This window comes from Mesorhizobium sp. M0938 (assembly GCF_040319125.1).
GTDB lineage: Bacteria > Pseudomonadota > Alphaproteobacteria > Rhizobiales > Rhizobiaceae > Mesorhizobium > Mesorhizobium robiniae.
Map to the genome: position 1 here is coordinate 56439 of NZ_JAMYNS010000019.1, position 54352 is coordinate 110790.

Annotated in this window: 60 protein-coding genes, 1 tRNA gene, 1 pseudogene and 1 riboswitch (1 of these 63 running past the window's edge); of the genes and pseudogenes, 37 read left to right on the forward strand and 25 right to left on the reverse strand. The window is 62.8% G+C overall.

The annotated features are described in order from the left end of the window. Together NKH73_RS26795 and NKH73_RS26800 are read right to left on the reverse strand one after the other, a co-directional pair. Positions 1-42 carry the beginning of a GntR family transcriptional regulator gene (locus NKH73_RS26795; protein ID WP_352937420.1) on the reverse strand. Its footprint begins 636 nt before the window's first position, so the window shows 42 of its 678 coding nt (coding positions 1-42); the start codon lies at positions 40-42; its stop codon lies beyond the left edge, outside the window. After that, the gene (locus NKH73_RS26800; protein WP_352937421.1) at positions 39-1157 is read right to left on the reverse strand and encodes an Ldh family oxidoreductase; all 1119 of its coding nucleotides are present in this window, start codon (positions 1155-1157) and stop codon (positions 39-41) included. The genes NKH73_RS26795 and NKH73_RS26800 overlap by 4 nt, the downstream gene beginning before the upstream one ends. A gap of 266 nt (positions 1158-1423) precedes the next feature. On the opposite strand from NKH73_RS26800, the gene NKH73_RS26805 reads away from it, so the two are divergent. Beyond that, a complete protein-coding gene (locus NKH73_RS26805; RefSeq protein WP_352937422.1) occupies positions 1424-1606 on the forward strand; it encodes a hypothetical protein in 183 nt (60 codons plus the stop codon). A 21-nt stretch (positions 1607-1627) separates the two neighbouring features. On the opposite strand, the gene NKH73_RS26810 is transcribed toward NKH73_RS26805, so the two are convergent. Beyond that, a tRNA-Leu gene (locus NKH73_RS26810) sits at positions 1628-1712 on the reverse strand. 273 nt (positions 1713-1985) lie between these two features. Between NKH73_RS26810 and NKH73_RS26815 the strand changes: the two genes are divergently transcribed. Both NKH73_RS26815 and NKH73_RS26820 read left to right on the forward strand, forming a co-directional pair. After that, positions 1986-2573, forward strand: a complete 588-nt coding sequence (locus NKH73_RS26815) for a YqaA family protein (RefSeq protein ID WP_352937423.1) — start codon at positions 1986-1988, stop codon at positions 2571-2573. Positions 2574-2594: 21 nt separating this feature from the next. Then, on the forward strand, positions 2595-3113 hold the full coding sequence (locus tag NKH73_RS26820) for a disulfide bond formation protein B (RefSeq protein ID WP_352937424.1): 519 nt from the start codon (positions 2595-2597) through the stop codon (positions 3111-3113). Positions 3114-3269: 156 nt separating this feature from the next. Here the strand turns inward: NKH73_RS26820 and NKH73_RS26825 are convergent, their stop codons facing one another. Continuing rightward, positions 3270-3827, reverse strand: a complete 558-nt coding sequence (locus NKH73_RS26825) for an HNH endonuclease (protein ID WP_126034943.1) — start codon at positions 3825-3827, stop codon at positions 3270-3272. A 129-nt stretch (positions 3828-3956) separates the two neighbouring features. Further along, the gene (locus tag NKH73_RS26830) at positions 3957-4598 is read right to left on the reverse strand and encodes a DNA-3-methyladenine glycosylase family protein (RefSeq protein WP_352937425.1); all 642 of its coding nucleotides are present in this window, start codon (positions 4596-4598) and stop codon (positions 3957-3959) included. Positions 4599-4690: 92 nt separating this feature from the next. Here NKH73_RS26830 and gluQRS point away from each other — a divergent pair, with 92 nt between their 5' ends. Both gluQRS and NKH73_RS26840 read left to right on the forward strand, forming a co-directional pair. Then, on the forward strand, positions 4691-5566 hold the full coding sequence (gene gluQRS / locus NKH73_RS26835) for a tRNA glutamyl-Q(34) synthetase GluQRS (RefSeq protein ID WP_352937426.1): 876 nt from the start codon (positions 4691-4693) through the stop codon (positions 5564-5566). Positions 5567-5708: 142 nt separating this feature from the next. Next, entirely contained in the window at positions 5709-6584 is an 876-nt protein-coding gene (locus tag NKH73_RS26840) for a DMT family transporter (RefSeq protein WP_352937428.1), read from the forward strand. Between the two features lie 69 nt (positions 6585-6653). On the opposite strand, the gene NKH73_RS26845 is transcribed toward NKH73_RS26840, so the two are convergent. Then, positions 6654-7505 carry a YihY/virulence factor BrkB family protein gene (locus tag NKH73_RS26845; RefSeq protein ID WP_352937430.1) on the reverse strand — a complete coding sequence of 284 codons (852 nt, stop codon included), beginning with the start codon at positions 7503-7505 and terminating at the stop codon, positions 6654-6656. Positions 7506-7562: 57 nt separating this feature from the next. Here NKH73_RS26845 and NKH73_RS26850 point away from each other — a divergent pair, with 57 nt between their 5' ends. The 10 genes and pseudogenes from NKH73_RS26850 (at position 7563) to NKH73_RS26890 (ending at position 15657) form a co-directional block, all read left to right on the forward strand. After that, complete coding sequence (locus NKH73_RS26850; protein WP_352937432.1) at positions 7563-8429, forward strand: SDR family oxidoreductase; 867 nt, start codon at positions 7563-7565, stop codon at positions 8427-8429. Between the two features lie 23 nt (positions 8430-8452). Continuing rightward, complete coding sequence (locus NKH73_RS26855; protein ID WP_352937433.1) at positions 8453-8644, forward strand: twin transmembrane helix small protein; 192 nt, start codon at positions 8453-8455, stop codon at positions 8642-8644. 29 nt (positions 8645-8673) lie between these two features. Then, positions 8674-9255: a cob(I)yrinic acid a,c-diamide adenosyltransferase gene (locus NKH73_RS26860; protein WP_352937435.1), complete on the forward strand. Its 582-nt coding sequence runs from the start codon at positions 8674-8676 to the stop codon at positions 9253-9255. 24 nt (positions 9256-9279) lie between these two features. Further along, positions 9280-10083, forward strand: a complete 804-nt coding sequence (locus NKH73_RS26865; protein ID WP_352937437.1) for a rhomboid family intramembrane serine protease — start codon at positions 9280-9282, stop codon at positions 10081-10083. 213 nt (positions 10084-10296) lie between these two features. After that, positions 10297-11046 carry an electron transfer flavoprotein subunit beta/FixA family protein gene (locus NKH73_RS26870; protein WP_023797241.1) on the forward strand — a complete coding sequence of 250 codons (750 nt, stop codon included), beginning with the start codon at positions 10297-10299 and terminating at the stop codon, positions 11044-11046. Between the two features lie 156 nt (positions 11047-11202). Then, positions 11203-12132, forward strand: coding sequence for an electron transfer flavoprotein subunit alpha/FixB family protein (locus NKH73_RS26875; RefSeq protein ID WP_352937438.1), 930 nt, complete (start codon positions 11203-11205; stop codon positions 12130-12132). Positions 12133-12249: 117 nt separating this feature from the next. Next, positions 12250-13128 carry a 3-hydroxybutyryl-CoA dehydrogenase gene (locus NKH73_RS26880; RefSeq protein ID WP_095485986.1) on the forward strand — a complete coding sequence of 293 codons (879 nt, stop codon included), beginning with the start codon at positions 12250-12252 and terminating at the stop codon, positions 13126-13128. Positions 13129-13520: 392 nt separating this feature from the next. Then, positions 13521-13679 carry a hypothetical protein gene (locus NKH73_RS32615; RefSeq protein ID WP_502893929.1) on the forward strand — a complete coding sequence of 53 codons (159 nt, stop codon included), beginning with the start codon at positions 13521-13523 and terminating at the stop codon, positions 13677-13679. 136 nt (positions 13680-13815) lie between these two features. Further along, positions 13816-14169, forward strand: a pseudogene (locus NKH73_RS26885) (adenylate/guanylate cyclase domain-containing protein); the annotation flags it as partial. Between the two features lie 141 nt (positions 14170-14310). After that, positions 14311-15657, forward strand: a complete 1347-nt coding sequence (locus NKH73_RS26890) for a tetratricopeptide repeat protein (protein WP_352937521.1) — start codon at positions 14311-14313, stop codon at positions 15655-15657. Here the strand turns inward: NKH73_RS26890 and NKH73_RS26895 are convergent. From NKH73_RS26895 to NKH73_RS26905, 3 genes are all read right to left on the reverse strand, one after another. Next, a complete protein-coding gene (locus tag NKH73_RS26895) occupies positions 15654-16178 on the reverse strand; it encodes a YHS domain-containing (seleno)protein (RefSeq protein ID WP_352937439.1) in 525 nt (174 codons plus the stop codon). The two genes, NKH73_RS26890 and NKH73_RS26895, sit on opposite strands and share 4 nt — an antisense overlap. 366 nt (positions 16179-16544) lie before the next feature. Next, positions 16545-17183: an NrsF family protein gene (locus tag NKH73_RS26900; protein WP_352937441.1), complete on the reverse strand. Its 639-nt coding sequence runs from the start codon at positions 17181-17183 to the stop codon at positions 16545-16547. 1 nt (position 17184) lies between these two features. After that, on the reverse strand, positions 17185-17754 hold the full coding sequence (locus NKH73_RS26905; RefSeq protein WP_352937443.1) for a sigma-70 family RNA polymerase sigma factor: 570 nt from the start codon (positions 17752-17754) through the stop codon (positions 17185-17187). A gap of 208 nt (positions 17755-17962) precedes the next feature. Between NKH73_RS26905 and NKH73_RS26910 the strand changes: the two genes are divergently transcribed. The 3 genes from NKH73_RS26910 (at position 17963) to NKH73_RS26920 (ending at position 21813) form a co-directional block, all read left to right on the forward strand. Further along, positions 17963-18970, forward strand: coding sequence for an iron ABC transporter substrate-binding protein (locus tag NKH73_RS26910; RefSeq protein ID WP_352937444.1), 1008 nt, complete (start codon positions 17963-17965; stop codon positions 18968-18970). Positions 18971-19147: 177 nt separating this feature from the next. After that, a complete protein-coding gene (locus tag NKH73_RS26915; RefSeq protein WP_352937522.1) occupies positions 19148-20734 on the forward strand; it encodes an ABC transporter permease in 1587 nt (528 codons plus the stop codon). Then, positions 20731-21813: an ABC transporter ATP-binding protein gene (locus NKH73_RS26920; RefSeq protein WP_352937445.1), complete on the forward strand. Its 1083-nt coding sequence runs from the start codon at positions 20731-20733 to the stop codon at positions 21811-21813. Before NKH73_RS26915 ends, NKH73_RS26920 begins: the two co-directional genes overlap by 4 nt. 269 nt (positions 21814-22082) lie before the next feature. Here the strand turns inward: NKH73_RS26920 and NKH73_RS26925 are convergent, their stop codons facing one another. Then, entirely contained in the window at positions 22083-23033 is a 951-nt protein-coding gene (locus NKH73_RS26925; RefSeq protein ID WP_352937446.1) for an NmrA/HSCARG family protein, read from the reverse strand. Here NKH73_RS26925 and NKH73_RS26930 point away from each other — a divergent pair. Continuing rightward, positions 23008-23514, forward strand: coding sequence for a winged helix-turn-helix transcriptional regulator (locus NKH73_RS26930; protein WP_352937447.1), 507 nt, complete (start codon positions 23008-23010; stop codon positions 23512-23514). The two genes, NKH73_RS26925 and NKH73_RS26930, sit on opposite strands and share 26 nt — an antisense overlap. A 336-nt stretch (positions 23515-23850) precedes the next feature. Here NKH73_RS26930 and tlpA read toward each other — a convergent pair whose 3' ends face one another. Then, complete coding sequence (gene tlpA, locus NKH73_RS26935; protein WP_352937449.1) at positions 23851-24537, reverse strand: thiol:disulfide interchange protein TlpA; 687 nt, start codon at positions 24535-24537, stop codon at positions 23851-23853. 35 nt (positions 24538-24572) lie between these two features. Here tlpA and argH point away from each other — a divergent pair, with 35 nt between their 5' ends. The 3 genes from argH (at position 24573) to lysA (ending at position 27647) form a co-directional block, all read left to right on the forward strand. Beyond that, a complete protein-coding gene (argH, locus tag NKH73_RS26940; protein ID WP_352937450.1) occupies positions 24573-25973 on the forward strand; it encodes an argininosuccinate lyase in 1401 nt (466 codons plus the stop codon). A 69-nt stretch (positions 25974-26042) separates the two neighbouring features. Then, positions 26043-26249 carry a lipoprotein gene (locus NKH73_RS26945; protein WP_352937452.1) on the forward strand — a complete coding sequence of 69 codons (207 nt, stop codon included), beginning with the start codon at positions 26043-26045 and terminating at the stop codon, positions 26247-26249. Between the two features lie 129 nt (positions 26250-26378). Then, positions 26379-27647, forward strand: coding sequence for a diaminopimelate decarboxylase (gene lysA / locus NKH73_RS26950; RefSeq protein WP_352937453.1), 1269 nt, complete (start codon positions 26379-26381; stop codon positions 27645-27647). Between the two features lie 14 nt (positions 27648-27661). Here lysA and NKH73_RS26955 read toward each other — a convergent pair whose 3' ends face one another. Next, positions 27662-27964 carry an ArsR/SmtB family transcription factor gene (locus tag NKH73_RS26955; RefSeq protein WP_352937455.1) on the reverse strand — a complete coding sequence of 101 codons (303 nt, stop codon included), beginning with the start codon at positions 27962-27964 and terminating at the stop codon, positions 27662-27664. A gap of 50 nt (positions 27965-28014) precedes the next feature. Here NKH73_RS26955 and NKH73_RS26960 point away from each other — a divergent pair, with 50 nt between their 5' ends. From NKH73_RS26960 to NKH73_RS26970, 3 genes are all read left to right on the forward strand, one after another. Beyond that, entirely contained in the window at positions 28015-28956 is a 942-nt protein-coding gene (locus tag NKH73_RS26960; protein ID WP_352937457.1) for a threonine/serine dehydratase, read from the forward strand. Between the two features lie 175 nt (positions 28957-29131). Next, complete coding sequence (locus tag NKH73_RS26965) at positions 29132-31777, forward strand: TIGR02302 family protein (RefSeq protein WP_352937458.1); 2646 nt, start codon at positions 29132-29134, stop codon at positions 31775-31777. A gap of 39 nt (positions 31778-31816) precedes the next feature. Then, positions 31817-32185 carry a glyoxalase superfamily protein gene (locus tag NKH73_RS26970; protein WP_352937459.1) on the forward strand — a complete coding sequence of 123 codons (369 nt, stop codon included), beginning with the start codon at positions 31817-31819 and terminating at the stop codon, positions 32183-32185. Positions 32186-32229: 44 nt separating this feature from the next. On the opposite strand, the gene NKH73_RS26975 is transcribed toward NKH73_RS26970, so the two are convergent. After that, a complete protein-coding gene (locus NKH73_RS26975; protein ID WP_352937461.1) occupies positions 32230-33087 on the reverse strand; it encodes a LysR family transcriptional regulator in 858 nt (285 codons plus the stop codon). A gap of 226 nt (positions 33088-33313) precedes the next feature. Here NKH73_RS26975 and NKH73_RS26980 point away from each other — a divergent pair, with 226 nt between their 5' ends. After that, positions 33314-34264 carry a DMT family transporter gene (locus NKH73_RS26980; RefSeq protein WP_352937463.1) on the forward strand — a complete coding sequence of 317 codons (951 nt, stop codon included), beginning with the start codon at positions 33314-33316 and terminating at the stop codon, positions 34262-34264. Positions 34265-34277: 13 nt separating this feature from the next. Here NKH73_RS26980 and NKH73_RS26985 read toward each other — a convergent pair whose 3' ends face one another. The 3 genes from NKH73_RS26985 to NKH73_RS26995 all read right to left on the reverse strand — a co-directional run bounded on the left by NKH73_RS26985 (position 34278) and on the right by NKH73_RS26995 (position 35919). Further along, entirely contained in the window at positions 34278-34649 is a 372-nt protein-coding gene (locus NKH73_RS26985; protein ID WP_352937464.1) for a response regulator, read from the reverse strand. Positions 34650-34711: 62 nt separating this feature from the next. After that, complete coding sequence (hpt, locus tag NKH73_RS26990; RefSeq protein ID WP_128243829.1) at positions 34712-35254, reverse strand: hypoxanthine phosphoribosyltransferase; 543 nt, start codon at positions 35252-35254, stop codon at positions 34712-34714. Positions 35255-35280: 26 nt separating this feature from the next. Next, the gene (locus NKH73_RS26995) at positions 35281-35919 is read right to left on the reverse strand and encodes a hypothetical protein (RefSeq protein WP_352937465.1); all 639 of its coding nucleotides are present in this window, start codon (positions 35917-35919) and stop codon (positions 35281-35283) included. A 191-nt stretch (positions 35920-36110) separates the two neighbouring features. On the opposite strand from NKH73_RS26995, the gene ftsE reads away from it, so the two are divergent. From ftsE to NKH73_RS27010, 3 genes are all read left to right on the forward strand, one after another. Beyond that, a complete protein-coding gene (gene ftsE / locus NKH73_RS27000) occupies positions 36111-36770 on the forward strand; it encodes a cell division ATP-binding protein FtsE (RefSeq protein WP_027054078.1) in 660 nt (219 codons plus the stop codon). Beyond that, positions 36763-37752, forward strand: coding sequence for a cell division protein FtsX (locus NKH73_RS27005; RefSeq protein ID WP_352937466.1), 990 nt, complete (start codon positions 36763-36765; stop codon positions 37750-37752). The genes ftsE and NKH73_RS27005 overlap by 8 nt, the downstream gene beginning before the upstream one ends. Positions 37753-37829: 77 nt before the next feature. After that, a complete protein-coding gene (locus NKH73_RS27010; RefSeq protein ID WP_352937468.1) occupies positions 37830-38552 on the forward strand; it encodes a YdcF family protein in 723 nt (240 codons plus the stop codon). 24 nt (positions 38553-38576) lie between these two features. On the opposite strand, the gene NKH73_RS27015 is transcribed toward NKH73_RS27010, so the two are convergent. The 3 genes from NKH73_RS27015 to NKH73_RS27025 form a co-directional block, all read right to left on the reverse strand. Beyond that, complete coding sequence (locus NKH73_RS27015; RefSeq protein WP_352937470.1) at positions 38577-39209, reverse strand: pyridoxamine 5'-phosphate oxidase family protein; 633 nt, start codon at positions 39207-39209, stop codon at positions 38577-38579. A 13-nt stretch (positions 39210-39222) separates the two neighbouring features. Further along, positions 39223-39693 carry a nuclear transport factor 2 family protein gene (locus NKH73_RS27020; protein WP_352937472.1) on the reverse strand — a complete coding sequence of 157 codons (471 nt, stop codon included), beginning with the start codon at positions 39691-39693 and terminating at the stop codon, positions 39223-39225. Between the two features lie 99 nt (positions 39694-39792). Next, the gene (locus NKH73_RS27025; RefSeq protein ID WP_352937474.1) at positions 39793-40344 is read right to left on the reverse strand and encodes a carboxymuconolactone decarboxylase family protein; all 552 of its coding nucleotides are present in this window, start codon (positions 40342-40344) and stop codon (positions 39793-39795) included. 106 nt (positions 40345-40450) lie between these two features. Between NKH73_RS27025 and NKH73_RS27030 the strand changes: the two genes are divergently transcribed. After that, positions 40451-41362, forward strand: coding sequence for a LysR family transcriptional regulator (locus tag NKH73_RS27030; protein ID WP_352937476.1), 912 nt, complete (start codon positions 40451-40453; stop codon positions 41360-41362). A 109-nt stretch (positions 41363-41471) separates the two neighbouring features. Continuing rightward, entirely contained in the window at positions 41472-42266 is a 795-nt protein-coding gene (locus NKH73_RS27035) for a lysophospholipid acyltransferase family protein (protein ID WP_352937477.1), read from the forward strand. A 25-nt stretch (positions 42267-42291) separates the two neighbouring features. Here NKH73_RS27035 and NKH73_RS27040 read toward each other — a convergent pair whose 3' ends face one another. The 3 genes from NKH73_RS27040 to NKH73_RS27050 all read right to left on the reverse strand — a co-directional run bounded on the left by NKH73_RS27040 (position 42292) and on the right by NKH73_RS27050 (position 45123). Next, a complete protein-coding gene (locus tag NKH73_RS27040; protein WP_352937479.1) occupies positions 42292-42909 on the reverse strand; it encodes a LysE family translocator in 618 nt (205 codons plus the stop codon). Between the two features lie 145 nt (positions 42910-43054). Then, positions 43055-44002: an aldo/keto reductase gene (locus tag NKH73_RS27045; protein ID WP_352937481.1), complete on the reverse strand. Its 948-nt coding sequence runs from the start codon at positions 44000-44002 to the stop codon at positions 43055-43057. A gap of 152 nt (positions 44003-44154) precedes the next feature. Continuing rightward, positions 44155-45123 carry a GlxA family transcriptional regulator gene (locus NKH73_RS27050; protein ID WP_352937482.1) on the reverse strand — a complete coding sequence of 323 codons (969 nt, stop codon included), beginning with the start codon at positions 45121-45123 and terminating at the stop codon, positions 44155-44157. Between the two features lie 165 nt (positions 45124-45288). Between NKH73_RS27050 and NKH73_RS27055 the strand changes: the two genes are divergently transcribed. Beyond that, positions 45289-46269 (forward strand): quinone oxidoreductase family protein, encoded by a 981-nt coding sequence (locus NKH73_RS27055; RefSeq protein ID WP_352937484.1) that lies wholly within the window; start codon positions 45289-45291, stop codon positions 46267-46269. Between the two features lie 64 nt (positions 46270-46333). On the opposite strand, the gene NKH73_RS27060 is transcribed toward NKH73_RS27055, so the two are convergent. Continuing rightward, a complete protein-coding gene (locus NKH73_RS27060; protein ID WP_352937486.1) occupies positions 46334-46882 on the reverse strand; it encodes a gamma-glutamylcyclotransferase in 549 nt (182 codons plus the stop codon). A gap of 117 nt (positions 46883-46999) precedes the next feature. Between NKH73_RS27060 and NKH73_RS27065 the strand changes: the two genes are divergently transcribed. Further along, entirely contained in the window at positions 47000-47998 is a 999-nt protein-coding gene (locus NKH73_RS27065) for a DUF2125 domain-containing protein (RefSeq protein ID WP_352937488.1), read from the forward strand. 50 nt (positions 47999-48048) lie between these two features. Continuing rightward, a complete protein-coding gene (locus NKH73_RS27070; protein WP_352937490.1) occupies positions 48049-48975 on the forward strand; it encodes a sugar kinase in 927 nt (308 codons plus the stop codon). A 20-nt stretch (positions 48976-48995) separates the two neighbouring features. Here the strand turns inward: NKH73_RS27070 and NKH73_RS27075 are convergent, their stop codons facing one another. Next, the gene (locus NKH73_RS27075) at positions 48996-49931 is read right to left on the reverse strand and encodes a prephenate/arogenate dehydrogenase family protein (protein ID WP_352937492.1); all 936 of its coding nucleotides are present in this window, start codon (positions 49929-49931) and stop codon (positions 48996-48998) included. Positions 49932-49935: 4 nt separating this feature from the next. Then, positions 49936-51045: a histidinol-phosphate transaminase gene (hisC, locus tag NKH73_RS27080; protein WP_352937494.1), complete on the reverse strand. Its 1110-nt coding sequence runs from the start codon at positions 51043-51045 to the stop codon at positions 49936-49938. Positions 51046-51178: 133 nt separating this feature from the next. Further along, a riboswitch (SAM riboswitch) is annotated at positions 51179-51256 on the forward strand. A gap of 121 nt (positions 51257-51377) precedes the next feature. On the opposite strand from hisC, the gene metX reads away from it, so the two are divergent. From metX to NKH73_RS27095, 3 genes are all read left to right on the forward strand, one after another. Beyond that, complete coding sequence (gene metX / locus NKH73_RS27085) at positions 51378-52547, forward strand: homoserine O-acetyltransferase MetX (RefSeq protein WP_352937496.1); 1170 nt, start codon at positions 51378-51380, stop codon at positions 52545-52547. Between the two features lie 34 nt (positions 52548-52581). Next, complete coding sequence (gene metW / locus NKH73_RS27090) at positions 52582-53196, forward strand: methionine biosynthesis protein MetW (RefSeq protein WP_352937498.1); 615 nt, start codon at positions 52582-52584, stop codon at positions 53194-53196. 122 nt (positions 53197-53318) lie between these two features. Next, positions 53319-54311, forward strand: coding sequence for a glycosyltransferase family 2 protein (locus tag NKH73_RS27095; protein WP_352937499.1), 993 nt, complete (start codon positions 53319-53321; stop codon positions 54309-54311). Positions 54312-54352: the final 41 nt, after the last annotated feature.

The window sequence follows — 54352 nt, forward strand, 5'->3', positions numbered from 1 at the left end:
CAGGCTTTCGGATCGTTCGATCGGTCTTGCTGCAAATGTCACGTCTTCGCCCTCGGTTCGCTGTCGCCTGTCAACTGTAAACTGTCGACAGAAGCAGGCGCAAGCACCCAGTCAGCACCGGATTCCTGGGCTATCCGATGGAGACGGCGATGCAGGCCGGGCCCGATGGGAATGCCTGTCTCCTCACGCTCGGCGCGGACCTTGCGCTCCGGGTCGCCGGCCACTTGGACAGGTTTTAGCGGGTCCACGGGGGGTGTTGCGCGCAGATCATCGCAGAAACGGGCAACGTCGGCGCGGAAGTCTGCAATCGGACGGAACAAGGCGGGGTTGATGGCCATGAAGAAGTGGCCGACATCGAGGCCCCATGGCTGTTTCGAATGGTTGGGATCGGTGATCAGTGTGGAGCCGGACAGGCACGAGGCGAGGATATTGACCATCGCAGCCAGCCCGTAACCCTTATAGCCGGCGCTCTCCGCCGCGCCGCCCAGCGGCGACAGGAAGCCTCCCTCCATCACCGCTTTAGGGTCGAGCGTCGGCACGCCCTTCGCGTCCATGCCCCAGCCCGACGGCATGAGTTGGCCTTCGACGATCTTGTTCCGGACCTTGCCGGACGCCACGGTCGTCGTGGCCATGTCGAGCACGAAGGGCCGGCCGGGCTCGGCGGGGGCGGCGAAGGACCACGGGTCGGTGCCGAAGCGCGCCGCCGCACCGCCCGTCGGCGGAACCCGAATGCCGAATACGCTGGTGGCGGCGATGCCAATCAGATCGTGATCGGTGGCCTTGGTGGTGAAGTAGCCCAGCGCGCCGAAATGACCGGAATTGCGGACCGACACAACGCCGACGCCGGCTGCCCTTGCCTTGGCGATCGCGATTTCCATCGCCCGTATGGCGGGATCGTGGCCGAGGCCGCCGTCCCCGTCGAGCAGCGCGCTGACCGCCGTCTCCTGCACGATTGCGGGCTTCGACTGGAAGTTGATCGGCCGCGTCTGCCGTCGTTCGTTGTATTCGACCAACAGCGCGATGCCGTGGCTTTCGAGGCCATGGAGATCGGCCCAGGCCAGCACGTCCGCCGATTTCTCCGCCTTCTCCGCAGGCATGCCCCAGGCGCGGAAAATGCTCATCGCCTGACGGCGGTGCGTCTCGAAATCATGCCTCATCCTGACCTCCCGGGAAGGCTGCGCCATGATCGACAGCCGTCCGACGATCAAGAATAAGGATTCGACCGATCGAAAAACAATGTCAGCTTCAATTGATTCAGACGATAGTTTTTCTTGATTCCAGAAAGCGGATGACAACGACGTTGATGCGTCTGTGAATGCCCCGTTTGAATGCAAGATAACCGACATCGAGCGGGCTCAACGGCAACCTCGGAAGCCTGGCTCGGCCACGTGCCGCCGATGCGGCCATAGAAGGTTTTCGCCATTTGCTGATGGCGATGTATGGCAAGACACAGTCGACTCACTACACCAAGAAGGCCAGGCGCAAGCTGATCGCCGGCCGCGCCGCCCACAAACGGCTCTTCACGGCGGAACAAAAATGGACGAAATTGTCCCACCGGAACAGGCGGTTGAAGAAAGTGGGGCAAAAACAGCCGAAAACCGAGTAAAATCAGCGCCAGAAAACAGGGTGGTGCCCCTAGCCGGGATCGAACCAGCACTCCTTGCGGAACTCGATTTTGAGTCGAGCGCGTCTACCAATTCCGCCATAGGGGCTCAGGCCGGGCGGCCTGGATGGGCGCGGACTATACGGTTGGAGGCCTGTTCGTCAACTGGCCAATTCCCGGCATACGGCCTTCGCTCCACCCCAGCCTTTCGATTTCGTGAAGCAGCGGCCATTGTGCGGCGCGAAAATTCTTTCTAGACAGGCGGCGCGTAAAAGCGCGTCGCGTCTGGAGAGATTCATGTGGCGCGCTTTTGGTCTTTGTTTGTGCATGTCCTTATCCCAAAGCCGCTGCGCTGTTTGGGCGACATACATTAGGGGTGCCGATGCTTCGCGGACTTTACGACTGGACTTTGTCGCTGGCGGCAAAGAAATCCGCCGAATGGTGGCTGGCCTTCATCGCTTTCGTCGAAAGCTCCGTGTTCCTGGTGCCGGCCGACGTACTGTACCTGCCAATGGCGCTGTCGCGGCCGGATCGCGCCTATCGCTATGCACTGATCGCCACGCTGGCATCCGTTCTGGGCGGTATCGCCGGCTGGTATATCGGCCACTATGCCTATGACGCGGTGGCCAAGCCGGTCCTGGAATTCTACGGCAAGTATGACGACTTCGAGGCGCTGCGCGTCTCGTCGGGCATCGGCTTCATCATCCTGATGCTGATCACCTCCGGCCTCGCCCATTTGCCGCCGATCAAGGTGGTGACGATCCTGTCCGGCGTCATCGGCGTCAATCTCCTGCTGTTCATCGTGCTGGCGGTCGTGGCGCGCGGCGCCCGTTTTCTTTTTCTCGCCTGGCTGCTGCGCCGCTACGGCGAACCGATCCGCGAGTTCATCGAAAAGCGCCTTGGCCTGATTGCGGGCGCCGCTGCCGCCGCCCTGATTTCGCTCTATATCGTCGTCAAATACGCCTTTTGAGCGAGAATGGCCGGTAGATCGATGACAGCAATCGTGAATGCCGACACTGGACGCCAGCGCATGCGGACGGCGTTGTTCCTCGCCGTCGCCATGGCCGCCACCGTCGGCTCGGCGCTGGCCTTCCAGTATCTGGGCGGCTACATCCCGTGCAAGCTTTGCCTGGAGCAACGCATCCCCTATTATATCTGCGTGCCGCTGATGCTGTTGGCGGCGCTTGCGTCGGCGCTCCACGCCCCCGCATGGGTAACCCGTAGCCTGCTGGCCATCGGCGGCCTGCTGATGGTCTACGGCGTCTATCTCGGCGTCTATCACTCCGGCGTCGAATGGGCATGGTGGCCGGGGCCGACCGACTGTGCGGCGACGGTAGGACCGGTGGACACCGGCGGCAAGGGCGTGCTCGACGCGCTCGACAAATTCGTGCCGCCCTCCTGCGACAAGGCGGCGCTGCGCATCCTCGGCCTGTCGCTGGCCGGCTGGAACGCCATCGCCAGTCTTGTCCTGGCAATCATAGCCTTCCGCGGTGCGCTTGCCCGCGACTGAGCTACTGAGCCGACGCGAGATCGTTCAAGAATTCGGCAGGCTGAGTCGTATGAAGTGATTTTCGAGAACCGGAGCGGAGCGGACATTTAAGTCCGTGAGCACCGGAAGCGCAGAAAATCGCTTCAGGCGGCCAGCCTCCCGAATTATCGAACGATCTCAAGGTTCGAGTTCGACATCCCAGTATAGATAATCCATCCAGCTTTCATGCAAATGGTTGGGCGGGAACAGGCGGCCGTTGTTGTGCAGATCATGCACCGTCGGCTGATAGGGCTTCTGCAGCGGCCACATCTTGGCGTGCGCCGGCATCATGCCGCCCTTCCTCAGATTGCAGGGCGAGCAGGCAGCGACGACATTCTCCCACGTCGTCGCGCCGCCGCGATGGCGGGGAATGACATGGTCGAAGGTCAAATCCTCGGGCGTGCCGCAATATTGGCACTGGAAACGGTCGCGCAGGAAGACGTTGAAGCGGGTGAAGGCCGGATGCCTGGACGGCTTCACATAGGCTTTCAGGCTGACGACGCTCGGCAGCTTCATCGAGAAAGTCGGCGACGACACGGCGTGCTCATATTCGGCGACGATATTCACCCGCTCGAGGAACACCGCCTTGATCGCGTCCTGCCACGACCAGAGCGACAGAGGGTAATAGCTGAGCGGACGGTAATCCGCGTTCAGCACCAGCGCTGGAAGCCCATCCGGAGATACGGCAACCGTCACGTCATTGACCTCCTTGGCTCTACAACCGGTCGGCACGGATACTGTAAGCCCGACATGACAGGGATGTGAAGCGCATTGTCGATCAAACGAAGCGCCAAAAATGCGTGATTTTCATGGATTTTTGCGGATTTAGGCAGGGGGTGCAGCATCCCTGCCCTTCAATTCGCGATAATAGGCCCAAAAAAGCCGCGATGCGACCCCTCGCCACGGGCTCCATGATTCGGCCAGTCGGATCAGCTTTTTCTCGGGCGGGCGCGGATCGATGCCGAGCGCGTGGCCGACCGCGCTCTGCAAGGCAACGTCGCGTGCCGGGAAGACATCGGGGTGGCCGGCGGCGAACAAAAGATAGACCTCCGCCGTCCACGGGCCGATGCCCGACACCTTGGTCATGGCCGTGATCGCCTCAGCGGCGTCGAGCAGGCAGAGATGATCGAGATCGAGGCCGTCGACCACCGCCTGGGCGACCGCAATCAGGCCGCGCTGCTTCGGCCGCGACAGACCGGCCTCGCGAAAGATGGCTTCGTCGGCGGCAAGAATGGCTTGCGGCGTCAAGGGATCGACGAGTTTTGTCAGCCGTCCGAAGATGGCGTCGGCGCTGGCGCGGGAAACCTGCTGCGAGACGACGATCGAGGCAAGGCTTCTGAACCCCGGCTCGGAGAGCCGAAGCGGCACCTCGCCGGCCATACCGCGCACCCTTTCGAGGCGTGGGTCGAGCAGACAAAGCGCGTCCAGCCCTTGCGAGATGTCGTCGAGGGTGGCGATGCGTTGCATGCTTGCTTGTTCCCAGCGCAAAATGGCAATTGCTAGCCAGCGCAAAGTAGCAATTGGCGAAAGCGCCTGACAATCCGATTGCCACCTGAGAGATGACACTGCTGACATTCCGCTTCGCGCCGAGCCCGAATGGCGAACTGCATCTCGGCCACGCCTATTCGGTGCTGCTCAATCAGAAATTGGCGAGGGCAACGGGCGGGCGCCTGTTGCTGCGCATCGAGGATATCGACACGACGCGCTGCACGCCGGAATTCGAGGCCGGCATTTTTCGCGATCTGAAATGGCTCGGGCTTGGCTGGGAAGAACCGGTGCGCCGTCAGTCCGAGCATTTCGCCGACTACCGGGCGGCGCTCGATCGGCTGATCAGGGAAGAGCTCGTCTACCCGGCCTTCATGAGTCGTGGTGATATCAGAGCCTTCATTGCCGACAGCGAAAAGCGCGGGCGCGACTGGCCGCGCGATCCGGACGGCGTGCCGCTCTATCCCGCCGTCGACAAGGCGTTGCCGACCAGGGAACGCAGGCGCCGGATTGCGGAGAATGCACCCTTCGCCTGGCGGCTGGATGTCGGCGCTGCGGTGGCGCGCGTCTGCAAGAACCTGGCATGGATGGAATTTTCGGATGAGAGGCTTTCCGCGACACATACGGTAGACGCCCGGCCGCAGGACTGGGGCGACGTGATCGTGGCGCGCCGTGAAATCCCGACCAGCTATCATCTCGCCGTCGTCGTCGACGACGCGCTGCAAGGCATCAACCATGTGGTGCGCGGCCAGGACCTCTATTCCGCCACCGGCGTGCAGCGGCTGCTCCAGGAGATCCTCGGCCTGCCGCAACCAAGCTATTTCCACCACCGTCTCGTCCTCGGTCCGGACGGACGAAAGTTGTCGAAAAGTTTGGGGGATACCGGCCTCGCAGCGTTGCGCGAAGCAGGCGCATCACCGGCCGATGTCAGAAAATTGGTCGAGCTCTGACCCACGAAGCGACATGCCGATCCGCCACGCATTCAATTCGCGTGACGTATGGATCAACCGTTTGGTTTTGCTTGCCAGGTTGAACCACTTTACAGCAATCGCGACAGTCAACCCTCACCGACCACATGGCAGCCTCCGGAAAATGCACAGCATCAAGCGGTTCATCCCCGCCTCCTTCGTCGTCCTGTGGGCGACCGGCTTTATCGGTGCGCGATACGCCATGCCATGGGCGGAACCCTTCACCTTTCTCGCCGCACGCTTCGTTCTGGCGGCGATCCTGCTGGCCGTTCTGATGATCGTTCTCGGCTCGAGGAGAGCCACCCGCGCCGAGGCGCTTCACGCCACAGGCGCCGGCATCCTGATGCATGGCGTCTATCTCGGCGGCGTGTTCTGGGCCATTCACAGGGGCATGCCGGCCGGGCTTTCGGCCCTGATCGTCGGGTTGCAGCCGCTGATCACGGCGGTACTCGCCGGCAGGTTTCTCGGCGAAGCCATCCTGCCGCGGCATTGGGCGGGACTCGCTGTCGGACTTGCCGGCGTGGTTATCGTGCTTTGGCCGAAGCTCGGAACGCTCGGCGGCGGCGTGACGACTGAGACGCTTGCCGCCTCGCTTGTCTCGGTGCTTGGCATGAGCGCCGGCACGATCTGGCAGAAGCGCTTCGCCTCCGGCGGCGATCTCGTCGCGGCCACCAAATGGCAATATGTCGGCGGCGCCTCGGTCATGGTCTTGGCCTCGCTCGCTTTCGAGACGCGAACGGTCATCGTCAACGGCGAGCTGATCTTTGCCATGGCGTGGCTGGTGCTGGTGCTGTCGATCGGCGCCATCTTCCTGTTGATGGTGATGATCCGCGACGGCGAGATGTCAAAAGTCGCTTCGCTGTTCTATCTGGTTCCGGCCGTCACCGCGGTCATCGCCTGGATATTGTTCGGCGAGCAGTTGAACCTGGTCCAGATCGTCGGCATGGCGATCGCGACGCTCGGCGTCGGGCTGGCAACCGCTCAGCCGGCCAAAGCATGATCCCGAACCGAAGGTCAGCGTAGCAAAAAGTGGGAACCGGTTTTCGGAGAAGATCAAGCTCACTAAGAATCAGCCAACGCGGGCGCGTGCCTCCAGATAGCGGCTGATCGCGGCATTGAGCTCACCGCCGAGGATGAAGATCGCCGAGACCATATAGAGGAAGACGACCGCGACCATGATCGAAGCAAGACCGGCATAGGTCGTCACATACGACGAGAAACGGTCGAGATAGGCGGCGAAGATGGTCGACCCAATGAGCCAGGCAATCAGCGTGAAGATAATGCCCGGTATGATCGAGACGAAGCGGCGCTTGCCCGCCGGCAGCCAGTAATGCACCGCGAACAGCCCACCGACGATGACGGCGGAGGCAATGGTGTAACGCCACAGAGTGATCGTTCCCATATAGGGCTTTATCCATTCGAAATTGGCCTCCGCCAGCCGCGCCAGTAAGGGCGCGAAGACCAGAAGCACGCTGATCATCAGAAAACCCGCCGTGGCAATCAGCACGAAGACGATGCTCTGCACCCGGCGGTAGATGATGCCGCGCGTTTCGGAGACGCGGTAGGCGCGGTTGAGCGAGGTGCGCAGCGCCTCGATGCCGTTCGAGGCAAAGAAGGCGGCGAGCAGCACGCCATAAGTCAACAGGTCGGTGCGCCGCACGGTAAGCACATTGAGCACTTCGCGCGCGATCGGCTTGGCGATCTGCTCGGGCCAGGTATCGAAGACGATATGCACGGCCGTGTCGGCAAAAGCCTGTGCACCGAAGAAGCTGGCGAGCGTCGTGGCGAAAATCAGAAAGGGGAAAAGTGCCATCAGCGCCGTGATCGCCAAGTGACTGGCCATTGCCCAGCCATCGTCTGCGTTGAAATGGCCGAGCGCATCATAGAGCACGCGTTTGAGGGCTACGATCTTCCGCAACAAGAACCGCGTTCCCTTCGATTGTCTCGACGCCGCGAATATGGGAAGGGATTGCAGCAAATGGCAAGCCTAGGTCAAACCGCGGCTCCTCCCGGAGAAGAGTTGCGCACCATCATCGTCACCGGTGCCTCTTCCGGGATAGGCGCCTATTGCGCCCGGGCGCTGAAGGCGGAAGGCTGGCGGGTCTTCGCGACGGCGCGCCAGCCTGCGGATATAGCGGCCCTCGAAGCCGATGGCATCGAAGCCTTCTTTCTGGACTACCGCGAGGCGGGATCGATCGAGACGCTGGTAGCGTCGGTGCTGGAGCGCACGGGCGGACAGCTCGATGCCCTATTCAACAACGGCGCCTACGCACAGCCCGGCGCCGTAGAGGACCTGCCGGTCGCAGCACTCAGGGAGCAATTCGAGGCTAATGTCTTCGGCTGGCATGACCTCACCCGTCGTGTCGTGCCGGTTATGCGCCGCCAGGGCGGCGGTCGTCTCGTCCACTGCTCCTCGATCCTCGGCCTGGCGCCGCTGCGCTTTCGCGGCGCCTATTCGGCATCCAAGCACGCGATCGAAGGGTTGATGCTGTGCATGCGTCAGGAACTCCAGGGCAGCGGCATCCATGTCTCGCTGATCGAGCCGGGGCCGGTGACATCGAAGATCGCCAGTAACGGCCTTGTGTGGTTTCTCAGGAATATCGACCATGAGAATTCCGTCCACCGCCTCGCCTACGAGGCGCAGTTGCAGCGCCTGCGAGCCGGCGGCAGCACATCACGGCTGAAGCCGGGACCGGAGGTGGTTCATGCGGCCTTGCGCCATGCGCTTCTGTCGCGGCGCCCGCGACCGCATTATGTGGTAACGGTGCCGGCCAGGATCGGCGTGATCCTCAAACGCATCCTGCCGGCAGCGATGCTCTACCGCCTGCTTGCCAAACGCGCCTGAACGCAATCGACTGGAAACACACTATGGCAACCGTCTTCAACGTCCTCGCTGTCCTGGTCATGGTCGCCGTGGTGATCGTGCTGATCCGCGGCCTCATCAACATGATGCGCGGCGGCTCCGGCATGACCTCGAACAAGCTGATGCAGACGCGCGTGCTGCTGCAGTTCGTGGCATTGGTGCTGATCATGCTGGCCGTCTGGTTCACCCGCAAATAAAGGCGACCTGCGATTTCGGGAGGCAGAGCGTGGTCAAGCTCAACAAGATCTACACCCGCACCGGCGACCACGGCACCACCGGCCTCGGCACCGGCGAACGTCGGCTGAAATCCGATCTGCGCATCGACGCCTATGGCACGATCGACGAAGCCAACGCCTGCATCGGCATGGCCCGCATCCACACCGCGGTCACACATCCGGTGATCGACGCGATGCTCGGCCGCATCCAGAACGATCTTTTCGATCTCGGCGCCGATCTGGCGGTGCCGGACGACGGCAAGCCGCTCGACTACGAACCGCTGCGCATCATTGCCTCGCAGACCGAGCGGGTCGAAAAAGACATCGACCTGCTTAACAAGGACCTGCAGCCGCTCAAATCCTTCGTGCTCAATGGCGGCACGCCGGCGGCGGCTGCCCTTCACCTCGCCCGCACCGTGGCACGGCGGGCCGAGCGCATCATGGTGGCTTTGACGCAAGACCCAGGCGAGCCTGTCAACCGCGAGGCGATAAGATACGTCAATCGCGTATCGGACTTTCTGTTTGTTGCCGCACGCGCGGTCAATGACAATGGAAACGCCGACGTGCTATGGGTTCCCGGCAAGAACCGCTGAATCCGCCGAGGCGGGAGGGGTCCGATGTTTGTCCCGCTCTACGACACCAACAAGCTGCGGCACATCAGGCTGCAATATGTCACGATCGGTCTGATCGCGCTCAATACGCTCATCTACCTCGTCACCGCGCTTGCCGGCGAAAATTTCGCGAACGCCGCGGTGCTGGGCCTCGGCTACATTCCGTCCGTCGTACACGACAGCGTCGAACTGGCGCCGCAGTTTGTCGTCATCCCCGAGAGCTTGAGCTACGTCACCTATTCCTTCCTGCACGCCGATATTTTCCACCTTGGCGGCAACATGCTGTTCCTCTGGGTGTTCGGCGACAATGTGGAAGACGCGCTTGGCCACATCCGCTTTCTCGTCTTCTACCTGCTCTGCGCCATCGCCGGCGCCTTCTTCCAGGGCCTGATCGCGTGGGATTCGCAGGTTCCGCTGATCGGCGCCTCCGGCGCCATTGCCGGCGTGGTCGCCGCCTATTTGATCCTCTATCCCCGCGTGAAAGTATGGGTTCTGGCCTTCGCCCGCATCCCGCTGCGCATCCCGGCCTTCATCCCGCTCATCCTGTGGATCCTGTTTCAGATCGTGATGTTCGCCGCAGGTGGCGAGGATCAGGTGTCCTGGGCCTGTCATGTCGGCGGCATCATCGCCGGTGCCGTGCTGGTGCTCATCTTGCGCAACCGCGCCGTACCACTGCTTGCCGGCGCTGATGAAGAGGCATTGGTGGTGGCCGGCGAGGTGCCTGTTGCCGCAGACCCGGCGCCAAACGACCCGCAGCCTGCGCAGCCGGCGCCGCGCTGGGGACGGGGAAGCGCCTCCAATCCGGACTGAACCGATTTGAGTGCGCCGCGGACGATTTGGGCGCTGCCCAGATATTGACGTGCGGGGTCGCCGCAACTACGGAAGCTTTCCCACACTAGGCGGTCGGAGACCAGAATTCCGTCCGGAATGTCGGCTTTCGACAACTCTGAAGGGGCGCGCGCTGCTATAGCGCGCTCAATTTATCTTGGAAGAGGTTGCTATCGTGAAAGAGGTGACAGGCAAATGAAGATCCTTGTGCCCGTGAAGCGGGTTGTGGATGCGAATGTGAAGGTTCGTGTGAAAGCTGACGGTTCGGCGGTGGAACTCGCCAACGTCAAGATGGCGATGAACCCGTTCGACGAGATCGCGGTCGAAGAGGCGATCCGGCTGAAGGAGGCCGGCAAAGCCGAGGAGATCATCGTTGTCTCGATCGGCCCGCAGCAGGCGCAGGAAACCTTGCGCACCGCACTCGCCATGGGCGCCGACCGCGCCATCCTGGTCAAGACCGACGAACAGACCGAGCCGCTGGGTGTCGCCAAGGTGCTCAAGGGCGTGGTCGAGGCGGAAAAGCCCGGTCTCGTCATTCTCGGCAAGCAAGCGATCGACGACGATTCCAACCAGACCGGCCAGATGCTGGCCGCACTTCTGGGCTGGGCCCAGGGCACTTTTGCTTCCAAGGTCGTTATCGACGGCGACAAGGCCAAGGTGACGCGCGAGGTCGATGGTGGCCTGCAGACGGTGGAGCTGAAGATGCCGGCGATCGTCACCGCGGATCTTCGCCTCAACCAGCCGCGCTATGCCTCGCTGCCCAACATCATGAAAGCCAAGAAGAAGCCGCTCGACGAGAAGAGCCCCGCCGACTACGGCGCCGACGTCAAGCCGCGCCTCAAGGTCATCAAGACCGAGGAGCCGGGCGGCCGCAAGGCGGGTGTCAAGGTCAAGAGCGTCGCCGAACTGGTCGATAAGCTAAAAAACGAAGCCGGCGTTCTGTAAGGAAATCCGATGAGGCCGGCCTGCAAACGGCCGGTTTCTCCGCTTCCGGTGCTCACGTACTGAAGTACGCTCCGCTCCGGTTCTCGAAACCAACCGTTTTCGACTCGGCCTGACCGGATTTCAGGTGCCTCGAAGACGAAAGTCAGGAAACCATCAATGGCTATTCTTCTGATTGCCGAACACGACAATGCGACGCTTTCCGACCAGACCGCCAAGGCGCTGTCGGCGGCACTGCAGATCGGCTCGGACGTGCATGTGCTGGTTGCCGGCAAGGGCGCCAAGCCGGCAGCGGACGCCGCCGCCAAGCTCAAGGGCGTGAGCAAGGTGCTGCTGGCCGAAGCTGACGAGCTCACCGAGCGTCTCGCCGAACCGCTGGCCGCACTCGTCGTGTCGCTGGCAGGCGCCTATGACACGATCATCGCGCCGGCAACCTCGTCGGGCAAGAATGTCGCGCCGCGCGTGGCAGCCCTGCTCGATGTCGCGCAGGTGTCCGAGATCATCGAAGTGGTGTCATCAGACACATTCAAGCGGCCGATCTATGCCGGCAACGCCATCCAGACGGTGCAGTCGGGCGATGCCAAGAAGGTCATCACCGTGCGCACCGCCTCCTTCCAGGCAGCACCCGAAGGTGGTTCCGCCCCGGTCGAGACGGTTCAGGCAGCTGCCAATCCCGCGCTGTCGAGCTTCGTCGAGAACAGACTTTCCGAAACCGACCGACCGGAGCTGACTTCGGCCAAGATCATCATCTCGGGCGGTCGCGCGCTGGGCTCTTCGGAGAAATTCCAGGAAGTCATCCTGCCGGTCGCCGACAAGCTCGGCGCCGCCGTCGGTGCTTCTCGCGCCGCCGTCGATGCCGGCTACGCGCCGAACGATTGGCAGGTCGGCCAGACCGGCAAGGTGGTCGCCCCCGATCTCTACATCGCCGTCGGCATCTCCGGCGCCATCCAGCATCTTGCTGGCATGAAGGATTCGAAGGTCATCGTCGCCATCAACAAGGACGAGGAAGCGCCGATCTTCCAGGTTGCCGACTACGGCCTCGTCGGCGACCTCTTCGTCATTCTGCCGGAACTGCAAAAGGCGCTTTGACGCATTCTGCCAAAGCGTATTAAATTGTGAAGGGTGGGGTAGACGAAGTCGCCCCGCCCTTTTAGTTTGCACCGCACAAAAAGCAGGCCGCAAAGGCCTTTTGACGGGATCGGTGTAATGAGCAAGATCGAGACGATCGGCATCATCGGCGCGGGCCAGATGGGCGGCGGCATCGCCCATGTGTCGGCGCTTGCCGGCTATAAGGTACTGGTCTACGACATCTCACCCGACCGCATCGAAAAGGGCATCGCCACGATCAGCGGCAACATGGCCCGCCAGGTCGGTTCCGGCAAGCTCGAGGAAAAACTGCGTAACGACGCAATGGCGCGCATTTCGGCAGCGCCCACCATGGCCGACCTCGCGGGTGCCGATCTGGTGATCGAAGCAGCGACCGAGGACGAGACGGTCAAACGCAAGATCTATGCCCAGCTCTGCCCGCAGCTCAATCCCGAAGCCATCCTGGCGACGAACACCTCATCGATCTCGATCACACGCCTTGCCGCGCAGACCGACAGGCCGGAACGTTTTATCGGCATCCATTTCATGAATCCGGTTCCACTGATGAAGCTGGTCGAACTGGTGCGCGGCATCGCCACCGAGGACCAGACCTTCGAGGCGGCGAAGGCCTATGTGAACCATCTCGACAAGACGATCACCGTCTCGGAGGATTTCCCGGCCTTCATCGTCAATCGCATCCTGCTGCCGATGATCAACGAGGCGATCTATACGCTCTATGAGGGGGTCGGCTCGGTCGACGCGATCGACACCGCCATGAGGCTCGGCGCCAACCATCCGATGGGACCGCTGCAGCTTGCCGACTTCATCGGCCTCGACACCTGCCTGTCGATCATGCAGGTGCTGCATGACGGCCTGTCGGATTCGAAATACCGCCCCTGCCCGCTGCTGGTGAAATATGTCGAGGCCGGCTGGCTCGGCCGCAAGACCGGGCGCGGCTTTTACGATTATCGCGGCGAGCATCCCGTTCCGACGCGCTGACCGGCGATACGAGCCAACCGACATCGCGCGCGGTCGCCCTGAGTGAACACCATGCGGCTGTTCTGTCGACAGCTTCGTGGCCGCGGATCGAAGACCGCATCGGGGCCGAAAGCGGTCGGTCGGCTTGCGTTGCAGGGATAACGATAGCGGACATGCAACCTGCAAGGCCCGATGTCGTGGCCTGGCCCATTCCAGACCTTCCGGTGCATGCACAGCAAAGGGCCTTGCGGCGATACAATGCCTCCGACTTCTGCTACAGTGCATTCCTCGGGCATAGGTGGTCTTAAAGAACGCCGTCGAGGATCGCAAGCTTGCTGCCATTCTTGCTGCCGATGTGGTGGGCTACTCCGCGCTGATGGAGCGTGACGGACAAGCAGGCGGCCGACGCGCGCATGTGGGCCGGGGTCCATTTTCGCTCCGATGTGGTTGCGGCCCAAAAGATCGGTGAGGGTGTGGCCGAGCAGGTCATAGCGTTCGCGGTTCCACCGCCCCAGCGGTGGGCGCGACGCTCGCCTTCGGTTAGGGGCTCCCTAAGCACTACGGAGCCCTAGATTCCGTAGTGCTTAGCCCAGAGCTATCGGAAAAAGGTGGCCGAAGCGCACGGGGAGAGTCGGATTGTCAACCGAGCATGTAGAGCGGCGACTTACGGCCATTCTAGCGGCCGACATCTCCAGCTACAGCCGGCTGATGGGCAACGACGAGGAAGGTACGCTCGCCCAGTTGAAGGCGCATCGGCGTGCTCTGGTCGACCGAAAGATCAACGAACACCGCGGGCGGATTGTCAAGACCACCGGCGATGGGATGCTTGTCGAGTTCGCGAGTGTGGTCGAGGCCGTGCGCTGTGCCGTCGAGATCCAGCGCGGCATGGCGGAACGCAATGTCGCGGTGCCGGCAGGACAACGTATCGAGTTCCGCGTCGGCATCAATGTCGGCGACATCATCATCGAGGATGACGACATTTTCGGGGATGGCGTCAACGTGGCGGCTCGCCTGGAGGGGCTCGCGGAGCCTGGCGGCATCTGCGTCTCGGGCCGCGTGCAGGAAGACGTGCAAGGCAAGCTCGACATCGCCTTTGAGGATCTCGGCGAACAGAAGCTCAAGAACATCGCTCGGCCGGTGCGCGCCTTTCGCGTGCGGCTCGACGCCACGGCCGCTCCGGCGCACGCCGGCTGGCGCCGGGGATTGTTCGCCGCTCTGGCTCTGATGATTTTGCTTATTGTAGGCGCGCTGTGGGCCGGTCTTGCTTCTGAGTGGAAATTTCTCAGCATTCTGCGCTCTGGCGATCAATTCACAAAAAGTGCTGAACTCAGCACGAAACCCGCGATCGCCATTCTCCCGTTCCTGAACCAGAGCGACGATTCGGCTCGTCAGTATTTCGCGGATGGATTGACGCAGGATATCATCAACGCACTGGGTCGGTTCTCCGCGCTGACCGTGATGTCGTGGAACGCTGTCTTCCCCTACAAGGGAAAGCCCGCAAGCCCGGAGGAGATCGGCCGCGGTCTCGCCGTGAGCTATCTGGTCGAAGGCAGCGTCCGCCAGACCGGCGACCGCGTGCGGGTCATCGCGCAACTCGTCGACACAAGGCAGGGACGGGTGATTTGGTCTGCACGCTTCGAGGAGGCGCTGGCGGACGTGTTCGCGCTGCAGGACAAAATTGTCACTCGCATCGTCAGAGTCCTGGCGATTCGCGTGACCCAGATCGAACAAAATCGGGTGTTCGCGAAGCCAACCGAAAATCTCGCAGCCTATGATTACGTGCTGCGCGCCAGGCCGGCACTGCAGAGCCCGACGCATGCAAACAATGTGGAGGCGCGCGCCCTGCTCAGACGCGCCATCGAGCTTGACCCGAACTACGCTGCTGCATATGCGGCACTTGCCGAAACCTATCACATTGCCAGCTCGATGGGCTGGGCGGAATCGCCAACCGCCTTCCTGAGCCGTGCCGAGGAACTGGCAGTCAAGGCGCTGAGCCTTGATGATTCCGACGTGCGCGCGCGCATCACTCTCGGCCACATCCACCTCTTTCGTCAGAGATACAACCAGGCAGAGGTTGAGATCGAGCGCGCCATTGCGATCAATCCGAACGATGCTCACGGCCTCGCCGGGCGCGGCACCATCCTGTTGTGGCTGGGACAGACGGATGCGGCGATCGAGGCCTTGGAGCAGGCGCAGCGTATCGACCCCGATCTCAATGCGATCGATCGCTTTGCGCTGAGCCTGGCCTACTATCTGAAACGGCGTTACGACGCGGCGATCGAACAGGCGGAACTTAGTCTTCGAACAACCGCAGGCGCGAACTTCAGCCGTATCCTGCTGGCGGCCGCCTATGCACAAGACGGTAGAGCGGAGGACGCTGCGCGTGTCGTGACGATGATACGCCGCATCGACCCAACCTTCGACCCGCAGGAGTTCGGAACCAAGCTTCTAAGCTCTGGCGATCTCGAACATCTGCGCGACGGATTCCGCAAGGCCCGCCTCTACCCCGTCACAGGCGACCTGCCACCGGCCGAGAGAATGAACCGCTAATGTCCTTGAAGTAGCGCGCGGTTCTGGTTGGCCTTCGCGATGTTCGCAGCAAGGTCCTGCTGGAAGAGGGCGGGTCCCATCGGGGCCGGTTTGCCGAAAATATAAAGCTTTCCGTCGCTGATCAGCCAGTTCTCCGGGTTGGCCTCGTCGAGCTCGCCCAGGGCCAGCGCCATTGCACAAAAATTTCCGAACTCTGGCGCATAGCGAACAGGATCGACCTTGAAAAGCTCGCGATGCTCGGCGTTCGCGAAGAGGTAGCGGTGCTCATCCCATTCGTACTCGATCTCCGGCAGCCCGCGCGTGGGGCTTCCGAGGGTGAAATAGGCGACCGGGTCATAACCCTTGATCGCCAGCGGAACCGCTTCCGTGGCAAAAGAGGGCATCGAGGTCGCGAACAGGGCGGCTGTGACCGCCAGAACGAGGCGAATGGCATTTCGCCGAGAGACATTGTGCATGGCGAATTCCCTGATTTGACCGTCACGGGCCGCTACCAGCCCCGCGGCAAGCGAAGCCGTCTGCATCATTCCGTTCGGGCACTAATTATCGCTCTTGTAGCGCTCGGCCGCAACACGTTTCGGAGATTTTCGGAGTTCGAGTATGGTGAGGCCGGCGCCCATTGCAGGGGCGCTGGCCTCCATTCTTCGTCTGCTAAGTCCGCGGCGGCGACCTCCAGAAGGGTCGTCCGCTTCCAGGCGGTGGCAAAGCCGCCCTCAACAGCCGAGATCGGCGCAGGGCTGCCATTCAGAATCTGACGTGTGGGTGTCGCCTTCGGGTCAGGGCGTGAATTCGGCACGGGCGAACGGACTTCCGCAACGGGTCGAACCAGGTCATTCAGAATGAATGAGTTTTGACCTTAGAGCATCACGGTCTCGGCTCGCGGGCCGTCGCTACCAGCGCACGAAAAGCCGCCCGCCGAGCGCGCCAAGTCCGGTGAGGATGGCAATCGCCATCGTGTACCAGGTGGCGACGAAAAGCGGCGAGTCGTCGATGCAATGTGCGGCATAGAAGGTTGCCGCCAGCCCACCGGCGAGCAGGCCCGCCACCGTTCCCGCAAGCACCGGCCGCGTCGGCGCGCCATAGCGCAGCACCGCGATGAAGACGACAAGCGGACCGATACCGATCAACGGAATGGAGGCCAGGCAGATGACCATGTTGCGGCCGACCAGCCGCGCGCCCCAGTCGGCCGCAGGCACGGAAAGAAGTTCCAGAACCACCGCAACGACCACCAGCAGCGGTGCCGCAATCATCCAGGCCGCCGCCTTGCTCGTCGATGCACCGGGTGTGGACAGGGCGCGGATCAAGGCGAACGCGCTGACGGCCAGAGCCGTGGTGAAGACGAACTTGGCGAGGAAGCGCATCGTATGCATGGCGGTCGCGATGTCGGTGCGTGGGCCGATCGTCAGCCAGAAAACCACCGCCGCGATCACGGTAGCCGCACCGGCGGCCAGCCACCAGGCCGAGCCGAGCGGCATCGCGGTGCTGCGGGTATCGGCGTCGAGCGCCTTGATGAGATCGTCGGTCCTCATGTCATTTCCGCCTGAACTGTTTGGCCCGCTCGAATTGTTTGGCCCCGAACCGTTTGGCGATGGCGGCAAGCCCGCGATGCAGCGACACGCGCACCGCCGTCTCGCTGATGCCGAACTTCGCTGCCGTCTCGCCGATGGAACGGCCTTCGACCGACACCGACGAGACCACGGAACGCTGCGCCGGCGGCAGCCCGTCCAGGGCCCGATTGATGTCGCGCTCGCTGACCGTCTCGGTCTCCGGCTCCGCGAAGGTTTCGGCGATGTCGTCGATCTCGATCTCGATGCGCCGGCCGCGCCGCCTGAAGGCGTCGATCAGCTTGAAGCGCGCTATGGCGTAGACCCAGGGCAGCACAGCCAGATCCTGGCGCCAGGTATGCCGTTTCACATGAATGGCCAGCAATGTTTCCTGCACGACGTCCTCGGGATCGATCCCGCCCTGAACGATCTTGCGTCTGATAAACCCTCGAACCAGAGCGGCCGTCCGGCGCAGAAAGTCGGCGTAAGCCTTTTCATCTCCCGCGATCGCGGCCCGCATCAGCCGGGAAAGCTCGGCCTCGTCCTTGCCGTTCACAAGAGTTCACTCCCCGATATTCGCGCCTCCGCGCCGATCTGTTACGTGGCCGGCGAAATAATGTCCAAGCCAAACTAGGGAACATCACGAAGGTTTCACCTCCGGCCGCCCGATTACGCAGCTTATCAATGTTGACTATACCGATCAGGAATTGATAGGTGCAGCCGTGCTAAATCAACGACCATCACGATCGAGAGGGATGACGCCCATGAAATATGCTCTTTCCGCCCTTGCCGGTGCCACAGCACTTGCAATCAGCCTGATCGCCAGCCCGGCGATGGCCCAGGACGGCGGCATCGTCGTCTACAATGCCCAGCACGAGAGCCTGACCGATGCCTGGGTGGAAGGCTTCACTAAGGAAACCGGCATCAAGGTCACCGTTCGCCACGGCGGCGACAGCGATTTCTCCAACCAGATCGTTGCCGAAGGCGCTGCCTCGCCGGCCGATGTCTTCCTGACGGAAAACTCACCCGCCATGGTGTTGGTCGAGTCCGCAGGCCTGTTCGCGCCGGTCGATGCCGACACGCAGGCGCAGGTTCCGCAAGAGTATCAGCCGGCCAGCGGCAAATGGGTGGGCATCGCCGCGCGCAGCACCGTCTTTGCCTACAACAAGACCAAGCTGACCGCCGAGCAGTTGCCCAAGTCGCTGCTCGATCTCGCCGATCCGAGCTGGAAGGGACGCTGGGCCGCTTCGCCCTCCGGCGCCGATTTCCAGGCGATCGTCAGCGCGCTTGTGCAGCTCAAGGGTGAGGCCGCAGCAGCCGACTGGCTGAAGGCGATGAAGGAGAACTTCACCGCCTATAAAGGCAACAGCACGGTGATGAAGGCGGTCAATGCCGGCGAGATCGAAGGCGGCGTGATCTATCACTATTACTACTACGGCGACCAGGCCAAGACCGGCGAGAACAGCAAGAACGTCGGCCTCCACTATTTCAAGAACCAGGATCCGGGCGCGTTCGTCTCGGTTTCTGGCGGTGGCGTGCTGGCTTCCAGCAAGCACCCGAAGGAAGCTCAGGCCTTCCTGAAATGGGTGACCGGCAAGGGTGGCCAGGAGGTGCTCAAGACCGGCAACTCCTTCGAATACGCGGTCGGCAAGGGCGTGGAGTCAAATCCGGCGCTGGTGCCGCTGGCCGAACTGCAGGCCCCGAAGGTCGATGCGACGACGCTGAACTCCAAGAAGGTGACCGATCTGATGACGGCAGCCGGCTTGCTTTAGTCGGCGTTCGTCCTAAAAGGACAACCGACTGCGCTCCTGCGGGGAATTCGCTTTCCGCAGGAGCGCTCTGTTTTTCGAGATGGCATTCGTCCATGACGACAGACTGCGTTTTTAGCCGCGTTTGCGGCCCTTCGATCGTTTCCACCACCGGGCGGCAACGGCGTGGCACCTGAGCTGATGCAGTCTGCGGCCGATCTTGCACGTTCAGGCTTGCCGACCGGTGTGGTGGCTGGGCACTGGACGCGCCGGCGGCCCATATCCTGGATTGCGCTCGCCGCTATCCTGGTCTCACTTTTCTCCCTGCTGCCGCTCGCCTTCATCATCTGGATTGCCGTGCAGACCGGCTGGGAAACCGTATCGGCACTGGTCTTCCGGCCACGCGTCGGCGAACTCTTGGTCAACACCCTGCTTTTGGTGGCGCTGGCCGTGCCGATCTGCATCGTGCTGTCGGTGGCGCTGGCCTGGCTGACCGAACGCAGCGATCTCCCCGGTGCCCGCCTGTGGGCCTGGCTGTCGGTGGCGCCGCTCGCCATCCCCGCCTTCGTGCACTCCTATGCCTGGATCACCCTGGTGCCGGGACTGCATGGCCTGTGGGCCGGCGTTCTGGTTTCCGTCGTCGCCTATTTCCCGTTCCTCTATCTGCCGGTGGCGGCAGCTTTGCGCCGTCTCGATCCTGCTCTCGAAGATGCCGCGGCAGCCGTCGGCCTCGGGCCTTGGCGCGTGTTCAGGCGGGTGGTTCTGCCACAGCTCAGGCTCGCCATCTGCGGCGGTTCTCTGCTGGTCGGCCTGCATCTCCTGGCCGAGTACGGCCTCTATGTGTTCATCCGCTTCGACACCTTCACCACGGCGATCGTCGACCAGTTCCAGTCTACCTTCAACGGTCCCGCCGCCAACATGCTGGCTGCGGTGCTGGTGACATGCTGCTTCGTGCTGCTCGGCATCGAAGTGCTCGTCCGCGGCGAGGAACGCTATGCCCGCGTCGGCTCGGGCGCCGCGCGCCAGCAGCAACGCACAAGGCTCGGCCGCGCCACGATCCCGTGCTTGGCTCTGCCGGTCGTCACCGCGCTGCTGGCGCTTGGCGTGCCGTTCGTGACCATCGGCCGCTGGCTTATGGCCGGCGGTGCCGATGTCTGGCGCCTCGACGAGATCGGCCTGGCGCTCGGCCAGACCCTGTTCCTGGCGCTCGCCGGCGCCCTGCTCGCCACGATCGCCGCCATGCCGATGGCCTGGATTTCGATCCGCGCGCCGGGGCCGCTGCAGCGCCTTCTGGAGGGCTGCAATTACATCGTCGGCTCGCTGCCCGGCGTCGTCGTGGCGCTGGCGCTGGTCACCATCACCGTGCGCATCGCCCTGCCGCTTTACCAGACCTTGTTCACGATCCTGATTGCCTATGCGCTGATGTTCCTGCCGCGCGCCCTGATCAGCCTCAGGGCGTCGATCGCGCAGGCGCCGGTCGAACTCGAACGCGCCGCCGCCAGCCTCGGTCGATCACCGCTCAAGGCGCTGTGGTCGACGACGATCCGCCTGTCGGCGCCGGGTGCCGCGGCTGGCATGGCGCTGGTGGCGCTCGGCATCATGAACGAATTGACCGCCACGCAGATGCTGGCGCCCAACGGCACACGCACGCTGGCGATGGCGTTCTGGGCCCACAGCGGCGAGATCGACTATGCATCGGCGGCACCTTACGCCCTCATCATGGTGGCGATGTCGCTGCCCCTGACCTGGCTGCTCTACGTCCAGTCGAAGCGGATGGCCGGACGATGAGCTTCCTCGAACTCACCGATGTGCACAAGCACTACGGCCCGGTAGCCGCACTGGCCGGCGTCGATCTCAGCGTGGCCAGTGGCAGCCGCACCGCGATCGTCGGGCCGTCCGGCTGCGGCAAGACGACCTTGCTGCGGCTGATCGCCGGCTTCGAACCGCCGGACCAGGGCCGCATCGTGCTCGACGGCGAGGTGCTGGCCAATGGCGGCGCCGCCGTGCCGGCATATCGGCGCGGCATCGGCTTGGTGGCACAGGACGGCGCGCTGTTCCCGCATCTGAGCATCGCCGCCAATATCGGCTTCGGCATGGGACGCCACGAGGACAAGCGCACCGAGCGCATCGTCGAGCTCGCCTATATCGTCGGGCTTGACAAGGCGATCCTGAAACGGCGGCCGCACGAGCTCTCCGGCGGCCAGCAGCAGCGTGTGGCGTTGGCCCGCGCCATGGCCATGAAGCCACGGCTGATGCTGCTCGACGAGCCGTTCTCGGCGCTCGACACCGGCCTGCGCGCCTCGATGCGCAAGGCGGTGGCCGAGCTTCTGGAAGCCGCCGGCATCACCACGATCCTGGTCACGCACGACCAGGCCGAGGCTCTGTCCTTCGCCAGCCAGGTCGCGGTGATGCGCGACGGCAAGTTCTCGCAGGTCGGCACGCCGCGCGAACTCTATCTCAAGCCGAAGGACAGGATGATCGCCGAATTCCTCGGCGACGCCATCATCCTGCCGGCAAAGATATCAGGCGGCTTCGCCAGCTCGCCGCTCGGACGCATCGCCGTAGACACCACCGAACAGCGCGACATCGTCCGCATCATGCTGCGGCCGGAACAGGTGCTGTTGAAACGAACGTCGCGCGAAGGCATGTCGGGCACGCCGGACATGCTGTTCGGCGAGGTGACCGAGTCCGAATTCGCCGGCTCGATGTGCACCATCGCGGTGCGGCTCTTGAACAGCCCCGATCCGCCGGACGCCGCCGCAATCGGCAACACACCGTTGATCCTGCGCAAGCCAGGCATGGACACGCCTGCCGTCGGCGAGATCGTCCGACTGACTGTTTCCGGCAAGGCGCATGTGTTTGCCTAAGCTGTTCGCGGCGCGGCGAACTGGTCTTCCATGTCTTCGGCGCGATCGAGCACTTTGAGCGCCGCTCCGACCGCACCCGCGACCGGATCGCCTCGGCGCGTACAAGGGAAACTGCCGCTGCGGCAGCGGCTCAAGATGAGCGCTATGCTCAAACTGGTCGCCGCAAGCGTTCCCCCGACCGAAACGGCGCGGCAGATCGGGGCTCGGCCGTTCCACCGTCTGCCGCAAGGTGAAGCGGCCGGATCAAGGTCAAGCCGCCGCTCAGATTTTCACGCATGGCCGTAGTCCCACGCTCCGGCCTTCCCTAGTGCCTCTCTGAAAGCCTTGCGTCCGCTTCCTGCGAGCCAGGAGCGGAAGGATTGCAGATCGGGGTTGAGTTCCCGCAAAGCGTCAAGGTCTGCCTTTCCCGCAAGGCGTCCCTCGTCCAGCAGCCCGGTTAATTTCCTGAGGAAGGGATTGGCTGCCAGGACTTCGTCGGAAAAACGACTATAGGCTATTGGGCGGCCGGCCGCCTCGGTGAACAGGGCTTCCAAATCTCGACCCGTGACGGTATCGCTCGCGATTTCGAGCGTCTTGCCACCAAATCGGACCGGATCCGCGAAGATCGCAGCGACGAACTTGCCGATGTCTTCCACCGCCAAAAGTTGCATCTGCTGATCCGGCCTGGCGAAGAAGTTGAAGCGACCCTCGTCCAGTCCAAAGCCCGGCATCACCAACATCTCCATGAAAGCCGCCGGTCGAACGATGCTTGCGGTAATCGGCAGGGTGCGAATATGGTCCTCGATGCGGGCCTTGCTGTCGAAGTGCCCCATGCCAGTCGGCCCAGCCCCGACTGCTCCGGTCGAGGTGTAGACAAGGTGCTTGATGCCGCTTTCGACTGCAAGGTCGGCGATGGCGATACCGTAGCGCTCCTCCTCCTCATCAGTCAGTCCAAGCGTAGGTCCCTGGCCCGAACTCGGTTGGACGCTGAAGATGCCGTTGACGCCATTCATCGCCCGCCGGACCGATTCAACGTCGGCGAAAGCCCCCTGCATGAGTTCAACGCCGGCATCGCGAAGGGCCACCGACTTCGAGGAGGCAGGATCTCGAACGAATGCGCGAACCTGCCAGCCTGCCTTGAGAAGTGCAGAAGCGACAGACCCGCCCTGCTGACCGGTTGCACCAAATACCAGAATCCGCAGTTTGCTATCAGACATGAAATTACCCTCGTGCTTGAACAAGGGTTACTCATATATACCTACGCAAAATGGCCCGGAAGACGGCACATCTTTCAACCTCAGGCACAAGGATGATACGTTGGACAGATTGATACATGGGCGGCCCTACGTTGAAACCGAGCAAGGCCCTCGTTTCAGACCGTGCGCTCCCAACGACGTTCTCGCCCGGCTTGGTGACAAATGGACTATTCTCGTCATGTCGCACCTTGCAGTAGTGCCCGGGCACCGGCTCCGTTTTTCGACCCTCAAGAACGGCATCGAGGGGATCACTCAGCGGATGCTGACGCTCACCCTCCGGAATCTGGAGCGTGACGGGCTCTTGGCACGCCACTACTTCCCGGAGGTGCCACCGCGCGTCGAGTATGAGCTGACGGAAATGGGCGCAGGCATGCTGCCTGCCCTTGAGGGGTTCACGTCATGGATTAGGAACAATTGGCCCAGCATTGCGGAGTGCCGGCGTGCCTATGATGAGGCTCGGCAATGAGACAACCCAATGTTATCTCGCCCGAGTGCCCGGATACGGGTAGTGAGCGGTGACCCCGCCAGGCGTTCGTGGTCGTCCTCTGTTAGCGCTCTCTGGCGTGGCATCCACGCCTTGCCTCAGTCGGGTTCCGAGTTCAGGCGAGGCGAGCATCGGTCGGGTTTTCGGAAAATGCCGCGACGAGATTGGCGCGCCTGTCGATGTCACCGCGCAGAACGACGCCCATCGAGATCCACATAGACCAGGCCAGCGCCCAGCTCTTCGACGAGGTCGACCGTAGCCAGACCGAAATCCGTTGCAGACCGAAATCCGTTGCGATTGCCGTGCGCCCAGGGGCGCCTAGTCCGACTTGGCGAGTGCCGTCTCTATCAGCCGCTTGGCGTCGGGGCTCGACCATTCGGCCGGGCCGTTCATATGGGCGATCAGGCAGCCTTCGCCGTCGATCAGCATGGTCACCGGCAGGCCTAGCGCCAGGCCGCGCGTCTTGAGATCGTTGAACAGTGCCATCGTCGAATCGCGGTAGTAGCCGAGCGCCTTGACGCCGGTTTCCTCAAGGAACTTTTTCGGCTTGGTGTCGTCGCCGGCATCGACATTGACCGCGACAACCTCGAAGGCGCCGCTGCCCATTTCCTTCTGCAGCGCGTCGAGCGCCGGCATTTCGGCGCGGCAGGGCGCGCACCATGTCGCCCATAGATTGAGCAGCACCGTCTTGCCGGCATGGTCGGCTAGCGTCATCGGCTTGCCGCCAGGATCGTTGAAGGCGAGGCTTTTCAGCGATTGCGGCGGATCGGCCGGCAAAAGTGCTGCAACCTGGCCGGTAGCAGCCGCCGCGACCGTCTTGGCGCGATCGGCTTTGGTAGTGCAGGCGACATCGTCCTTGCTGTCGCCAACGGCAACTTGAGCGGGCGCGTTGTTGCCAGAACCGCTCTCGCTGACATATACCGCGACCGCGCCGGCAAGCACGCCCGCCACCAAAGCGGCGAGGATGAGGCGCGGGGCCGGGAAAAATTTATTGCCGTCTGCCATTTTCTAAAAACTGCTCCGGAGCACGGGTTATAGCGATGAGCGACAAGAAGGCCAGCAACCAGATGTGGGGCGGACGTTTTGCCTCGGGTCCGGCCGCGATCATGGAAGCGATCAACGCGTCGATCTCGTTCGACCGCAAACTCTATGCGCAAGATATCAGAGGCTCGATCTCCCATAGCGAGATGCTGGCGCAAACGGGCATTATTTCGGCGGCCGATCAAGAAAAAATCGCTCACGGGCTGAACACGATCCTGGCAGAGATCGAAGCCGGCAAGTTCGAGTTCTCGACCAGGCTGGAAGACATCCACATGAATGTCGAGGCTCGCCTTGCCGAGCTGATCGGCGCGGCGGCCGGCCGCCTGCATACCGCCCGTTCACGCAACGACCAGGTGGCGGTCGACCTCAGGCTATGGGTCAAGGACGAGTGCTTTCGCGTCGCCGAGGCGCTGAAGGGCCTGATCGCGGCGTTCCTGGAGCGGGCCGAGGAGCATGCGGCAACGGTGATGCCGGGTTTTACCCATATGCAGGCGGCGCAGCCGGTGACCTTCGGCCACCACTGCCTGGCCTATGTCGAGATGTTTTCGCGCGATCTATCGCGTGTTCGCGACGCCATAGAGCGGATGGACGAAAGCCCGCTCGGTGCTGCCGCCCTTGCCGGCACCAGCTTTCCGATCGACCGGCACCAAACGGCCAAGGCGCTCGGCTTCCGCGAGCCGATGCGCAACTCGCTGGACAGCGTTTCGGACCGCGATTTCGCGCTGGAGTTTTTGGGGCTGGCGGCGATCTGCGCGACGCATCTGTCGCGGCTGGCCGAAGAGATCATCATCTGGTCGACGCCGCAATTCGGTTTCGTCAGGCTGTCGGATTCATTCTCCACCGGCTCCTCGATCATGCCGCAGAAGAAGAACCCCGATGCCGCCGAGCTGGTGCGCGGCAAGACCGGCCGGGTTACCGGCCATCTGGTCGGCCTGCTGACGGTGATGAAGGGCATGCCACTGACCTACGGCAAGGACATGCAGGAGGATAAAGAATCCGTGTTCGACGCCGCCGAGACGCTCGACCTGATGCTGGCGGCGATGACCGGCATGGTGCGCGATATGACGGTCAACGCCGCCGCCATGAAGAAGGCCGCCGGGGCAGGCTATTCGACTGCGACCGATCTCGCCGACTGGCTGGTGCGTACTCTCGGCCTGCCGTTCCGCGAGGCCCATCATGTCACCGGCCGCGCGGTGGCGCTGGCCGAAGGGAAGAAGATCGGGCTCGACAGGCTGCCGCTGGAAGACTTGCAATCCATTCACCCTGGCATCACGACTGACGTTTTTTCGGTGCTCGCCGTGCAGAACTCGGTGAAAAGCCGCACGAGCTTCGGCGGCACCGCGCCGTCGGAGGTGCGCAAGCAGATACGCTATTGGAAAAAGCGGCTCGCCAAAGCTTGAGCCAGGGTGCAATGCGCTGAAAACTCGGCTAAAAGCGGCAGCACGCAAAAGTTTCGGACGGATGGATCGATGACCGCAAGCAGGATTTTGGTGACGCTGACGCTGCTGGCGGCCGTGGCGGCTGTAACGGCCTGCGGCAGGAAGTCCGGTCTCGACACGCCCTATGAGGCGGCCGTGCAGGCACGCAAGGACGCACAAAAGGCCAATCAGCCCGTGCCGCCGGAGCCGGAAAAACCGGTCGAGGACAAGAAGTTCATCCTCGACCCGCTGCTCTAGCGTGATCCCGAACCGAAGGTCAGCGAAGCAAAAGTTGCAGACTTTTCGGACAAGATCACGCGAAAAACAAGATCTAGAGCCGATGAGATCACGCGATCTCATCGTGCTCCAACTTCCGGAACCACTCTTGTGAACCATTTCGACTACCGCGACGGCGTGCTGCATGCCGAGGACGTGGCGATACCGGATATCGCTGCAAGCGTCGGCACGCCGTTCTATTGCTATTCGACGGCGACGCTGACCAGGCATTTCCACGTGTTTGCGCAGGCCTTTGCCGGGCTCGACGCGTTGGTCTGCTACGCCATGAAGGCGAATTCCAACCAGGCCGTGCTGAAGATCCTGGCCAAGCTCGGCGCCGGCGCCGACGTGGTCTCCGAAGGTGAACTGCGCCGCGCGCTGGCCGCCGGCATTCCGGCCAACAAGGTCCTGTTTTCGGGGGTCGGCAAGACCGCGCGCGAAATGGATTTTGCACTCTCGGCCGGCATTCTGTGTTTCAACGTCGAATCCGAGCCGGAACTGGAACTGCTGTCGGCCCGTGCCACGGCATTGGGCAAGGTGGCCTCGATCTCGCTGCGCATCAACCCGGATGTCGATGCCAAGACCCACAAGAAGATCTCGACCGGCAAGGCTGAGAACAAGTTCGGCATCCCCTGGCAGAAGGCGCGCCAGGTTTATGCCCGCGCAGCCGAACTGCCGGGTATCAAGGTCACCGGCATCGACACCCATATAGGCAGCCAGATCACCGAGCTGCAGCCCTTCGACGACGCCTTCGCGCTGCTGGTGGAGCTGGTCGGCGTACTGCGCGCCGACGGCCACGCCATCGAGCATATCGATCTCGGCGGCGGCCTCGGTATTCCCTACCGCGTCGACAACAGCCCGCCGCCCTTGCCCGACGCTTACGCCCAGATCGTCAAGAAGCATGTCGCCAAGCTCGGACTGAAAGTGATGTTCGAGCCAGGCCGGCTGATATCAGGCAATGCCGGCATCCTGGCCTCGCAAGTGATCTTCGTGAAGGAGGGCGACGCCAAGAACTTCCTGGTTGTCGACGCCGCGATGAACGATCTGATCCGGCCGACACTTTATGATGCCTTCCATGACATCAAGCCGGTGGTGCAGCAGCCGGCCGCCGCACCGCGCATGACGGTCGACGTGGTCGGCCCGGTCTGCGAGACCGGCGATTATCTCGGCCTCGACCGCGATCTGCCCCGGCTGAAGGCCGGCGACCTGATCGCTATCGCCACCGCCGGCGCCTATGGTGCGGTGCAGGCCGGCACCTACAACACCAGGCCGCTGGTGCCCGAAGTGCTCGTCGACGGCGACCGTTTCCATGTCGTGCGTCCGCGCCAGACTTATGAGGAGCTCATCGGGCTGGATTCCCTGCCTGATTGGCTGGAATAGAGGCTGTAGCGACGCTACAGCCGGTTCTGAACCAGCGCCCTAGTCTGCGCGATCCTGTCCTCGTCGCGGCGATAGAATGTCCACTGCTTGATGCGTTTGCTGCTGAGAAGGCCCGCCTGGGTCAGCACCCGCATATGTTCGCTGAGCGTCGCCTGGGTGATCCCAAGCTTTTCGGCGATCAGCAGCGCGCAGACGCCGTCCTCGACCAGATCGCCATCCACTTGGCGTGGAAAATGCGCGCGCGGGTCCTTTAACCAGTCGAGGATTTGCAGCCTGCGCTCGTTGGCGATCGCCTTGAAGACATCGACCTCTTGCATTTAGGCATTTTGCTAAGTTACTAAGTAATGTCAACCCTTGGGAGCAGGCCATGCTGAACGGCAATAGGATCACACGCGAACGCATCGCCGCAATGGAGCCGCGCATCCGGCCTTTCGTGCGCCACACGCCGGTGCTGCGCGTCGACATGGCCGATTTCGGCCGACCGCCTCTTAGCCTCGACTTGAAGCTCGAATGCCTGCAGCATTCCGGCTCGTTCAAGGCACGCGGCGCTTTCACCAATCTTCTCGAGCGGCCGGTTCCCAAGGCTGGCGTCGTAGCCGCATCGGGCGGCAACCATGGCGCCGCTGTCGCTTATGCCGCCATGCGGCTCGGTCACAAGGCGACCATCTTCGTTCCCGAAGTGAGCCCGCCAGCCAAGCTGGAACGCATCCGCGGCTACGGCGCCGATCTGGTCGTCGGCGGCGCGCGCTATGCCGAGGCACTGGCTGCCAGTGAGGACTTTGCCGAAAAATCCGGCGCGCTGCAGATCCATGCCTTCAACCAGGAGGAAACGCTGGTCGGGCAAGGCACGCTTGGTCTCGAGATCGAGGCCGACCTGCCGGAGCTGGACACGCTGCTGGTCGCCGTCGGTGGCGGCGGCCTGATCGGCGGCATCGCCGCCTGGTTCGGCGGCCGTATCAGGATCATCGCCGTCGAGCCCGAAGGCGCGCCGACGCTCTATCGCGCCTTCGAGGCCGGTCAGCCCGTCGATGCGCCGACTGAGGGCATCGCCGCCGATTCGCTGGCGCCGAAGCGCGTCGGCGACATGATGTTTCCAATCGCCGAAGCCTTTGTCGAGCGTTCCATACTGGTCAGCGACGACGAGATCGTCGCCGCGCAGGCGGCGCTTTGGGACCGGGTGCGAATCATCTCCGAGCCGGGCGGCGCCGCGGCCTTCGCAGCGGTCCTGTCCGGCCGCTACGCGCCGGCTGCAGGCGAGCGTGTCGCCGTGCTGGTCTGCGGTGCAAACGCCAATCCGGCTAAATTCTAAGGATAATAGGAGCAGTCCCGTTCACGTTTTAGGGAACTGCCTCGCCTTCGCCGTGTTTCTTGATATGTTTGGAGCGACGAGCATCTAAAACTTTGAGTCCTTCGCATCCGATTTTCGGGCCGGTGCGATAGATTTGTGAGGTTCGGGTTATCCCCGCCCGAATCAGGAAGGGCCGATGACGCAACGACCCACCTTCACCAGCGATCGCGGCCTGGCCGGGCGCCTTGCGCTGAGCCGGCTGGCGACGCGGGTCTCGATGACGGTCGAACGTGGCTGGCCGTTGCTGCTTCCGTTGGTCATCGTCGCCAGCTTGTTTTTCAGCGTCTCGTGGCTCGGGCTCTTCCTTCTGCTGCCCGATATGGCGCGCATCGGCCTCCTGGCAGGGTTTGGCATTGCCATCCTTGCCGCGCTCTATCCCCTGCGTTTCTTCCGGTTGCCGTCCAGCGCCGAGATCGACCGGCGCATCGAAGCGGCCAACCAATTGCTGCACAGCCCGGTGCTGGTGCAGACCGACCGGCCGAGCGGCAGGGAAAGCATTTTTTCGCAGGCGCTGTGGCGCGAGCACCAGAAGCGCATGGCCGAAAAACTCGGCGACCTCGGTGGCGACCTGCCACGCACCCGGGTGCCGGAGCGCGACCCGTGGGGACTGCGGGCCGTGGCGGCGCTTTTGTTGGTCGCCGCCTTTGCCTTCTCCTTCGGACCGTCGGGCGGCCGCATAGCAGACGGGTTCAGTGCTCAGGGGGCGCGCGACGCTGTCCCGCCGCGTATCGATGCCTGGGTGACGCCGCCGGCCTACACCGGCAGGCCGCCGGTCTTCCTCACTTCACCAGCCCTCGCCAACCCAGCCGCCGCCAATCCAGCCCTTGGCAACAATGGCAGTCAGGCTGCGTCCATTTTCACCGTTCCGGAAGGCAGCGATGTGTCGCTGCGCGTCACCGGCGGTTCGGGCGAGGAAACGCTGAGCTATGCCGATGCCGACGGCAACGCCCGAGCCATCGAGCCGACCGCGCAACAGGCCGACGCGGCCAAGCCGGCGGCGGCAACGCCCTCCACGGTGCGCCAATTCACCGGAAAGCTCACGGCCAACGGCACGCTGACGCTCAACTCGGGCTATGACGAACTCGGCAACTGGACCTTCGCGGTGGTCCCGGACAAGCCGCCGCAGATCCGCTTCGTCGGCGAGCCGAAACGCGCCGCCAATGGCTCGTTCGAGCTCAACTACCAGATCGACGACGACTACGGCGCAGCCTCCGCCAAGGCGGATTTCGTATTGGCCGACCCGCCGGCGCCGAATGCGCATCCGCTCTACGGCCCGCCTGAAATGCCGCTGTCGCTGCCGCGCCGCGGCGCCAAGGGGAATGCCGCCAAGACCACGAAGGATCTGACCGAGCATGTCTGGGCCGGCGGCAACATCAAGCTCACGCTTGTCGCCACCGACGATGCCGGACATACGGCAACCAGCGAAACCAAGACGCTGGTAATGCCGGAGCGGCCCTTCTCCAACCCGCTGGCGAGAGCCGTGATCGAGCAGCGCCGCGTTCTGGCGCTCGACGCCAAAGCCAAGAGCCGCGTGCTCGACCTGATGGACGCCATCACGCTCAGGCCCGAAGACACGTTCGACAACATGGCGCACTACCTCGCCATCATGAGCGCCCGCACCCGGTTGAAGATCGCCGACAGCGACGACCAGTTGCGCAATGAGGTGGCCTACCTCTGGGAGATCGCGCTCGGCATCGAGGAAGGCAACCTTTCCGAGGCCGAGAGGCGGTTGCGCCAGGCGCAGCAGGCGCTGCAGGACGCGATCAAGAACGGCGCCAGCGACGAGGAAATCGACAAGGCGATGAAGGAACTGCGCGAGGCGATGAACCAGTTCCTGCAGGAATTCGCCCAGCGCGCGCAGCAGAATCCGAACGCGCCGCAGATGCAGCAGAACGGCCAGGAACTGCGCCAGAGCGACATCGAACGCATGATGGACCAGATCGAAAACCTGGCGAAATCAGGCGATCGCGACAGCGCGCAGCAATTGCTTTCGCAACTGCAGGACATGATGAACAATCTGCAGGCCGGACGTCAGCAGCAGGGCGGGCAGCAGAACAGCGAGATGCGCCAGCAGATGGACAAGCTCGGCGAGATCATGCGGCGCCAGCAGGAGATGATGAACGAGACCTTCCGCATGGACCAGATGCAGCGCGGCCAGCAACAGCGCGGGCAGAACCGCGACGAGCAGCTCGGCGAAAACGGCGAGCAGGGCCAAATGGGCGAACAGGGCGAGCCCGGCCCAGGTGAAGACCGCGATCCGCTCGGCCGGCCGAAGCCGATGACGCCGGAGGAATTCGCCGACGCGCTGAAGCAGTTGCAGGAAGGCCAGGGCAAGCTGCAAGGCGACCTCGACCAGCTGAGGAAAGGTCTCGAAGGCATGGGCCTCGAGCCCAATGAAGGATTTGGCGACGCTGGAAAGTCCATGGGCAATGCCGAACAGGCGCTTGGCGACAGTGATGGTGACCAGGCCGTCGGTCACCAGGGCCGCGCGCTGGAAGCGTTGCGCAAGGGCGCCAAGGACATGATGAAGCAATTGCAGGCCATGCAGGGCGACGAGGGTGAGGGCGAGCGGGGCGGCCGCCAGCAGAACGCCGACCGCGATCCGCTCGGCCGGCCGCGCGCCACCGAAGGTCCCGATTTCGGCGATTCGGTGAAGGTGCCGGACGAGATCGACGTGCAGCGCGCCCGCCAGATCCTCGAAGCGATCCGCAAGCGGCTCGGCAACGCGCTCAGCCCCGACATCGAGCGCAGCTATCTGGAGCGGCTGCTGGAGCTGAAGTAAAGCTCTCCTATCGCTCAAACATCAAACATTGAGATCGCCATGGTGAAACTCGGCGCCGTCACCCCGATCCTGCGCATCTTCGACATCGCCAAGGCGCATGAATTTTATATTGGCTTCCTCGGTTTCGAAGTTCAGTTCGAGCACCGCTTCGACGACAACACTCCCCTCTATATTGGAATTTCGCGCGATGGCTGCGTGCTGCATCTGAGCGAACATCACGGCGACGGCGCGCCGGGCTCTCACATCCGCGTCGAAGCGGGCGACATCGCGGCGTTGCACCGCGAACTGATAGCGAAGAAGTACCGTTTTGCCAGGCCGGGGCTGGAAGAGACGCCTTGGCAGACAAGGGAGGTCACCGTCGGCGATCCGTTCGGCAATCGGCTGACCTTCTACGAAGACGTCGCATAGCGGCTGCCCTTCCCGATCTTATCCGATCGAGGACGGCGCAGGCTTTAGCGATTGGTGAACGCCTCACGGATCGCCTCTTCCATGCCGTCGATGGCCTCGCCGGAGGCGTTCGGATTGCGCCGCAGCACCACGTTCGAGGAATCGATGTCGCCGAACCCATCGTCGGCCGTAAGTTCGCTGCAGCCTGCGGGGATGTTGCTGCGCGAGATCGGCGCGATCGCCAGCCCGGAGGTGACGGCGAGCCGCAGGCCGCCATTGGTATCGCTGGTATAGGCGACACGATAGGTGAGGCCGCGCTGCTCCAGCGACTTTATCGCGAAATCCTTGCACCAGCCGGCGCGGTTGTAGAGCGCGATCGGCACCGGCCGCTCCTCATGCATGTGATGCAGCTCCGACGTCACCCATACGGTCGGGTCATGCATCAGCACCTCGCCGCCGAAGAGATCCTGCCATTCGAACACCACCGCCAGATCGAGCTCGCCGGCGGCGAGCGCCGCAATCTGCGCACCGGAATGCGCGTAGCGGACGGTGATGTCGACCTGAGGATGGCGCTTGGCAAAGGCGCCGAGCGCTCGCGACAGGATGGCGTGCCCATATTCTTCCGGAATGCCGATGCGCACCGGCCCGCCAAGCGGCGCCGCGACCATCGATGCCGCCGTCTCGTCCAGCAGCGACACGATGCGACGGGCGTTAACGATGAGTTCGCCGCCGCGGCGCGTCAGCGCCACGCCACGCGAGCCGCGCTCGAACAGGCTGTCGCCGACCACATCTTCGAGCTTCTTCATCTGCATCGAAACCGCCGACTGGGTACGGCCCGCCTGCACCGCTGCCTTGGTGAAATTGCCGGTGTCGGCAACCGCGACGAAGGTGCGCAGCAGATCGCTGTCGAGCGTCGGTTTCATGCATTCCCGCCATAAGAAAATCTGATTGCTGGCATCATTCCAATTCGTTTGCAACATGTCAAACGGCGGATGATAGTTGCTTCACCCATTGGATATGCGGCTGCGAAATCGGCCGCGGACCAATCTAGAGTCCTCACTCGTACCCGCTGCCCGAAAAGGTGGCGGGTTCTTTTTGCCCGAGCGCAGGCTGGTTCTCGGGCCGCACAGCAAGGAGCCGTCGAACGACATGCAGAACCGGATCGTCCTCGGCATGGCAAGCCTTTGCCTCGGCGTTCTGGTGTTCTCGCTTCAGGATCCGCTGATCAAGGCCGTATCGGGCACTTACCCGGTGACCGAAGTGATGGCGATCCGCTCGATCGTCGCCTTGCCCATTCTTCTCGTGCTCGTTCATGCCGATGTCGGGCTCGGCGCGATCTTTTCGAGGCGGTTTCGCATGCTGACGATGCGTGCCTTCATCCTGTTCACCTCCTACACGGTCTATTACCTGGCGATTGCCGCCCTGCCGCTTGCCGACGCGGTGGCGCTCTATTTCATGGCACCGCTGTTCATCATGGCGCTTGCCGGCCCTTATCTCGGCGAACGGGTGGCATGGCAGACGCTGGTCACCGTCATGGTGGGGATGCTGGGCGTGCTGGTGATGCTGCGGCCCGGTGCCGGGCTGTTCGACTGGGCGGCGCTGCTGTCGCTGGCCTCGGCAGTGCTCTACGGCTTTTCGCAGTTGATGGCCCGCAAGATCGGCGACACCGAATCGTCCACGGTCATGGCGTTCTATCAAAACGGCGTCTATCTCCTGGGAGCTGCAGCGGTCGCCGGACTGTTCTGGCTGGCAGGAATAGCTCACGCCACGCATCCGAGCCTCGAATTCCTGGTCAGGCCATGGATCTGGCCGACGCCGATCGATTTCCTGAAGATGGCCGCCTGCGGCTTCGTCGCCTCGGCCGGCATGATCCTGTTGTCGCAGGCCTACCGGCTGGCGCCCGCCAACAGCGTCGCCACATTCGAATACACCGGGATCATCTGGTCACCACTGTGGGGCTTCCTGTTCTTTGCCGAGGTGCCGCGGTCGACCACCGTCATCGGCGCCGCCCTCATCATCGGCGCCGGTCTGTTCGCGCTCAACGCCAGTCGGCGCCGCAGCAGCGCGCCGGCAATCGCGGCGACCTGCGATCCCGCCTGACAGCGATCCGGTTTCAGGCGAAACAGGCGAGCGCCTGTTCGATGCGCGCGCGGATTTCGGCCAGCGTGAACGGCTTCTGCACGACGTCCACAATGATGCCGTTCAACTCCTCGGCGCGCTCGCGCTGGTCGGCATAGCCGGTCATCAGCAAGATCTTCATCGCCGGGAAAAGCGACGCCGCCGCCTTGGCCATCTCGATGCCGTCCATTTCCGGCATGCGGATATCGGAGACGACAAGGTCGTAGCCGCCACGTGCTGCGCGGATCAGGGCAAGCCCTTGCGCGCCGTCGGCGGCGATGTCGATCATATGCCCGGCGCGTTCGAGCGCGCGGGCGGCGAGGGTGCGGACGGACTCATCGTCCTCGACGATCAGGAGCTTTGCCATAGCGGAATGTTTGGCGTGGAAAAGTTGACTTTTTCTGAACCGCAAACGGCATCGAACATAAATTAGGCGTCGCCCTTGACGACGCCGACGAAGGGCAATTCGCGAAAGGCGTGGGCGACATCCATGCCGTAGCCGACGACGAAATAGTCGGGGCAGTCGAAACCTACATAGTCGGCATTGAGCGCGGTCTGGCGGCGCATGCGCTTGTCGAGCAGCACGGCGATGGCGCAGCTTTTGGCGCCGCGCGACAGCATCAGGTCGCGGGTGAAGGACAGCGTCTTGCCGGATTCGAGGATGTCGTCGATCAACAGCACGTCGCGGCCGGCGACCTCGTTGTCAATGTCGCGCAACACCCTCACCTCGCCGCTGGTGGTGCCGGCGCCATAGCTGGAGATGAAGATGAACTCGACCTCGGGCGACAGGCCGACATCGTGCATGGCGCGGATGAGATCGGCGGCGAAGATGAACGATCCTTTCAGCACCGAAATCACCAAAAGGTCCTGATAGTCATGCCCGGCGATCTCCTTGGCGAGTTCCAGATTGCGGCGGGCAATCGCCGATGCCGAAAACAGAACCTCGATATCCTTGCCGCGCACGACTGGCATTGGCCGCCTTTCCAGAAATGATCGCCCTAATTGGCGAAGGTGACCGAGACGGTCTTGACCCCGTTTCTAGGCACGTCGAGCCGGCTGGAAAAGCCAAATCTTTCGCCGGGCGCCAGCGAACGGTTGAATGTGCCCAGCGTATAGCGAGTCGTGCGCCTGTCATTGCCGGTGACCCGGATTTCCAGCGGCGGCAACTGCGACGGGCTGGCGCCGTCATTGGCGGCCTCGCCACCGACGAACAGGACAGGTTTTGGCCCGGACGCGTCGATACGCGACGTGACGCCTGAAATGGTGAGTGCAGCGCCCGTTTCCTGCGCCGCGAGAAGAAGCGGCGCCTGGCGAACCAGCGCGTGCCCGCCCGAGATCCAGAAGGCTGCCAGCGCGGCACCGAGGCCGGCGATCCAGAAGATCGGCCCGCCGCGCGATATCAACGGCCGTTCCATCGCGGCTTCGGGCTTGCGCAGCATGTCCATGCCTTCAATCGATGGCGTGGCGATCACGCGCGAAGGCGGTGGGTCCATGCTTCCGATGAAGCGCGGCAACACCTCGTAATCGGCATCGACGATGTCATCGGCTGGATCACGCATGATGCGTTCCGGCGCGGCGGCCATATCGGTCATGATTTCGCCGGAAACCGGGCGCGCGGTTCGATCCTCAGCCATCATGGCCCAGCACTACAGCACCTGTTCGCTCTTCGTTTCTTTTGCGTAAACGGAAATGGTTAACGCTTCCCCATCGGAACCCTTGTGACGCGCCCAAAAAACCTCAGAATTAACTGCCGGTTAACCATGCCGGCCGATGGTCTTTTCTCAGAGAAGGCTGGCTCGTCGCCGCCGCAAGTTTCAGGTCGTCGAACGTGATCCGCTTCGAAAATGTCGGCCTCCGCTATGGCATGGGTCCGGAAATCCTCCGCGACATTTCCTTGCACATACCGGAGCGCTCCTTCCAGTTCCTGAGCGGCCCTTCGGGCGCCGGCAAGACGACGCTGCTGCGGCTTTTGTTCATGTCGCTCAAGCCGACGCGCGGGCTGATCACCATCTTCGGCAAGGACCGCTCGCGCATCTCGCGCACGGAGCTGCCGCATCTGAGGCGGCGCATCGGCGTGGTGTTCCAGGACTTTCGGCTGCTCGACCACATGACGACCTATGAAAACGTGGCCTTGCCGCTGCGCGTGCGCGGACGTGAGGAGACGAGCTACCGCACCGACGTGACCGAACTCTTGAAATGGGTCGGCCTTGGCGAGCGCATGCATGTGCTGCCGCCGGTGCTGTCGGGCGGCGAGAAGCAGCGCGCCGCGATTGCCAGGGCGCTGATCGAGCAGCCCGAGATCCTGCTTGCCGACGAGCCGACCGGCAATGTCGATCCGCCGCTGGCGCGCCGCCTGTTGCGGTTGTTCATCGAACTCAACCGGCTAGGCACCGCGGTGGTGATCGCAACGCATGACCTCGGCCTGATGGAGCAGGTCGACGCGCGGCGCATGATCCTGGCCGGCGGAAGGCTGGATATCTATGACTGACCTCTCCCTTGACCATGGCGAAGACCAACACGCCGAGAGGGCCGCGACGACGCAGCGCGTTCAGCGCAAGATGGCGCCGATCGTGCCGGCGCAGAACATCGCCGGCCGCGCGCTTGTCCTGGTCATCGCCATCATGACGTTCCTCTCCTGCCTGACCTTCGGCGCAGTGACGCTGGTGCGCGACACCGCCTCGGTCTGGGAGAACCAGATCTCACGCGAGGCGACGATCCAGATCAAGCCGGTAGACGGCCTCGACATGGAGGCAGCACTTGCCCAGGCCTCGCAGATCGCCGGCGAATTTCCTGGCGTGAAGGGCGCCAGGATCGTCGACCGCGATGCCACCGCTCGGCTGCTGGAGCCGTGGCTGGGTTCGGGCCTCAACATCGACGACTTGCCGGTGCCGCGCCTGATCATCGTCACCATAGACGAGAACAATCCGCCCGATTTCGCCGCAATGCGCGCCGCAATAACGCCGAAACTGCCCAGTGCATCACTTGACGACCATCGCACCTGGGTCGACCGGCTGGTGGCCATGGCCCGTACCACGGTGACGATCGGCATCGCCGTGCTGGCGCTGATGCTGTCGGCAACCGTGCTGACCGTGGTGTTCGCAACGCGCGGTGCCATGGCCGGTAACGGCCACATCATCGAGGTGCTGCATTTCGTCGGCGCCGAAGCGCGCTTCATCGCGCGCGAATTCCGCCACCACTTTCTGGTCACCGGGATGAAGGGCGCAGCCGCCGGGGGTGCGGCGGCGGTGCTCGTCTTCATCGTCTTCTCATGGTGGTCGTCGCGCAACATGGCAACGCCACAGGCCGATCAGGCAACCGCACTGTTCGGCAATTTCGCCATCGGTTCGGCGGGCTATTTCGGCGTCGTCCTCATGGTGCTGGTGATCGGTGCGCTGACGGCAGCAACCTCCCATGTCACCGTCGTCACCTATCTCAGCGACATCGATGTCCGCCAACCGGACGCGGGGTGATCACGGATAGAGAATTAGCGTAACTTAATGTGTGCTTTTTCACCTACTAAACGCCGTATTTCGGGGTTAACGATAAGATGATGGACGCGCGCGACTCGACCGGAATGGCTGGACAGTTGCCCTTGGTGATTACGCGTTCCCGCGAGCGCGCCAAGCCCAGCCGATTGGCGGGCGCGTTGCGCATCTCCGCTTTCTTTCTGCTCGTGCTGGCGACATTGTTTGCCGGCGGCTTCGGTTGGTTCGCCAACACCGTCAGCCATCTCGCCACGCCCGCCAATCCAGCTAAAGCCGATGCCATCATCGTGCTGACCGGCGGCCATTCGCGTCTCGACGCCGCCATGGGCCTGCTTGCGTCCGGCAAGGGCGAGCGGCTGCTGATCAGCGGCGTGCATCCATCCGCCAGCCGCCGCCAGCTTCAGGTCGCGACCCGCGGCGACAAGGAATTGTTTTCCTGCTGCGTCGACATCGACCGCGCCGCGCTCGACACGATCGGCAATGCCGAGGAAAGTGCAAAGTGGGTGGAAGACCACGCCTATGGCACCGTGATCCTGGTCACCAACAACTACCACATGCCGCGCAGCCTGCTGGAAATGGGTCGGCTGCTGCACAAGGCCAAGCTCGAGCCCTATCCGGTGGTCAACAGCAATCTCGGCAATGGTGGCTGGCTGACCAAGCCCAAGGCGCTGCGGGTGCTGTTTACCGAATACAACAAATATCTGCTGGCGCTGGCGCGCGGCATCGTGCCGGTCAAGCCGACGCCAACCGGCATCGCGCTGGCCGAGGCTGCTGGACCGAACTGAGCCGATCTGGAACCGGCAGCGGCATCATTCCTTGACGGTGGCAGTTGAGGCGCCACGCAGGCGCGAGATTTCCTGTTCGAGACGTTCGATACGCTTGTCCCGTTCAGCCAGCGCCGCCGCCACGTCGGCCGCTTCGAAACGCTGCGGTATATGCTGCGGGCAGTTGGAATCCCAGGCCGAAACCGTGAACAGGATGATTTGCTCGGGGCGCGCCTTGTAGCCTTCCGGCATCAGCTTGGCCATCAGGTCGGCGTCGCCCTCGACGACGCGCGCGCTGCCCCAGATTTTAATGCGCTGCCGATGGGCATAGTCGATCAGGAACAGGAATGCGCGCGGGTTGTCGTCCAGATTGCCCTGGGTGATGAATTGCCTGTTGCCGGAGAAATCCGTGAAGCCGATCGTCCGCTCGTCGAGCACCTTGAGGAAACCGGCCGGCCCGCCGCGATGCTGGATGTAGGGCTGGCCCTCACCATTGGCCGTCGACAGGAAGATGCTGGTCTGCGCCTCGATAAAGGCAGCGAGATCGGGCGTGATATCAACTGGCCAGCCGCCGCGCTCCTCGACGCGGGCATAGGCATCACGTGAACCTTTGCGGGCCTGGATCGCCTTGACGGTCGGCGTGAAGGCGACATCGCTGGTGAAAACGTGAGCATTCATGAAAAAGCCTCCTTCAAAGGCCGAGCTCCGTTAGAGAGGGATGATCGTCCGGCCGGCGGCCGAGCGGCCAATGAAATTTGCGATCGGCCTCGAGGACCGGCAGGTCGTTGATGCTGGCGATGCGCAGGCGCATCAATCCATGTTCATCGAACTCCCAGTTCTCGTTGCCGTAGCTGCGAAACCACGAGCCGCTGTCGTCGTGCCATTCATAAGCGAAACGCACGGCGATACGATTGTCGCGGAAGGCCCAGACCTCCTTGATGAGCCGGTAGTCGCGTTCGCGATCCCATTTGCGTGTGAGGAAGGTCTGGATGGCGTCGCGCCCTTGCAGGAACTCGGCCCGATTGCGCCAGCGGCTGTCGATTGTGTACGCGAGCGCAACCCTTGTCGGATCACGAGAGTTCCAGGCATCCTCCGCCATGCGTGCCTTCTGTGCGGCGGTCTCGGCGGTGAATGGCGGGAGCGGCGGGCGGCTTTCAGACATGGGAACTCCTTGTGACGGGCTAGAGCGGCGGACTTTCAAGTCAAACCGTATCGCCGCTCTAGCTTTTTGTTTGAGCATCGGATTTTCCAAAAACCGAACTCAGGCTGCCTTCCGGGCAGAAACGGCCGGAAAATCGATCTCCGTCCTGGCAACCTCGTTGAGATAGTTGGTCCAGACATTGAGAGCGACGTGCTGGACGATCTCGATGATCTGCGCATCGTCATAGCCTGCGAGCCTGACGGCGCTGAGATCCTCGTCACCGATATGGCCGCGGTCGCGTGCCACCTTGGCGGCGAAACGCACGGCTGCGGCGGCCTTGGGATCGTTGGACCCGCCAGCGCGGTTGGCGACCATCTCGGCATCGTCAAGCTTGGCGAGGTTCTTGCCGAGATAGGTGTGGGCGGAAAGGCAGTAGCTGCAGCCATTGATCTCGGCGACCGCCAGGGCGATGCGCTCGCGCGTCGGCGCCGGCAGGCGACCCTTGGCAAGCGCTCCGGACAGACCGAGATAACCTTCAAGCGCAGCCGGGCTATTGGAAACGAGCCTGAAGAGGTTTGGGACAACGCCGAGTTGCTTCTCGACGGCATGCAACATCGGCTGCGACGCGGCAGGCGCGGCCTCTATGGACGCGGGTGTAGGGATACGGGACATCGGCATTCCTTCTCGTTGAGCAGCTTCGCCGCTAAACATGGCCCCTTCCATCTTTCGGATGTAGCTGTCATATTTGCAATCAATCCTTCCATTTTCCGAGAGAAGTATGGATCGCCTTGAAGCCATGTCGCTTTTCGTCGCCGCGGTGGAAGCCGGCAGCCTTTCGGCCGCCGGACGCCGTTTCGGCATCCCGCTGGCAACGGTCAGCCGCAAGGTCTCCGACCTGGAGCGGCATCTGAAGACGCGTCTCCTGAACCGTTCGACACGGCAGCTGATGCTGACCGACGCCGGTCACGCCTATCTCGCCGCCTGCCGTCGCATTCTCGAAGAGGTCGGCGAGGCCGAGCGTATCGCAGCCGGCGAATACAGCGCCCCGACGGGCGAACTGATCGTCACCGCTCCGATCGTCTTTGGCCGCCTGCATGTGCTGCCGGTCGTCATCGGCTTCCTCGCCGCCTACCCCGACGTGGCTATTCGCCTGATGCTCGCAGACCGGATAACCCAGTTGACCGAGGAGCATATCGATCTCGCCGTCCGTATAGGTGAGCTTCCCGACTCGAGCCTGGTGGCCACCCGCATCGGCTCGATCCGGCGCGTTGTTTGCGCGAGCCCGGCCTATCTGGCCGAGCACGGCACGCCGGGAACCCCGAAAGACCTCGCGGCACACAACTGCATCACTTTCGAGGGACTCACCGTTCCCGCCGCTTGGACGTTTGCCACCGGCAAGACCGAACTCGCTGTTCCGATCCGCTCACGGCTTCGGGTCAACACGGCGGAAGCGGCGATCGATGCCGCGATTGCCGGCGTCGGCATGACGAGGGTGCTCTCCTACCAGATTACGGCTGCGGTGCGCTCCGGCACGCTCCGCACCGTGCTTGAGCCGTTCGAGCCGCAGCCATGGCCGGTCAGCCTCGTGCATGCCGGCCAGGGTCTTCTGCCCCTGAAACTGCGTGCGTTCCTCGACTTCGCCGCTCCACGCCTGAAGAAGCGGCTGACGCAAGCGACGTGGCAGGCTTGACGAACGGACGGCGACCCATCAAATCGGCTCGATCTCCGTCTTCGCACCGTTTCCTTTTTGCCCGCGCTTGGTGTAACCAACGCACACTTCCTCACCGGGCAATTCCCACATGCTCCTTATCCGCTCGCTGGCGTTCAACCTCATCTTCTACGTCAATCTGATCGTCCAGATGGTCCTCTGGACCCCGTATTATTTCCTGTCGCCGCGCCACCGCGCCTGGTTCGTGCCGAAATTCTGGTCGCGCACCTCGATGTGGCTCTACGACAAGATCGCCGGCACCAAAAGCGAGATCACCGGCCAGGAGAATCTGCCCGAGGGCTCCTTCATCCTGGCGCCGAAGCACCAGTCGTTCTGGGACACGATTGCCTTCCTGCCGTTCCTTCATGACCCTGTTTACATCCTGAAGCGGGAACTGACCTGGATCCCGTTCTTCGGCTGGTACATTTTGAAAATGCGGATGATCCCGGTCGACCGCGGCAGCCGCTCGAAGGCGCTGAAAGCGGTGGTCGCCGCGACCAAACAAGAGCTGGCGCGCAATCCCCGGCAGCTGATCATCTATCCCGAGGGCACGCGCCGCGCGCCGGGCGACGAGCCGGCCTACAAATACGGCATCGTCGAGATCTATGCGCAGCTCGGCATTCCGGTGGTGCCGGTCGCCCATGTCGCCGGCCTCTATTGGCCGCGCCGGAAATTCCTGCGCTATCCCGGCACGATCAAGGCCCGCTTCCTGCCGCCGATCCCTCCCGGGTTAGACAAGCAGGAGTTCATGGAACGGCTGATCGGCGAAACGGAAGCCGCCTGCGACCAGCTGCTTGTCGAGGCGTCCCGTGCGCCTAACCCGCCGCTCTTGCCGCCGACGGCGGTGAAGCGGCTGAGGGAATTGGCCTCCGATAACCCGGCCTGAGCCGCCCGTCCGACCGGCACCATCCCTAGGGAATCACAGCCAGCGCCGTGGTCAGAACCAACGTCGCCGCAAACGTCAGGTTGATGATCCGCGAGGTCAGCGGTTTACGCAGAAAGCGCGCAAACGCCGCCCCGGCGAGAAGCCAAAGGGCATGGATGGCGACGATCATCGAGGCGAGGACCGCAAGCTTGAGCCCTGCATCGAGCTCATCGGTGGTAGACGTGCCGGCGAAGACGGCGGCTATCGCCACATAGGCTTTGGGGTTGGCGACGGCCAGAACAAACCCACCCCGGAATGTGGGAAGTGCCGCCCCGCCGGTACGCGCGGCCAAAGGCGGAGCCGTTGCTATCTTGAAGGCGAGGTAGAGGATGTAGGCTGCGGATGCGACCGCCAGGAGCGGTGTGAGCTTGGGCACAGAGGCAAGCATGGCCGTGATGCCGGTCGCCACGACCAAAAGCACGGCAACCGTACCAAGAATGATGCCCGAGGCGTAGCGAAGCGAACCGTGCAGACCGAAGGCGGCGCCAACGGCTGTGACGCTTATCGTGGCCGGCCCCGGGCTGCCCATCACGACCGCCGATGCCAGGATGAGCGCCAGCAATTGCCGCCATAGTTCCGGATGGGAAAAGACCTGCTCGGCCATCTGTATACCAGTATCCCGACGCGATGCGATCGATGGTATGGCAGGGCAGAGCAGGGCGTCTTGAACGATCGTGCGCGGGCACTCGGCGCAGGCCGCGCACGATCCTTGGCTGCCGTTTGAGCAGGCCGCCGCTTCGCGCTAGCGTCTACGCACTCGCGCTGTCGAGCTCGGCGATATCGTCCGGACCGAGCTTCAATGATGCGGCGCGGACGAGGCTGTCGACCTGGTCCAGAGTCGTGGCGCTGGCGATTGGCGCCGTGACGCCTGGCCGCGCGATCACCCAGGCGAGCGCCACGTCCGCCTGCTTGGCCGAGTGACGCGCCGACACCGCGTCGAGTGCCGCCAGGATGCGCATGCCGCGAGCATTGAGGTAATCTTTCACGTCGTCGCCACGCGCGCTTTTGCCGAGATCGGCTTCGCTGCGGTACTTGCCGCTCAAAAAGCCCTTTGCGAGGCTGAAATAGGTGATGACGCCGATATCCTCGGCCATGCACAGATCGCGGAGCGGTCCATCGAAGGAGGCGCGGTCATAGAGATTGTACTCCGGTTGCAGCACCGCGTAGCGCGGCAGGCCCCGCAAGCTTGCCACATCGAGCGCGGCGCGCAACTGGCCGGCATCGAGATTGGAGGCGCCGACATGGCGGACCTTGCCTTTGGCGAGCAGCTTTTCGTAGGCGCCGAGCGTTTCCTCATAGGGGGTGGCCGGGTCCGGCCAGTGCGACAGATAGAGATCGACGACATCGGTCTGCAGCCGCTTCAGCGACCCATCGATGGCCTTTTCGATATAGGCGGCGGAGAGGTCTTTCCTGCCCTGCCCCATATCCGACCCGACCTTGGTGACCACCACGACCTTGTCGCGGTTGCCGCGGCTCTTCATCCATTTGCCGATAATCGTTTCGGACTCGCCGCCCTTGTTGCCGGGAACCCAGCGCGAATAGGAATCGGCGGTGTCGATGGCGTTGAGGCCGGCGCCGACGAAGCGGTCGAGCAGGTCGAACGAGGTTTTCTCGTCGGCGGTCCAGCCGAAGACATTGCCACCCAGAACCAGCGGCGCGATGGACAGGTCGGTTTGACCGAGACGACGTTTCTGCAAGACTGATCTCCGTGGGAAATGGAAAGGAGTGGGCGAAAGCCCTCGCTTAACCTAGGTCTCACCGCGCCAAGGTCAAAGGCCTGGCCGTCCTTTCCAAAGGGCCAGCGCTTCACAAGGGCGCGATCCGCCGCGCCGATGTTCCGGCCGGTGACCTATTGGCTTTGGCGCCGGTATTCGCCAGGCGGCAGCCCGACCGCGCGACTGAAAAGCCGGCTGAATGAGGCCGTATCCCGGTATCCGACCTGGTAGCATATTTCCGAAATACCGAGTTTGGTGCTTTCAAGAAGTGTTTTCGCGGCCTCAAGGCGCCGGTCCTGGATCCATCGGCCGGGAGTGGTGTGCAATTCATCGGAAAACCGGCGCGCCAGCGTTCGCGGCGACAGACGGAGCTGCGATCCAAGAAAGGCAAGGTCGAGCGCTCCGAGCTGTTTTCTGGACAAGGTTTCGAGCCTATCGCGGAACGGCTCTTGCGAGGGCAGCAGATCGGTGAGCGGGAACTCGTACGGGGTCTGGATCTGCCGCGACGGCGGCAGCACCAGCAATTTGCGAACCAGGCGCTCCTCCCTGGCGAAGCCAAGATCCCGCAGCAGCGCCTTGCCGAGCTCCAGGCCCGAAAAACCGCCGCCGCAAGTGTAGATCCGTCCGTCCCCGATCAGCACACGTGAAGCGTCCCAACGCACCTTCGGAAAGCGGCGCTGGGCATCGGTCTTCAGCCACCAGGAGATCGTCGCGCGCTTTCGGTCGAGAAGACCGGCGTCTGCCAGGAAGTAACCGGCCCCGCAATGCGCGGCGATGATGGCGCCGTCGCGCTGCGCGCTTGCGATAAGCGGCGCGGCATGGCGGCTCTCTTCCTCCAACGCCGCAACAAGCTCCGGGATTTGCATACCGGGCATGGCCAGTAGGATCAGCAAGTCCATGCGCCGCGAAGGTTCGCGTCTGGTGTGAAAGGAGATTCCAGGCGTCGTCGTGGCGTCGGCCTGCCGTGCCACGAATTCGAAGGAAATCGCCGGCGCGCCGCGAATGGTGTTCACCAGCTCGAACATTTCGACAAGTGTCGCGGCGACGGCCGAATAGAAGGTCGACGGCAGCCAGATCACGGCGTGGACGGGACGATAGTCCAAGGTGCCTCCTTTGAACAGTTGGCAAGTTTAGCACATAGATTGTCAAATCTGCCAATTCCGATTTTTGCCAGCGACCTTAGGTTCCGCGACCGATGCAAACACCGGTGCTGCAATCTGGTGACGGCCAGGCTGCTTGCCCAAGATCGCCCATTACTGGAGACCGACATGAAAGCAGTTGTATTCGACGCAATCGGCTCGCCGCGGGAGGTGCTCTATCTCGGCGATGTGCCCATGCCGCGAATTGGCGACGGCGAGGTGCTGGTCAGGATGGTCTCCGCCTCGGTCAACCCTGGCGACTTCCTGTTCATCCAGAACCTCTACCCCGAACCGAAGAAGCCGCATTTCCCCCGGCAGGTCGCCGGAAACCATGGCGCCGGCATTATCGAGGCCGTGGGCGCGAACGTCGCTTTGAAACCGGGCACGCTTGTCGCATTCAGCTACTACAATAGCTGGGCCGAATATGCGGCCATTCCGGCCGAATGGCTTATCCCGCTACCCGCCGACTATCCGCTCGAACGCGCCGGGCAGATGGTGAACCCCATCACCGCCTGGGACCTGCTTGCGGATTCCCGTGTTCAGGCTGGACAGTGGCTGGCCGTTACGGCCGGCTACTCGTCGGTTTCGACGATGGTGATGCAGTTCGCCCAACGGCGCGGCATCAACGTGATCGCGCTCGTGCGACGCTCTCATGACAGGCTGGATCTGAAGCGGCTTGGTGCCACCGCCGTCCTCGACCTCTCGGATTTGAAGGTCGGTATCAGGGATGCGGTCATGGAAATAACCGGCGGCGCCGGGCTGAACGGGATTATCGATAATGTCGGCGGACCCGTCAGTGGCGAATTGATCCGCGCCCTCGCTATGGGCGGACAGATGGTCATCAATGGCGGCATGAGCGCCGAGCGTTTCGAACTGCACAATTTCGACGTGCTGCTGAGCGGCGTCGAGATCAGGGCAAATATCTACCGCTATTTCTTTTCGCCGCCTGTCGAAGCCGACCGAGCAGTTTTGCGCGAGATTGTCGACATCTTCGGCCAACCCGATTTCCATGTCCCAGTCGGCGGCATCCATCCGCTGGCGGGATTCGAGCTCGCCGTGACAAACAGCCTGGACCGCGCCGATCTCGGAAAGCAGATTTTCAGAATGTAGCCCGGACCACGATCCGAACCGAAGGTACCGGTTTTCGGACGAGATCATCAAACAACGAAAAAGATCACGACCCGATCCGTTTCCCCACCTCTTCCAGCCAGTAATCGCGGATACCCAGCGCCTCGAGGTGCTCCAGCGTGCTGAGTACGTAGTCCTCGTTCCTTCCCGACTGGCCGACGGCGCCGTGAACGACGGTCGCCGCGTCCGCCGCATCGAGCGCGCCGGCATATTGCTCGTGGGTGCGGTCGACGACATAGGCGACCGCCGGGACAATCTCGCCCCCGTTCGTATCGCCCACGTTCATGCCGTCATTGTCGAGGCGAATGCTAAGCATGCGCTCGAGATAGACACTGGTGACCAGCTCGCGCTCGCGCAGATAAGTGATGACTTCGGTGCGCAGCTCGCCGGGGACGCGGAAAGCCAGCCCGACGCAGGAGCCGCCACGGTCGAGGCCGAGCACTAGGCCGGGCCGTTCGCGCGTGCCGCGATGCACGAATGAGTAGACGCACAGCGACCGGCGATAGCCGTGGAGGCGGGCGCGCCGTGTCTCGACATGCGCAAATCCCGGCCGCCAGATTAGCGACCCGTAGCCAAAAACCCAAAAATCGCCCATATCGCCAAGCCTGGTTGCGGCACTGCACTGGAATCGGTGTTTTTAAAATCCGTCTCCATCTACCTGATGTTGCCGGAAACGACAGCCTCTGCAACACGCGCTAACGAAAGCCGCAGCATGACGTCGAGTGACGAGCGCCCGCCGAATTTTCGCCGCCGCCTCTTCTGGCTTGGCGCTTTGATCGTCGTGCTGTTCGGCATCTACAGCGCCGGCTGGTTCTACCTGGCAGACAAGGTCAAGAGCGAAGCCGCCAAAGCCGTGGCCGAGCTCAACGGCAATGGCATCGAGGCTGACTGCGCCAATCTCACGGTCAGCGGCTATCCCTCGAGCTTTGCCGTTTCCTGCAACAGCCTGGCATATCAGGACGACACACGGAACGTCGCCGCCTCGCTCGGCAGCGTCAACGCGGTTACGCACATCACCCAGATCCTGTCGCCTGGCGCCGACCTGCGGGGGCCGCTCAGGACCTCCGTCCCGGGGATGGCGCCGCTGTGGATCGACTGGGACACTCTGCGAGCGAACCTGAAACTGTCCTGGCCCCTGCCCCGGCGCGTTTCGCTGGAGGCCGAGGGCCTGTCCGGCCAGACCGATCCGGCTGATGGCACCGACCCGGTCGAACTGTTCAGCGCCGGGACGGCGGCCGGACAATTGCGTCCGAACGGTCAGGACATCGACTATACCGGGAGCTTTACCGATCTCGAAATCGATCCAGGGGCGATCGATGGCCGCGTGCTGCCGCCGCTCGACGGTAGCGGCGACCTGACGCTGAAGAACGGCGTGGCGCTGATCCAGAACCAGCCAAAGAGCCTGCGGGGCCAGGCGGTTGATATCGGCAAGCTCGATCTGTCGTCGGGGACCGCGCGCATCACCGTTTCCGGACCGGTTTCCGTCGATGCCGATGGGCTGATCGACGCCGACCTGATGATTAGGCTTAGCGACCCGAAGGCCGTGGCGGCAATCCTCGGCAAGGCCATTCCCGAGCAGAAGAGCCAGATCAAAACAGGCTTTGCCGGACTGGCGCTGCTTGGCAACGAACCGTCGATGCCCCTCAAGATCGTCAAGGGCAAGGCCTCGCTCGGTTTTATCCCGCTGGGCAGGATCAAGCCGGTCGATTAGACCATGATTGCGAACCTACAGTTCGCAATCATGGTCAAACAGGAAGATAGATGAACAGCCCGGTGAAGCTCCTGAGTGTTGGCGCGCTGACGCTCGATACGATCCTTCGCGTCGACGCGCTTCCGCAACATCAGGGCAAGTTCATCGCGTCCGACGGCGTCCAGATCGCCTCGGGCATGGCTTCGAGCGCGGCCTGCGCCGCACGCCGCCTCGGCGCGGACGTATCGCTGTGGGCGAGTGCGGGGGACGACCTGGTCGGCGACCAGCTGGTCGCCGGGATCGAGGCCGAGGGCGTCGATTGCGGCTTTGTCCGGCGCGTCAGCGGCGCGCGGTCGGCACTGTCGGCCATCTTGGTCGACACGCATGGCGAGCGCATCATCATTCCTTTCTATGACAAGCTCGCCCAGGCCGACCCCGAGGCCCTCCCCACCCGAGATCTCGCTGCATTCGACGCCGTCCTGGTCGATGTGCGCTGGCCGGGTGCAGCAGCCCTGGCCCTGGCGGCTGCGCGCGCAATCGGCCGTCCGGCCATACTGGACGCCGACACCGCGCCACGGGACGTGCTGGAACGCCTGTTTCCGTTGGCCTCGCACATTGTCGCGTCGGAGCCGGCAGCGTTCATCCTCTGCGGCGAGGAGCAAGGTCCGCAAAAAGCCTGTGAAACGCTGGCCCGGCGCACCGATGCATTTGTTGCGGTGACGGGCGGCGCTGCGGGAACCTGGTGGTTCGACCGTTCGGCGGGTTCCGTGCGCCATGTCGCAGCGCCAAGGATCAAGGCAGTGGATACGCTTGCCGCCGGCGACGTGTTTCACGGCGCCTTTGCCGTCGGGCTGGCGGAGGCCATGCCGATCGAACGGACATTGCGGTTTGCCAGCGCCGCCGCCGCGCTCAAATGCCAGCGCTTCGGCGGCAGGCTGGGCGCGCCGGACAGGGCCGAGACACTGGCGATGATGGCGGCTCACTGGCCGGCGGACTGACGGCCGGCGGTCGAGACAGACTACTGCTTTGCGGGATGCTCGACCGCTTGCCGGCCAAAATCCGGTACGTCGATGTCCTGGCCGGCCTCGATGATCGAGCGGCGGACGGCGCGGGTGCGGGTGAAGAGGTCGAACAGCTTTTCGCCGTCGCCCCAGCGGATCGCCCGCTGCAGCGAGGCCAGATCTTCCGAGAACCGCGCCAGCATTTCGAGGATGGCATCCTTGTTGTGCAGGCAGACATCCCGCCACATGGTCGGGTCGGAAGCGGCAAGGCGGGTGAAATCGCGAAAGCCGGAGGCCGAATATTTGATGACCTCGGATTTTGTCACCGACTCCAGATCGTCGGCAGTGCCGACGATGTTGTAGGCGATGATGTGCGGCAGATGCGAGACGATGGCCAGTGTCATGTCGTGATGCTGGGGATCCATCGTGTCGATGTTGGAGCCGCAGCGGCGCCAGAATTCCGACAGCTTTTCCAATGCAGCGGGATCGGTGTCGGGCAACGGCGTGAAGATGCACCAGCGGTTTTCGAACAGCTCGGCAAAGCCGGCATCCGGACCCGATTTTTCGGTGCCGGCCAATGGATGGCCGGGAATGAAGTGCACGCCATCGGGCACATGCGGCTCAATCTGGGCAATCACCGACGCCTTGGTCGAGCCGACGTCGGTGAGGATGGCGCCCTGCTTCAACGCCGGTGCGATTTCCTCGGCGACCTCGCCCGAAGAGCCGACCGGCACCGAAACGATGACCAGGTCGGCATCGCGAACCGCCTCTTTCGCGTCCATCGTGTAGGAGGAGCCCAGGCCGAGTTCCCTTGCCCGCGCCAGCGTCGTTTCGCTGCGTGTCGAGATGGCGACGTGGCGGGCAAGGCCTTCGCGGCGGATGACGCGGGCCAGCGACGAGCCGATCAGGCCGATGCCGACCAGCGCGATCTTTTCGAACATCGGTGATGTCATTGTCTTAGCTTTTCAGAAATGTCGCGAGGGCGGCGACAACGCCGCGATTGGCCTCTTCGGTGCCGATGCTCATGCGCAGTGCATTCGGGAAACCGTAGCCGGAAACGCGCCGCAATATATAGCCGCGCGCGGAGAGGTAGTCATCCGCAGCTGCCGCTGAATGCTTTTTGTCCTCGGGAAAGTGGATGAGGACGAAATTGCCGACGCTCGGCGTCACCCGCAGCCCGAGCTTGGTCAATTCCTCACTCACCCATGCCAGCCAGGTCTCGTTATGCGCCACGCTGCGCTCGACATGGGCGCGGTCGCGGATCGCGGCAATGCCGGCCTCGATCGCCGTCGCGTTGACGTTGAAGGGACCGCGCACGCGGTTGATCGCGTCGATGATATGCATCGGCGCGTACATCCAGCCGATCCGCGCGCCGCCGAGGCCGAGCTTGGAGAAGGTGCGGGTCATGACCACGTTTTCCGTGCTGCCCACCAGTTCGACGCCCGCTTCATAATCGTTGCGGCGGACATATTCGGCGTAAGCGCCATCCAGCACCATAAGCACGTTTCGAGGCAGGCCTGCATGCAGGCGGCGCACCTCCTGGAACGGCAAATAGGTGCCGGTCGGGTTGTTGGGATTGGCGAGGAAGATGATCCTGGTGCGCGGCGTCACCGCAGCGAGGATCGCATCGACGTCGGCGCGCTCATTGGTTTCCTTGACCGACACCGGGACAGCACCTGCCGACTGGATGTAGATCTTGTAGACCATGAAGGCATGTTCGGTGATGACGGCTTCATCGCCGGGCGCGAGATAGGTCTGCGCCAGCAGGCCCAGAATCTCGTCGGAGCCGTTGGAACAGACTATGTTGGCCGGGTTGAGGCCATGCACCTCGGCGATCGCTTCCCGCAGGCGCCTGGCGGTGCCGTCGGGATATATGTCGAGTTTGGCCGCAACGTCGCGAGCGGCCTCTATCGCCTTGGGCGAGGGGCCGAGCGGGTTCTCGTTCGAGGACAATTTATGGACCTTGGCGGCGCCGGCCGGCGCCGTGCTTTTGCCCGGCACATAGGCTTCGATGTCCATGATCCCCGCGCGGGGCGTTGGACGTGCCTGATCCGATGCCTGGTTCATATCGTAAAAATCCGTCGAGAACGCTTCCGCCTGGAAAGCCGCAGCGGAAATACAAGCCGTGGCCCGGAATGTCGAGAGGCGGCAATCATGGGGCTGGCCGTTGACGCCGAAGCGCGCCGGCCCTAGAAGAGGGGCGAAATTCCGTGGTGATTTGGCCGGTCGGCTTGCAGCCACGTTAAACAACTTGCTAAAGGGCCGTTTGCATCCTGTAACCGGCTTTGCGAATGCAATGCCGGTTTTTTGTTTGTCCGTAGCCGGCCGGACAATCGCATCGACCCGAAAATCGGTTCCGATTTTCGGAAAAGCGCGATTGGTTGATGTAAGAGGATGCGATGGTCGCGGTGCGCACTAAAAGAACCAACAACGAGGCCGACGAGCCGTCGAGCCCGGTGTTGCGTTTTGGTGTCGACAAGCCGCTCAAGCTCGACGCCGGCACGCTGCTGTCACCGTTCCAGATCGCCTACAAGACCTACGGCACGCTCAACGACGCCCGCTCCAACGCCATTCTCGTCTGCCATGCGCTGACCGGCGACCAGCATGTCGCCAGCACCAATCCGGTGACCGGCAAGCCGGGCTGGTGGGAAGTGCTGATCGGCCCCGGCAAGATCATCGACACCAGCCGCTTCTTCGTCATCTGCTCCAACGTCATCGGCGGCTGCCTCGGCTCCACCGGCCCTGCCTCGACCAATCCCGCCACCGGCAAGCCCTACGGGCTCGACCTGCCGATCATCACCATCCGCGACATGGTGCGGGCGCAGTTGATGCTGGTCGACCATTTCGGCATCGAAAAACTGTTCTCGGTGCTCGGCGGCTCGATGGGCGGCATGCAGGTGCTGCAATGGGCGTCGAGCTATCCGGAGCGCGTTTTCTCGGCACTGCCGATCGCCACCGGCGCCCGCCATTCCTCACAGAACATCGCCTTCCATGAGGTCGGCCGGCAAGCGGTGATGGCCGATCCGGACTGGCATGGCGGCAAATATTTCGAACAGGGCAAGCGTCCTGAAAAGGGACTGGCCGTGGCGCGCATGGCCGCTCACATCACCTATCTGTCGGAGGCGGCCCTGCACCGGAAATTCGGCCGCAATTTGCAGGATCGTGAAGCGCTCACCTTCGGTTTCGACGCCGACTTCCAGATCGAGAGCTATCTGCGCCATCAGGGCATGACCTTCGTCGACCGCTTCGACGCCAATTCCTACCTCTACATGACCCGGGCGATGGACTATTTCGACCTCGCCGCCGACCATGGCGGACGGCTGGCCGACGCCTTTGCCGGCACCAAGACCCGTTTCTGCCTGGTCTCCTTCACCAGCGACTGGCTGTTCCCGACCGAGGAGAGCCGCTCGGTCGTCCACGCGCTGAACGCGGCCGGCGCCTCGGTGTCCTTCGTCGAGATCGAGACCGATCGCGGCCACGATGCCTTCCTGCTCGACGAGCCGGAACTGTTTGCCGCCATCAACGGCTTCATCGCCTCGGCGGCTCGCGCCAGGGGGCTCAGCGCATGACGTCCGAGGATTGCAGACTTTTTGGACCGGCATCATGAGTGTCAACCACGCCCAGCGCGTCGACCTCGAAGTCGTCGCCGATCTCATCCCGGCGCAGTCGCGGGTGCTGGATGTCGGCTCCGGCGATGGCCTGCTGCTCGAATTGCTGCAGGCGACCAAGCAGGTCGACGGCCGCGGGATGGAACTGTCGCAGCGCGGCGTCAACGAATGCGTGGCGCGCGGCCTATCCGTCATCCAGGGCGATGCCGATAAGGACCTCAAATTCTATCCCGACAAGGGCTTTGACTTCGTCGTCCTGTCGCAGACCTTGCAGGCGACCCGCAACCCGAAGCTGGTGCTCGACGAGTTGCTCAGGATCGGCAAGCACGCCATCGTCTCCTTCCCCAATTTCGGCCATTGGCGGGTGCGCGTTTCGCTGTTCCTCGACGGGCGGATGCCAGTGACCAAGGACCTGCCCTATTCCTGGTACGACACGCCCAACATCCACTTCTGCACCATCCGCGACTTCGTCAATCTCTGCGACGAACTCGGCGCAACGGTGGAAAAGGCAACAGCGCTCGACGCCAATGGCCAGAAAATCGGCCTGTCGATGCCGTGGTGGTTCTGGAATTTCTTCGGCCAGCAAGCGGTGTTCCTGCTGAAACGGTAGCTCGCTCCAAGGATTGCAGTGTTTCTTGATCAGCAGGCGTTGCTATGTATAACTAACCCGAACCGGTATCGTCGCGAGCCGCGTCGAACAAAGTGACCTCTGATAAATTTTGCGGTGTAAAGATGGTTGAAGAACAGCCAACTTATTCCCTCGTTGTGGAAATGGAGAACGCCAAGTCGATCGACTGGGACGAGATCGGCGTTGGGTTGACTGCCTTGGCTCGCGAAATCGCTGCGGTTTCCTCAGCTGGTTTTGCAAGGCCGCAAGTTGTCATTTCTCACAGCGGGCGAGACTCGGACGCTGCCTCGCTACGTAGCAGTATCTCAAATGAGGCGCCGCAGTTGGAACAGGTTGCCGACCTGATTTTCACCGCTTGTCCAGGCGGCCGATATTACGACGTCAAGAACAACGGCATCCTGTCAGCCGATGGAGACATCGTCATCTTCATCGACTCGGATACCGTGGCAGAATCGGGTTGGCTTCCAACTCTGCTTGACCCGTTTCAAGATCCTGAAATTATTTGCGTGAACGGATATACATATCTTTCATACGATGATTTCTTTTCAAGGACGTTCGCCCTGATTTGGTTTTTCCCAATGCCTCAGGGCGACGCAAGATTTGCTTCCAAGCGAGCTATAAACGCCAATAACAGCGCTTTTCGGCGCGACTGGATTGTCAATCACCTCTTTGCGAAAAACAATGGATTCAAGGTTTCCTGCACTTTGCTGACACATGAACTTCGACGTGAAGGTCACAAAATTCTGAACGTCAACGCACGCGTCTATCATTACTCGCCACGTGGTTGGCGGTTCTTTTACTGGCGCGCGTTGGTAACGGGCCGCGATGCCGACCGGAAGTTTGTGGAGCTGAAGTCGCCCAGCCGTACGCAGCGGATTGTGAAATCCTTCAGCCGATGGTTCACCATGTCCTGGCGCACAATGCGACGTATAACCGGCCATGCCCGCCAGACAGGCATGCCGCTTTGGCAAATTCCATTCTCCCTGATTGTCGGTCTGGCATTCTACAGCTTGGCGTTTTGGGGCCAACTCAGTTTCGCTGCGGGTCTCGTTGGCGACGAAATCGAAGTCGTGCCTGACTATGTCGGACACAGTTAGGTGCCGCTGCGTTCGTGGTTTCGCTCGTTCCTTGAATCCGT

Excerpts from the sequence above, each read along its gene's own strand:
- NKH73_RS26800 (WP_352937421.1), bottom strand. The coding sequence starts at position 1,157 with ATGAGGCATGATTTCGAGACGCACCGCCGTCAGGCGATGAGCATTTTC.
- NKH73_RS26815 (WP_352937423.1), top strand. The coding sequence starts at position 1,986 with ATGCTTCGCGGACTTTACGACTGGACTTTGTCGCTGGCGGCAAAGAAA.
- NKH73_RS26820 (WP_352937424.1), top strand. The coding sequence starts at position 2,595 with ATGACAGCAATCGTGAATGCCGACACTGGACGCCAGCGCATGCGGACG.
- NKH73_RS26830 (WP_352937425.1), bottom strand. The coding sequence starts at position 4,598 with ATGCAACGCATCGCCACCCTCGACGACATCTCGCAAGGGCTGGACGCG.
- gluQRS (WP_352937426.1), top strand. The coding sequence starts at position 4,691 with ATGACACTGCTGACATTCCGCTTCGCGCCGAGCCCGAATGGCGAACTG.
- NKH73_RS26840 (WP_352937428.1), top strand. The coding sequence starts at position 5,709 with ATGCACAGCATCAAGCGGTTCATCCCCGCCTCCTTCGTCGTCCTGTGG.
- NKH73_RS26850 (WP_352937432.1), top strand. The coding sequence starts at position 7,563 with ATGGCAAGCCTAGGTCAAACCGCGGCTCCTCCCGGAGAAGAGTTGCGC.
- NKH73_RS26855 (WP_352937433.1), top strand. The coding sequence starts at position 8,453 with ATGGCAACCGTCTTCAACGTCCTCGCTGTCCTGGTCATGGTCGCCGTG.
- NKH73_RS26865 (WP_352937437.1), top strand. The coding sequence starts at position 9,280 with ATGTTTGTCCCGCTCTACGACACCAACAAGCTGCGGCACATCAGGCTG.
- NKH73_RS26870 (WP_023797241.1), top strand. The coding sequence starts at position 10,297 with ATGAAGATCCTTGTGCCCGTGAAGCGGGTTGTGGATGCGAATGTGAAG.
- NKH73_RS26875 (WP_352937438.1), top strand. The coding sequence starts at position 11,203 with ATGGCTATTCTTCTGATTGCCGAACACGACAATGCGACGCTTTCCGAC.
- NKH73_RS26880 (WP_095485986.1), top strand. The coding sequence starts at position 12,250 with ATGAGCAAGATCGAGACGATCGGCATCATCGGCGCGGGCCAGATGGGC.
- NKH73_RS32615 (WP_502893929.1), top strand. The coding sequence starts at position 13,521 with ATGTGGGCCGGGGTCCATTTTCGCTCCGATGTGGTTGCGGCCCAAAAG.
- NKH73_RS26895 (WP_352937439.1), bottom strand. The coding sequence starts at position 16,178 with ATGCAGACGGCTTCGCTTGCCGCGGGGCTGGTAGCGGCCCGTGACGGT.
- NKH73_RS26900 (WP_352937441.1), bottom strand. The coding sequence starts at position 17,183 with ATGAGGACCGACGATCTCATCAAGGCGCTCGACGCCGATACCCGCAGC.
- NKH73_RS26910 (WP_352937444.1), top strand. The coding sequence starts at position 17,963 with ATGAAATATGCTCTTTCCGCCCTTGCCGGTGCCACAGCACTTGCAATC.
- NKH73_RS26915 (WP_352937522.1), top strand. The coding sequence starts at position 19,148 with ATGCAGTCTGCGGCCGATCTTGCACGTTCAGGCTTGCCGACCGGTGTG.
- NKH73_RS26920 (WP_352937445.1), top strand. The coding sequence starts at position 20,731 with ATGAGCTTCCTCGAACTCACCGATGTGCACAAGCACTACGGCCCGGTA.
- NKH73_RS26930 (WP_352937447.1), top strand. The coding sequence starts at position 23,008 with ATGAAATTACCCTCGTGCTTGAACAAGGGTTACTCATATATACCTACG.
- tlpA (WP_352937449.1), bottom strand. The coding sequence starts at position 24,537 with ATGGCAGACGGCAATAAATTTTTCCCGGCCCCGCGCCTCATCCTCGCC.
- argH (WP_352937450.1), top strand. The coding sequence starts at position 24,573 with ATGAGCGACAAGAAGGCCAGCAACCAGATGTGGGGCGGACGTTTTGCC.
- NKH73_RS26945 (WP_352937452.1), top strand. The coding sequence starts at position 26,043 with ATGACCGCAAGCAGGATTTTGGTGACGCTGACGCTGCTGGCGGCCGTG.
- NKH73_RS26955 (WP_352937455.1), bottom strand. The coding sequence starts at position 27,964 with ATGCAAGAGGTCGATGTCTTCAAGGCGATCGCCAACGAGCGCAGGCTG.
- NKH73_RS26960 (WP_352937457.1), top strand. The coding sequence starts at position 28,015 with ATGCTGAACGGCAATAGGATCACACGCGAACGCATCGCCGCAATGGAG.
- NKH73_RS26965 (WP_352937458.1), top strand. The coding sequence starts at position 29,132 with ATGACGCAACGACCCACCTTCACCAGCGATCGCGGCCTGGCCGGGCGC.
- NKH73_RS26970 (WP_352937459.1), top strand. The coding sequence starts at position 31,817 with ATGGTGAAACTCGGCGCCGTCACCCCGATCCTGCGCATCTTCGACATC.
- NKH73_RS26975 (WP_352937461.1), bottom strand. The coding sequence starts at position 33,087 with ATGAAACCGACGCTCGACAGCGATCTGCTGCGCACCTTCGTCGCGGTT.
- NKH73_RS26980 (WP_352937463.1), top strand. The coding sequence starts at position 33,314 with ATGCAGAACCGGATCGTCCTCGGCATGGCAAGCCTTTGCCTCGGCGTT.
- NKH73_RS26985 (WP_352937464.1), bottom strand. The coding sequence starts at position 34,649 with ATGGCAAAGCTCCTGATCGTCGAGGACGATGAGTCCGTCCGCACCCTC.
- hpt (WP_128243829.1), bottom strand. The coding sequence starts at position 35,254 with ATGCCAGTCGTGCGCGGCAAGGATATCGAGGTTCTGTTTTCGGCATCG.
- NKH73_RS26995 (WP_352937465.1), bottom strand. The coding sequence starts at position 35,919 with ATGATGGCTGAGGATCGAACCGCGCGCCCGGTTTCCGGCGAAATCATG.
- NKH73_RS27005 (WP_352937466.1), top strand. The coding sequence starts at position 36,763 with ATGACTGACCTCTCCCTTGACCATGGCGAAGACCAACACGCCGAGAGG.
- NKH73_RS27010 (WP_352937468.1), top strand. The coding sequence starts at position 37,830 with ATGATGGACGCGCGCGACTCGACCGGAATGGCTGGACAGTTGCCCTTG.
- NKH73_RS27015 (WP_352937470.1), bottom strand. The coding sequence starts at position 39,209 with ATGAATGCTCACGTTTTCACCAGCGATGTCGCCTTCACGCCGACCGTC.
- NKH73_RS27020 (WP_352937472.1), bottom strand. The coding sequence starts at position 39,693 with ATGTCTGAAAGCCGCCCGCCGCTCCCGCCATTCACCGCCGAGACCGCC.
- NKH73_RS27025 (WP_352937474.1), bottom strand. The coding sequence starts at position 40,344 with ATGTCCCGTATCCCTACACCCGCGTCCATAGAGGCCGCGCCTGCCGCG.
- NKH73_RS27030 (WP_352937476.1), top strand. The coding sequence starts at position 40,451 with ATGGATCGCCTTGAAGCCATGTCGCTTTTCGTCGCCGCGGTGGAAGCC.
- NKH73_RS27035 (WP_352937477.1), top strand. The coding sequence starts at position 41,472 with ATGCTCCTTATCCGCTCGCTGGCGTTCAACCTCATCTTCTACGTCAAT.
- NKH73_RS27040 (WP_352937479.1), bottom strand. The coding sequence starts at position 42,909 with ATGGCCGAGCAGGTCTTTTCCCATCCGGAACTATGGCGGCAATTGCTG.
- NKH73_RS27055 (WP_352937484.1), top strand. The coding sequence starts at position 45,289 with ATGAAAGCAGTTGTATTCGACGCAATCGGCTCGCCGCGGGAGGTGCTC.
- NKH73_RS27060 (WP_352937486.1), bottom strand. The coding sequence starts at position 46,882 with ATGGGCGATTTTTGGGTTTTTGGCTACGGGTCGCTAATCTGGCGGCCG.
- NKH73_RS27065 (WP_352937488.1), top strand. The coding sequence starts at position 47,000 with ATGACGTCGAGTGACGAGCGCCCGCCGAATTTTCGCCGCCGCCTCTTC.
- NKH73_RS27070 (WP_352937490.1), top strand. The coding sequence starts at position 48,049 with ATGAACAGCCCGGTGAAGCTCCTGAGTGTTGGCGCGCTGACGCTCGAT.
- NKH73_RS27075 (WP_352937492.1), bottom strand. The coding sequence starts at position 49,931 with ATGACATCACCGATGTTCGAAAAGATCGCGCTGGTCGGCATCGGCCTG.
- hisC (WP_352937494.1), bottom strand. The coding sequence starts at position 51,045 with ATGAACCAGGCATCGGATCAGGCACGTCCAACGCCCCGCGCGGGGATC.
- metX (WP_352937496.1), top strand. The coding sequence starts at position 51,378 with ATGGTCGCGGTGCGCACTAAAAGAACCAACAACGAGGCCGACGAGCCG.
- metW (WP_352937498.1), top strand. The coding sequence starts at position 52,582 with ATGAGTGTCAACCACGCCCAGCGCGTCGACCTCGAAGTCGTCGCCGAT.
- NKH73_RS27095 (WP_352937499.1), top strand. The coding sequence starts at position 53,319 with ATGGTTGAAGAACAGCCAACTTATTCCCTCGTTGTGGAAATGGAGAAC.